53 protein-coding genes and 1 riboswitch (1 of these 54 running past the window's edge) are annotated in these 57,671 nt (G+C 52.9%); of the genes, 23 read left to right on the forward strand and 30 right to left on the reverse strand.

Annotated elements, in window-relative coordinates; genetic code table 11:
- Window positions 1-359: 359 nt before the first annotated feature.
- Together murI and btuB are read right to left on the reverse strand one after the other, a co-directional pair.
- Window positions 360-1,211 (reverse strand): glutamate racemase, encoded by an 852-nt coding sequence (gene murI / locus LBW88_RS23675; RefSeq protein WP_224934939.1) that lies wholly within the window; start codon window positions 1,209-1,211, stop codon window positions 360-362.
- A complete protein-coding gene (btuB, locus tag LBW88_RS23680) occupies window positions 1,156-3,027 on the reverse strand; it encodes a TonB-dependent vitamin B12 receptor BtuB (protein ID WP_224934941.1) in 1,872 nt (623 codons plus the stop codon). Before btuB ends, murI begins: the two co-directional genes overlap by 56 nt.
- 69 nt (window positions 3,028-3,096) lie before the next feature.
- Window positions 3,097-3,279, reverse strand: a riboswitch (cobalamin riboswitch).
- A 99-nt stretch (window positions 3,280-3,378) separates the two neighbouring features.
- Here btuB and trmA point away from each other — a divergent pair.
- Window positions 3,379-4,482, forward strand: coding sequence for a tRNA (uridine(54)-C5)-methyltransferase TrmA (gene trmA, locus LBW88_RS23685; RefSeq protein ID WP_224934943.1), 1,104 nt, complete (start codon window positions 3,379-3,381; stop codon window positions 4,480-4,482).
- Window positions 4,483-4,518: 36 nt separating this feature from the next.
- On the opposite strand, the gene LBW88_RS23690 is transcribed toward trmA, so the two are convergent.
- Both LBW88_RS23690 and fabR read right to left on the reverse strand, forming a co-directional pair.
- On the reverse strand, window positions 4,519-4,875 hold the full coding sequence (locus LBW88_RS23690; RefSeq protein WP_034823705.1) for a YijD family membrane protein: 357 nt from the start codon (window positions 4,873-4,875) through the stop codon (window positions 4,519-4,521).
- An 18-nt stretch (window positions 4,876-4,893) separates the two neighbouring features.
- Window positions 4,894-5,538 (reverse strand): HTH-type transcriptional repressor FabR, encoded by a 645-nt coding sequence (fabR, locus tag LBW88_RS23695; protein ID WP_224934945.1) that lies wholly within the window; start codon window positions 5,536-5,538, stop codon window positions 4,894-4,896.
- Window positions 5,539-5,733: 195 nt separating this feature from the next.
- On the opposite strand from fabR, the gene sthA reads away from it, so the two are divergent.
- Window positions 5,734-7,134 (forward strand): Si-specific NAD(P)(+) transhydrogenase, encoded by a 1,401-nt coding sequence (sthA, locus tag LBW88_RS23700; RefSeq protein WP_021506825.1) that lies wholly within the window; start codon window positions 5,734-5,736, stop codon window positions 7,132-7,134.
- On the opposite strand, the gene oxyR is transcribed toward sthA, so the two are convergent.
- The 5 genes from oxyR to argC form a co-directional block, all read right to left on the reverse strand.
- Entirely contained in the window at window positions 7,117-8,034 is a 918-nt protein-coding gene (gene oxyR / locus LBW88_RS23705) for a DNA-binding transcriptional regulator OxyR (RefSeq protein ID WP_224934947.1), read from the reverse strand. The two genes, sthA and oxyR, sit on opposite strands and share 18 nt — an antisense overlap.
- A 266-nt stretch (window positions 8,035-8,300) precedes the next feature.
- Window positions 8,301-9,674 carry an argininosuccinate lyase gene (argH, locus tag LBW88_RS23710; protein ID WP_224934949.1) on the reverse strand — a complete coding sequence of 458 codons (1,374 nt, stop codon included), beginning with the start codon at window positions 9,672-9,674 and terminating at the stop codon, window positions 8,301-8,303.
- Between the two features lie 76 nt (window positions 9,675-9,750).
- Complete coding sequence (locus LBW88_RS23715; RefSeq protein WP_224934951.1) at window positions 9,751-10,968, reverse strand: argininosuccinate synthase; 1,218 nt, start codon at window positions 10,966-10,968, stop codon at window positions 9,751-9,753.
- A gap of 15 nt (window positions 10,969-10,983) precedes the next feature.
- Complete coding sequence (gene argB, locus LBW88_RS23720; protein WP_224934953.1) at window positions 10,984-11,757, reverse strand: acetylglutamate kinase; 774 nt, start codon at window positions 11,755-11,757, stop codon at window positions 10,984-10,986.
- Between the two features lie 15 nt (window positions 11,758-11,772).
- Window positions 11,773-12,777: an N-acetyl-gamma-glutamyl-phosphate reductase gene (gene argC, locus LBW88_RS23725; RefSeq protein ID WP_200577840.1), complete on the reverse strand. Its 1,005-nt coding sequence runs from the start codon at window positions 12,775-12,777 to the stop codon at window positions 11,773-11,775.
- A 170-nt stretch (window positions 12,778-12,947) separates the two neighbouring features.
- On the opposite strand from argC, the gene argE reads away from it, so the two are divergent.
- Together argE and ppc are read left to right on the forward strand one after the other, a co-directional pair.
- Window positions 12,948-14,096 carry an acetylornithine deacetylase gene (gene argE, locus LBW88_RS23730; RefSeq protein ID WP_224934955.1) on the forward strand — a complete coding sequence of 383 codons (1,149 nt, stop codon included), beginning with the start codon at window positions 12,948-12,950 and terminating at the stop codon, window positions 14,094-14,096.
- 246 nt (window positions 14,097-14,342) lie between these two features.
- Entirely contained in the window at window positions 14,343-16,994 is a 2,652-nt protein-coding gene (gene ppc / locus LBW88_RS23735) for a phosphoenolpyruvate carboxylase (RefSeq protein WP_224934957.1), read from the forward strand.
- A 236-nt stretch (window positions 16,995-17,230) separates the two neighbouring features.
- Here the strand turns inward: ppc and metF are convergent, their stop codons facing one another.
- The 3 genes from metF to metB all read right to left on the reverse strand — a co-directional run bounded on the left by metF (window position 17,231) and on the right by metB (window position 21,939).
- A complete protein-coding gene (metF, locus tag LBW88_RS23740; protein ID WP_224934959.1) occupies window positions 17,231-18,127 on the reverse strand; it encodes a methylenetetrahydrofolate reductase in 897 nt (298 codons plus the stop codon).
- Window positions 18,128-18,343: 216 nt separating this feature from the next.
- Window positions 18,344-20,776: a bifunctional aspartate kinase/homoserine dehydrogenase II gene (locus LBW88_RS23745; protein ID WP_224934961.1), complete on the reverse strand. Its 2,433-nt coding sequence runs from the start codon at window positions 20,774-20,776 to the stop codon at window positions 18,344-18,346.
- A 2-nt stretch (window positions 20,777-20,778) separates the two neighbouring features.
- On the reverse strand, window positions 20,779-21,939 hold the full coding sequence (gene metB / locus LBW88_RS23750) for a cystathionine gamma-synthase (RefSeq protein ID WP_224934963.1): 1,161 nt from the start codon (window positions 21,937-21,939) through the stop codon (window positions 20,779-20,781).
- Between the two features lie 277 nt (window positions 21,940-22,216).
- Here metB and metJ point away from each other — a divergent pair, with 277 nt between their 5' ends.
- Window positions 22,217-22,534: a met regulon transcriptional regulator MetJ gene (gene metJ, locus LBW88_RS23755; protein WP_007885403.1), complete on the forward strand. Its 318-nt coding sequence runs from the start codon at window positions 22,217-22,219 to the stop codon at window positions 22,532-22,534.
- A 76-nt stretch (window positions 22,535-22,610) separates the two neighbouring features.
- Here the strand turns inward: metJ and rpmE are convergent, their stop codons facing one another.
- On the reverse strand, window positions 22,611-22,826 hold the full coding sequence (gene rpmE / locus LBW88_RS23760; protein ID WP_084935629.1) for a 50S ribosomal protein L31: 216 nt from the start codon (window positions 22,824-22,826) through the stop codon (window positions 22,611-22,613).
- Window positions 22,827-23,047: 221 nt separating this feature from the next.
- On the opposite strand from rpmE, the gene priA reads away from it, so the two are divergent.
- From priA to rraA, 6 genes are all read left to right on the forward strand, one after another.
- Window positions 23,048-25,246: a primosomal protein N' gene (gene priA, locus LBW88_RS23765; protein WP_224934965.1), complete on the forward strand. Its 2,199-nt coding sequence runs from the start codon at window positions 23,048-23,050 to the stop codon at window positions 25,244-25,246.
- 167 nt (window positions 25,247-25,413) lie between these two features.
- The gene (cytR, locus tag LBW88_RS23770; protein ID WP_224934967.1) at window positions 25,414-26,451 is read left to right on the forward strand and encodes a DNA-binding transcriptional regulator CytR; all 1,038 of its coding nucleotides are present in this window, start codon (window positions 25,414-25,416) and stop codon (window positions 26,449-26,451) included.
- A 170-nt stretch (window positions 26,452-26,621) separates the two neighbouring features.
- Window positions 26,622-27,509: a cell division protein FtsN gene (ftsN, locus tag LBW88_RS23775; protein ID WP_224934969.1), complete on the forward strand. Its 888-nt coding sequence runs from the start codon at window positions 26,622-26,624 to the stop codon at window positions 27,507-27,509.
- 205 nt (window positions 27,510-27,714) lie between these two features.
- Window positions 27,715-28,251 carry an ATP-dependent protease subunit HslV gene (hslV, locus tag LBW88_RS23780; protein ID WP_100701986.1) on the forward strand — a complete coding sequence of 179 codons (537 nt, stop codon included), beginning with the start codon at window positions 27,715-27,717 and terminating at the stop codon, window positions 28,249-28,251.
- Window positions 28,252-28,256: 5 nt separating this feature from the next.
- Window positions 28,257-29,594, forward strand: a complete 1,338-nt coding sequence (gene hslU / locus LBW88_RS23785) for an HslU--HslV peptidase ATPase subunit (RefSeq protein ID WP_224934972.1) — start codon at window positions 28,257-28,259, stop codon at window positions 29,592-29,594.
- 153 nt (window positions 29,595-29,747) lie between these two features.
- Window positions 29,748-30,233, forward strand: a complete 486-nt coding sequence (gene rraA, locus LBW88_RS23790; RefSeq protein ID WP_034823742.1) for a ribonuclease E activity regulator RraA — start codon at window positions 29,748-29,750, stop codon at window positions 30,231-30,233.
- A 53-nt stretch (window positions 30,234-30,286) separates the two neighbouring features.
- Here rraA and zapB read toward each other — a convergent pair whose 3' ends face one another.
- Window positions 30,287-30,526, reverse strand: coding sequence for a cell division protein ZapB (zapB, locus tag LBW88_RS23795; RefSeq protein WP_034823745.1), 240 nt, complete (start codon window positions 30,524-30,526; stop codon window positions 30,287-30,289).
- Window positions 30,527-30,947: 421 nt separating this feature from the next.
- On the opposite strand from zapB, the gene LBW88_RS23800 reads away from it, so the two are divergent.
- The 3 genes from LBW88_RS23800 to glpX all read left to right on the forward strand — a co-directional run bounded on the left by LBW88_RS23800 (window position 30,948) and on the right by glpX (window position 34,444).
- Complete coding sequence (locus LBW88_RS23800; RefSeq protein WP_224934974.1) at window positions 30,948-31,796, forward strand: MIP/aquaporin family protein; 849 nt, start codon at window positions 30,948-30,950, stop codon at window positions 31,794-31,796.
- 29 nt (window positions 31,797-31,825) lie between these two features.
- Window positions 31,826-33,337: a glycerol kinase GlpK gene (gene glpK / locus LBW88_RS23805; RefSeq protein ID WP_224934976.1), complete on the forward strand. Its 1,512-nt coding sequence runs from the start codon at window positions 31,826-31,828 to the stop codon at window positions 33,335-33,337.
- Between the two features lie 96 nt (window positions 33,338-33,433).
- On the forward strand, window positions 33,434-34,444 hold the full coding sequence (gene glpX, locus LBW88_RS23810) for a class II fructose-bisphosphatase (protein WP_224934978.1): 1,011 nt from the start codon (window positions 33,434-33,436) through the stop codon (window positions 34,442-34,444).
- On the opposite strand, the gene emrD is transcribed toward glpX, so the two are convergent.
- Window positions 34,434-35,630, reverse strand: coding sequence for a multidrug efflux MFS transporter EmrD (emrD, locus tag LBW88_RS23815; protein ID WP_224934980.1), 1,197 nt, complete (start codon window positions 35,628-35,630; stop codon window positions 34,434-34,436). The two genes, glpX and emrD, sit on opposite strands and share 11 nt — an antisense overlap.
- 290 nt (window positions 35,631-35,920) lie before the next feature.
- Between emrD and fpr the strand changes: the two genes are divergently transcribed.
- The 3 genes from fpr to tpiA all read left to right on the forward strand — a co-directional run bounded on the left by fpr (window position 35,921) and on the right by tpiA (window position 38,252).
- A complete protein-coding gene (fpr, locus tag LBW88_RS23820; RefSeq protein ID WP_224934982.1) occupies window positions 35,921-36,667 on the forward strand; it encodes a ferredoxin--NADP(+) reductase in 747 nt (248 codons plus the stop codon).
- A 106-nt stretch (window positions 36,668-36,773) separates the two neighbouring features.
- The gene (locus tag LBW88_RS23825; protein ID WP_224934984.1) at window positions 36,774-37,364 is read left to right on the forward strand and encodes a YiiQ family protein; all 591 of its coding nucleotides are present in this window, start codon (window positions 36,774-36,776) and stop codon (window positions 37,362-37,364) included.
- Between the two features lie 120 nt (window positions 37,365-37,484).
- Window positions 37,485-38,252, forward strand: coding sequence for a triose-phosphate isomerase (tpiA, locus tag LBW88_RS23830; RefSeq protein WP_224934986.1), 768 nt, complete (start codon window positions 37,485-37,487; stop codon window positions 38,250-38,252).
- A 163-nt stretch (window positions 38,253-38,415) separates the two neighbouring features.
- Here tpiA and LBW88_RS23835 read toward each other — a convergent pair whose 3' ends face one another.
- The 5 genes from LBW88_RS23835 to cpxP all read right to left on the reverse strand — a co-directional run bounded on the left by LBW88_RS23835 (window position 38,416) and on the right by cpxP (window position 43,226).
- Window positions 38,416-39,174, reverse strand: a complete 759-nt coding sequence (locus tag LBW88_RS23835) for a CDP-diacylglycerol diphosphatase (RefSeq protein ID WP_224934988.1) — start codon at window positions 39,172-39,174, stop codon at window positions 38,416-38,418.
- Window positions 39,175-39,304: 130 nt separating this feature from the next.
- Entirely contained in the window at window positions 39,305-40,294 is a 990-nt protein-coding gene (locus LBW88_RS23840) for a sulfate ABC transporter substrate-binding protein (RefSeq protein WP_224934990.1), read from the reverse strand.
- Window positions 40,295-40,440: 146 nt separating this feature from the next.
- Entirely contained in the window at window positions 40,441-41,403 is a 963-nt protein-coding gene (gene pfkA, locus LBW88_RS23845; RefSeq protein WP_100701998.1) for a 6-phosphofructokinase, read from the reverse strand.
- A 207-nt stretch (window positions 41,404-41,610) separates the two neighbouring features.
- On the reverse strand, window positions 41,611-42,513 hold the full coding sequence (gene fieF, locus LBW88_RS23850) for a CDF family cation-efflux transporter FieF (RefSeq protein WP_224934993.1): 903 nt from the start codon (window positions 42,511-42,513) through the stop codon (window positions 41,611-41,613).
- A 200-nt stretch (window positions 42,514-42,713) separates the two neighbouring features.
- Window positions 42,714-43,226, reverse strand: coding sequence for a cell-envelope stress modulator CpxP (gene cpxP / locus LBW88_RS23855; protein WP_224934995.1), 513 nt, complete (start codon window positions 43,224-43,226; stop codon window positions 42,714-42,716).
- Window positions 43,227-43,375: 149 nt separating this feature from the next.
- Here cpxP and cpxR point away from each other — a divergent pair, with 149 nt between their 5' ends.
- Genes cpxR through trmL form a run of 3 tightly spaced genes read left to right on the forward strand, consistent with a single transcriptional unit; the run spans window position 43,376 to window position 45,956 of the window.
- Window positions 43,376-44,074, forward strand: coding sequence for an envelope stress response regulator transcription factor CpxR (gene cpxR, locus LBW88_RS23860; RefSeq protein ID WP_007885339.1), 699 nt, complete (start codon window positions 43,376-43,378; stop codon window positions 44,072-44,074).
- Window positions 44,071-45,447: an envelope stress sensor histidine kinase CpxA gene (cpxA, locus tag LBW88_RS23865; protein ID WP_224934997.1), complete on the forward strand. Its 1,377-nt coding sequence runs from the start codon at window positions 44,071-44,073 to the stop codon at window positions 45,445-45,447. Before cpxR ends, cpxA begins: the two co-directional genes overlap by 4 nt.
- 35 nt (window positions 45,448-45,482) lie before the next feature.
- The gene (trmL, locus tag LBW88_RS23870) at window positions 45,483-45,956 is read left to right on the forward strand and encodes a tRNA (uridine(34)/cytosine(34)/5-carboxymethylaminomethyluridine(34)-2'-O)-methyltransferase TrmL (protein ID WP_224934999.1); all 474 of its coding nucleotides are present in this window, start codon (window positions 45,483-45,485) and stop codon (window positions 45,954-45,956) included.
- On the opposite strand, the gene cysE is transcribed toward trmL, so the two are convergent.
- The 5 genes from cysE to LBW88_RS23895 all read right to left on the reverse strand — a co-directional run bounded on the left by cysE (window position 45,953) and on the right by LBW88_RS23895 (window position 49,062).
- On the reverse strand, window positions 45,953-46,768 hold the full coding sequence (cysE, locus tag LBW88_RS23875) for a serine O-acetyltransferase (RefSeq protein WP_100702003.1): 816 nt from the start codon (window positions 46,766-46,768) through the stop codon (window positions 45,953-45,955). The two genes, trmL and cysE, sit on opposite strands and share 4 nt — an antisense overlap.
- Window positions 46,769-46,835: 67 nt before the next feature.
- Window positions 46,836-47,855 carry an NAD(P)H-dependent glycerol-3-phosphate dehydrogenase gene (gpsA, locus tag LBW88_RS23880; RefSeq protein WP_224935001.1) on the reverse strand — a complete coding sequence of 340 codons (1,020 nt, stop codon included), beginning with the start codon at window positions 47,853-47,855 and terminating at the stop codon, window positions 46,836-46,838.
- Window positions 47,855-48,319: a protein-export chaperone SecB gene (gene secB, locus LBW88_RS23885; protein ID WP_224935003.1), complete on the reverse strand. Its 465-nt coding sequence runs from the start codon at window positions 48,317-48,319 to the stop codon at window positions 47,855-47,857. Before secB ends, gpsA begins: the two co-directional genes overlap by 1 nt.
- A 39-nt stretch (window positions 48,320-48,358) precedes the next feature.
- Window positions 48,359-48,613, reverse strand: coding sequence for a glutaredoxin 3 (grxC, locus tag LBW88_RS23890; RefSeq protein ID WP_224935005.1), 255 nt, complete (start codon window positions 48,611-48,613; stop codon window positions 48,359-48,361).
- Window positions 48,614-48,630: 17 nt separating this feature from the next.
- The gene (locus LBW88_RS23895) at window positions 48,631-49,062 is read right to left on the reverse strand and encodes a rhodanese-like domain-containing protein (protein ID WP_034823789.1); all 432 of its coding nucleotides are present in this window, start codon (window positions 49,060-49,062) and stop codon (window positions 48,631-48,633) included.
- 249 nt (window positions 49,063-49,311) lie between these two features.
- On the opposite strand from LBW88_RS23895, the gene envC reads away from it, so the two are divergent.
- The 3 genes from envC (at window position 49,312) to LBW88_RS23910 (ending at window position 52,715) form a co-directional block, all read left to right on the forward strand.
- The gene (envC, locus tag LBW88_RS23900; RefSeq protein ID WP_224935007.1) at window positions 49,312-50,613 is read left to right on the forward strand and encodes a murein hydrolase activator EnvC; all 1,302 of its coding nucleotides are present in this window, start codon (window positions 49,312-49,314) and stop codon (window positions 50,611-50,613) included.
- 3 nt (window positions 50,614-50,616) lie between these two features.
- Window positions 50,617-51,516 carry a divergent polysaccharide deacetylase family protein gene (locus LBW88_RS23905; RefSeq protein ID WP_224935131.1) on the forward strand — a complete coding sequence of 300 codons (900 nt, stop codon included), beginning with the start codon at window positions 50,617-50,619 and terminating at the stop codon, window positions 51,514-51,516.
- Window positions 51,517-51,641: 125 nt separating this feature from the next.
- Window positions 51,642-52,715 carry a glycosyltransferase family 9 protein gene (locus LBW88_RS23910; protein ID WP_224935009.1) on the forward strand — a complete coding sequence of 358 codons (1,074 nt, stop codon included), beginning with the start codon at window positions 51,642-51,644 and terminating at the stop codon, window positions 52,713-52,715.
- A gap of 49 nt (window positions 52,716-52,764) precedes the next feature.
- Here LBW88_RS23910 and LBW88_RS23915 read toward each other — a convergent pair whose 3' ends face one another.
- The 5 genes in view from LBW88_RS23915 to rfaD are tightly spaced (at most 17 nt apart) and all read right to left on the reverse strand, a layout consistent with a single transcriptional unit that may run on beyond the window.
- Window positions 52,765-53,922, reverse strand: a complete 1,158-nt coding sequence (locus LBW88_RS23915) for an O-antigen ligase family protein (protein ID WP_224935010.1) — start codon at window positions 53,920-53,922, stop codon at window positions 52,765-52,767.
- Window positions 53,900-54,808, reverse strand: coding sequence for a sugar glycosyltransferase (locus LBW88_RS23920; RefSeq protein ID WP_224935012.1), 909 nt, complete (start codon window positions 54,806-54,808; stop codon window positions 53,900-53,902). Before LBW88_RS23920 ends, LBW88_RS23915 begins: the two co-directional genes overlap by 23 nt.
- A complete protein-coding gene (gene rfaC / locus LBW88_RS23925) occupies window positions 54,809-55,771 on the reverse strand; it encodes a lipopolysaccharide heptosyltransferase RfaC (RefSeq protein ID WP_224935014.1) in 963 nt (320 codons plus the stop codon).
- 2 nt (window positions 55,772-55,773) lie between these two features.
- Window positions 55,774-56,817 (reverse strand): ADP-heptose--LPS heptosyltransferase RfaF, encoded by a 1,044-nt coding sequence (rfaF, locus tag LBW88_RS23930; protein WP_224935016.1) that lies wholly within the window; start codon window positions 56,815-56,817, stop codon window positions 55,774-55,776.
- Window positions 56,818-56,834: 17 nt separating this feature from the next.
- Window positions 56,835-57,671, reverse strand: partial view of an ADP-glyceromanno-heptose 6-epimerase gene (gene rfaD, locus LBW88_RS23935; RefSeq protein WP_224935018.1) — the 3' portion only. Its footprint extends 96 nt past the window's final position; only the last 837 of its 933 coding nucleotides appear in the window; the start codon falls outside the window, past its right edge; it ends in the stop codon at window positions 56,835-56,837.

Below are 57,671 nucleotides of genomic sequence, written 5' to 3' on the forward strand. Positions count from 1 at the left end.
TCTGTAAAACGTCATAATGAATTTCATTATGTGTTCACTCGTGAGACTTGATATTTTTTACGTCCGGAGACGTTGATATCAATCCTGCGAGTGCCCACACAGATTGTCTGATAAATTGTTAAAGAGCAGTGCCGCGATTTCTCAAGCGGCGCGGGATGCGTATATTACGCTTTCCGCATTCTCAGTCAAGCATTTATTTTTGCTTTTCTGAAGGTTGCCTTGAAGACCACCTCCTGAACACTTCGCTTCGTAAGCCGTTGTTCCGTGTCAGTGGAGGCGCAGTATAGGGATTTCTTTTGGGCTGACAAGTGCTAATTACAAATTAAATTCTGAGTGTTGTTTTTTTCGTCGAAACCCCGCTAAATCGCCAGTTTTTCCAGCAACGGGAAGCCATAACGCTGAAGAACCGGTGATAATTGCATCACCTCATCATCCATGCGGGTGCAAAAAGCCACATTTTGATCTGAAGAAACTGCATGGGGTGCTTCATGCTCTAATAGCCATACCGTTCGGCGTGCAATGGCCGCACCTGAATCGACTAACCTTGTTCCTTCGGGCAACACCATTTGAAGCTCGTCACGCAATAGCGGGAAATGCGTGCATCCTAATACCACTGTGTCTGGTGGCTCTTTCATGCGCAGCCAGGGTTGCACAGCACGGCGCACATCAGCCAGCTCAACTTCTTCGCCATGCAGCTTCGCTTCCGCCAGCTCTACCAGTTCAGCAGAACCCAGCATTTCGATTTTGCATTCGCGCGCGAATTGCGCCACCAGCTCATGAGTATAAGGACGTTTTACCGTGCCACGTGTTGCTAACAATCCCACGACACCATTACGCGTGAGGCGCGCAGCAGGTTTGATCGCCGGCACAACACCGACAACAGGAAACTCAAAGCGCTCACGCAGTGCAGGTAAAGAAACGGTGCTGGCAGAGTTACAGGCGATAATCACTAATGCCAGTGGATAGCGTTGGGTAATTGCGTCAACGACGGCAACCACTCGCTCGACAATATAGTCTTCGGATTTTTCGCCATATGGAAAACCTTCATTATCGAAGGCGTATAGATAGTGAAGATCCGGCAGCAATTGCCGGACCTCATCATAGACGGAGAGCCCACCGACACCGGAGTCAAACACCAGCACGGTGGGACGCGGATCAGAAGCTGTAGCTGGCGCTGAGGTAATACTCCGTTCCTGGAGTTTGATAGCCATACACTGTCTCGTAATCTTTATCGAACAGGTTGGCAATTCTACCACGAACGGTGAGCTGTGATGTGACCGGATACGACACTGCAAGATCCCATAAGCTCACGCCGCCTAATTTCACGCGCTGCGGAGTATAAGAGTGGTTGTAGTCGTTATCGTAACGGTCGCCAAGATAGTGATAGGTCACAGACCAGTCAAAATCGTAGATCGTCCAGTCGAGTTGGTATTTCACCTGCTGCTTAGCACGGCGTGCCAGTTGCTGATTGGTCTCTGCATCACGCGCATCAACATAATCGTATGAGATCTGATGGCTTAGCGGGCCAGTATCGAAGGAAGCAGTAGCTTCGACACCTTTAATACGTGCTTTGTCGATGTTGTAATAAACGTAAGTGCTGGGATCGCTATCAATCAGATTGTCGATATCATTGCGATAACCCGATACACGCCAGTTTACCGGGCCAGTCAGCCCCTCAAAGCCCCCTTCCCACTGCTTGCTCTTTTCTGGCTTCAGATCCGGGTTACCATAGGTCTGGCTGTAAAGCTGTCCCAGATTCGGTGATTTGAATGCCGTACCGTAAGAGGCGAAGACACTGTAACCGTCCACAAACTCCCAGGCGGCACTGCTCTGCCAGGTGTTGTGCCAACCAAACGCATCATTGTCATCGCCACGCACCGCCCCTTCCAGCGTTACGCTGCCAAATTGCTGCTGTGCAGTGACATAAATACCGGTATTACGCTGCTCTTGCCCTTCAATCGTGGAGTTAGTACCCGGTTCCGAAGTCTGTTTCTGCCAGTCCACGCCACCACTGATGGCACCGTGCCCGACCTGCACCGTATTGCCCCACTGCAGATTGTACTGCTGCACATCATTTAATGAGGCAGTCGCATCATATTTACCGAGTTGCGGGCTGTAGTTGTAATCTTTGGTATGGCTATAGCTGGCGATTAACTGGGATGAGTAAATACCCTGATTGAAGCGCAGGCCGGTATCCCAGGTTTGGCTATAAAGCTGGCGGGTATCGACAAAGGTGTTTGGTTCTACGTAGGTAGGATAACCATCGTAAGCGGTGCGGTTATCAAAGCCATAGCCGCGTACAAAGCCGCTGAAATCATCGCTAAACTGATGCTCCAACGATCCATACAGGGTTTTACTCATAAAACCATCACGGTCTTTCTGCGCGGGATCGCCATACACGTCAGGTAAGTTCGCCACGACATCGTAGCCCTTGGTGTAAGTATAATTCCCCGCCATGGTGAGCTTGGTAGCATCACCCAGCATCTGCTGTGTAGAGCCATCATAGCTTTGGTAACCTTTGGAACCGACACCCGCCGTCAACGTTGTACCCGGTTTTCCACGGCCGGTGATGATGTTCACCACCCCACCAATCGCATCCGAGCCATACACAGCAGAACGTGCACCACGGATATATTCGATGCGCTGCACCAGTGACAACGGAATCTGGCTTAGATCAGACGAACCAGAAATACCCGCCTGATTGAGGCGAACGCCGTCAATTAATATCAGTACATGGCTGGAGTTAGTACCACGGATAAACATCGAGCTGGATTGACCAAGGCCACCGTTCTGCGCGATATCCACGCCAGGTAAACGGCGCATCACATCCGTCAGGCTTTTCGCCTGCCATCGATCTATCTCTTCACGGGTGACTACCGTCGTGGGCGCCAGCACCGATGAAACCGGCTGAGCGAAACGGTTAGCGGTAACGATTTGCGTATCATCATCCTGAGCGTAGCCATACGCAGCCCAGAGTGAAAGCGCCGTTGCACTGAAGGCACACAGCGTAGTGTTGCTTTTATTCATTGTTGTAAGCATCCAAAAGACGAAGCAGGATGCCGCAGGCCTGCGACCGATAGCACGCGATGGTCGTAGTAATTGCGACGTCACACCGGCAGGTCTTCGGGCTGAGAATCATAAATGGTGAAAAACTTCCCATCCCGCAGGACAGTGTTTGTAGATGCACTCACCACGACATTCTTTTACCGCTGCGCGTCAGCTCCAGATTCACACTGGATTCCCTTTTAACTCAAAGAGGCCGGCTGTCGCAGTCTAAGGCCAGGAAGGCTGGAAAGCCATCTTACCTTCACAGTACTGGACATCAGCAGGTGAATGCCTACAATCGCCCGGCAAGCTAGCTTATTACCAGGATTAAAGATGACACCCGAACAGCTCCCGATTGAACAATACGACGCGCAACTGGCGGAAAAAGTCAGCCGCTTACAGGCGATGATGGTGCCCTTTGCCGCGCCTGACGTGGAGGTGTTCCGCTCACCGGTCAGCCACTACCGTATGCGCGCAGAATTCCGCATCTGGCATGATGGCGACGATCTGTACCACATCATCTTTGATCAAGAGACAAAACAGCGCATCCGTGTAGATCAATTCCCCGCCGCCAGTGAATTGATCAACCAGCTGATGCCAAAATTGATCGATGCGATCCGTGATAACAAAGCGCTGCGTTTCAAACTGTTCCAGATCGACTACCTGTCGACGATGAGCAATCAGATTGTGATTTCGCTGTTGTATCACCGCAAGCTGGAAGCCGATTGGACCGAAGCGGCCACTGCATTGCGCGACACACTGCGCGCTGAAGGCATCGATGTGCAGTTGATTGGCCGTGCGACCAAAACCAAAATCTGCCTCGATCGCGATTACGTCGATGAGCGCCTGCCGGTCGCGGGCAAAGAGATGATTTATCGTCAGGTTGAAAACAGTTTCACCCAGCCGAACGCCGCGATGAATATTCAGATGCTGGAATGGGCGCTGGATGTCACTCAGGGCTCACGTGGTGATTTGCTGGAACTCTATTGCGGTAACGGCAATTTCTCGCTGGCGCTGGCACGTAACTTCCATCGCGTACTGGCGACGGAAATTGCGAAACCTTCAGTAGCATCAGCGCAGTACAACATTGCAGCCAACCAAATTGATAACGTGCAGATTATACGCATGGCGGCGGAAGAGTTTACGCAAGCGATGAATGGTGTACGCAGCTTTAATCGTTTGGAAGGCATCGACCTGAAGAGCTATCAATGCGAAACCATCTTTGTCGATCCACCACGTAGCGGGTTGGATGAGGAAACCGTGAAGATGGTGCAGGCGTATCCGCGTATCCTTTATATCTCCTGCAACCCGCAAACCCTGTGCGATAACCTTGCCACGCTAGGTGAAACCCATGAGGTGTCACGGCTGGCACTGTTCGACCAGTTCCCGTATACCCATCACATGGAATGCGGCGTCTGGCTGACACGCAAAGCGTAAAACAAAACGGGAACCCTGCGGTTCCCGTTATTGTATTTAGCTCTTGTTCCTGGCGCGGCGGAAGCGGGTAGCAATCCAGAACACCAGCGCCACCATCAAAATGGTGGGGATGAAGTTGGAACCGATATCCGGATATTCAGCACGTACCAGCGCGCTATACACCAGAATACCCAAAAGGAAAAACGCCGCGGCCAGTGAAGGCATGCCATCGGGCATATTGCGGTTGAGATAACGCTGATGAAGACACCAGGCCGCGAGGCCAAGGGCGATCAGCGGGAATATCGAAAATGGCACAAACGTACTGAACAGCACCGAAAAGGAGCCGTTGATCGCTAAACCGGTGATAAAAGCCAGTAACAGGGTTCCTTTATCGCGAGGGTTTTGCTCAATCATTTCATTATCCTTATCACATTACTCTTCGGGTTTTTCCAGGGTAACCGCCAGACGTTCCTGCTCCCGGCGATACCAGTAATAAGCGCCTTTGGCGATCATGCGCAATTGCAGCACCAGGCGATCTTCCAGCTTGCGGCGCTGTTCGTTATCCACATCCAGTGCTTCCGCACCGGCGCTGAACACGATGGTCACCATGGCTTCGGCCTGCGCTTCGGTAAAGCTGCGCGGCATACGATTTTCCAGCTCAAGGTAATCCGCAAGCTCAGCGATAAAGTGCTGAATTTCACGCGCGACTGCGGCACGGAACGCGGCCGATGTTCCGGAGCGCTCGCGTAGTAAGAGGCGAAAAGCGTTGGGATTGTTCCCGATAAATTCCATAAATGTCGAAACGGAGGTCTTGATGATGCTGCCGCCCTTGGCAATGCGCTGGCGTGCCTGACGCATCAGCTGGCGTAACATCAGTCCACTTTCGTCAACCATGGTCAGACCCAGTTCATCCACATCTTTAAAGTGACGATAAAACGAGGTAGGTGCAATCCCGGCTTCACGCGCAACTTCACGCAAACTCAGGCTGGCAAAACTCCTTTCTGCACTTAACTGACTGAAGGCTGCTTCAATCAGCGTACGCCTTGTACGTTCTTTCTGTTGCGCCCTGACGCCCATTTTCCCGGCCTTTTGAGTGATCTGGAAGGCACTATAACAAACTTTTCAGCGTACAGTGGCGCAAAGTTTGTGACCGCCTGTGTACCTCACGCTTTGTCAAAACTGGGGATTTTTCGCTGTTAGAATTCAGAAGTGCGCGGTGAGATGTTAGAATCTCGTTGTAAAAATGTGATAGAAAAAATAGGACGTACTGGTATGCAAAAGTCTTACGATTACGATGCCATTGTGATTGGCTCCGGTCCAGGCGGCGAAGGTGCGGCAATGGGCCTGGTGAAGCAGGGAGCGCGCATTGCAGTGATCGAACGCTACCATAATATCGGCGGCGGTTGTACTCACTGGGGGACCATCCCCTCCAAAGCTTTACGTCACGCTGTCAGCCGTATTATCGAGTTCAATCAAAACCCCCTTTATAGCGATCACACCCGACTCCTGCGCTCCTCATTTGCTGACATTCTGAATCACACCGAAAACGTTATCAGTCAGCAAACGGCAATGCGTCAGGGATTTTACGAGCGCAACCGTTGTGAGCTTTATCAGGGCGATGCCCATTTTGTTGATGCCAACACCATCGAAGTTGAACAACCCGATGGCACCCGCGAACGCTTAACCGCAGAAAAATTCGTGATTGCGTGCGGTTCACGTCCTTACCATCCTGCAGACGTCGACTTTACGCACCCACGCATTTACGACTCCGACTCTATCCTCAATCTGCATCATGAACCTGGCCATGTGATCATCTACGGCGCCGGTGTGATTGGTTGCGAATACGCGTCGATTTTCCGTGGCCTGAACGTCAAGGTGGATTTAATTAACACCCGCGATCGTTTGCTGGCCTTCCTCGATCAGGAAATGTCAGATTCGCTCTCTTATCACTTCTGGAACAGCGGCGTGGTGATTCGTCACAACGAAGAGTTTGAGAAGATTGAAGGTGTGAGTGATGGTGTGATTATGCACCTGAAGTCGGGCAAAAAAGTGAAAGCGGATTGCCTGCTGTACGCTAACGGCCGTACCGGTAACACCGATTCACTGGCGCTGGAAAATGTCGGGCTGGAAGCCGATGGTCGTGGCCTGTTGAAAGTGAACAGCATGTACCAGACTGCGCAGCCGCACATCTATGCGGTCGGCGACGTAATTGGTTATCCGAGTCTGGCTTCAGCGGCCTACGATCAGGGCCGTATTGCCGCACAGGCGATCATTAAAGGTGAAGCCACTGCCCATCTGATCGAGGATATTCCAACTGGGATTTACACTATTCCGGAGATCAGCTCAGTGGGTAAAACCGAGCAGCAGCTGACCGCGATGAAAGTGCCTTACGAAGTGGGTCGTGCGCAGTTCAAACATCTGGCGCGTGCGCAGATTGTGGGGATGCACGTGGGCAGTCTGAAAATCCTGTTCCATCGCGAAACCAAAGAGATTTTGGGGATTCACTGCTTTGGCGAACGTGCGGCGGAGATTATTCACATTGGCCAGGCCATCATGGAGCAGAAGAACGGCGGCAACACGATTGAGTACTTCGTGAATACCACCTTCAACTATCCGACCATGGCCGAGGCTTATCGTGTGGCCGCACTAAACGGTTTAAACCGCCTGTTTTAACGACGTGTCCAGATAACCCTGCATATGGGTTTTGATTGCTTCTGCCAGCTGCTCATAGCGGCTGCGCAGAGGTGATCCTGGGCGATACACCAGAGCAATCGTGCGCTGTGGAACTGGCTTATAACATGGCAGATAACACACGCCATCACGCACGCGTTCCTTCGGTACCGCCAGCGATGGCAGCAAGGTAATACCGCTTCCTGCCGCGACCATGTTGCGCAGCGTTTCGAGGCTGGTTGCACGGAAATGCGTGTCTTCATCTGCACCCGCTTCGAAGCAGAAGCCCATGGCCTGATCGCGCAAGCAGTGGCCATCTTCCAGCATCAACAGCTTTTCACCGGCCAGATCCGACATTGGCACACGATCACGATCGTGCCATGGGTGATCCTTGTAGATCGCCAGTTTCATCGGTTCATCAAACAGCGGCACTTCAATAAAGGCCTCGCTCTCTTTGACCAGCGCCAGAATGGCACAATCCAGTTTACCGCTGTCGAGCTGGGCCAGCAGTTGCTGCGTTTGCGCTTCGTGCAGGTACATTTCGAGTTTAGGGAAAGTTTGATGCAGCATAGGAATGATCTGCGGCAGCAAATATGGGCCAGTGGTTGGAATCAGACCAATATGCAGCGGTCCGGACATCGCTTCGCCCTGTTGGCTCGCCATCTCCTTCAGCACTTTGACTTCACGCAGCACAGTTCGCGCCTGATCCACCAGCAACAGTCCAGCCTGGGTAAATAACACTTTACGGCTGGTACGCTCCAGCAGCATCACACCGAGCTCATCTTCCAGCTTACGAATCTGCCCGCTTAAGGTAGGTTGGCTGACATGACACGCATCAGCTGCACGCCGGAAATGGCGATGCTCCGCAAGCGAAACCAGATACTCCAGATCACGAATGTTCATTGATTTCCTCCAAACCACGATAGCCCGTGGCGATAGATAGAATAGCAATGAACGATTAGCCCTATCAAGCGATGAACAGGAATAATACCGGCCATAGCAAGCAATGTTGAAAACGAAGTAGAGATGACATCGAGCATCACCTGCAATGAGCTCGAAAAATCATAGTGTTGGCCGGGAGTGCCAGCCCTTGATGATGTGCCTATAACAATATGTATTTCTGAAGCTAGAGGTTGGCGGGCTACCGAAAAGGAGCCCGCTCTTTTTTTTTACGCCAGACGCTTTTTCGCTTCAGCGATGGCAAACGCCACCTGCTGTGGTGACACGCCACCTTGCGCATTACGCTTGTCGAGGCAGGATTGCAGCGACAGAATCGGATAAACGTCATCCTCAATCACCGCACTGAACTGCTTCAACTGCGCCAGGCTTAACGCTTCCAGCGCCACGCCCTGCTTGATCGCTTCAACTACGGTTTCACCGACAATGTGGTGCGCTTCACGGAACGGTACACCTTTGGCCACCAGATAATCCGCCAGTTCGGTGGAGTTGGCGTAACCCTGCTCGGCCGCTTCCTGACAGCGTGGGCGTTTTACCTGAATGCCGTCCAGTACCAGTACCGACATGTGCAGACAATCCACCCAGGTATCGAGCGCATCGAACAGGCCTTCTTTGTCTTCCTGCATGTCTTTGTTGTAGGCCAGCGGCAAACCTTTCAGCGTCATCATCATGCCGGTCAGCGCGCCCTGTACACGGCCACATTTGCCGCGAATCAGTTCTAACGCATCCGGATTTTTCTTCTGTGGCATTAATGAAGAACCTGACGTCACTTTGTCAGACAGCTCAAGGAAGCCTGCTTCGCCGGTGTTGAAGAAGATCAGATCTTCGGCGAAGCGTGAGAGATGAATCATGCCGATAGAGGCATCGGACAGCAGCTCCAGCACGTGGTCACGATCAGACACGGTATCGAGGCTGTTGCGCGTGGCGGATGCGAAGCCTAACCAGCCCGCCAGCTGCTGACGATCGATTTCATACGCGGTGCCAGCCAGTGCGCCACAGCCCAGCGGACTGACATCCAGACGCTTCAGCGTATCCTGCAGACGGCTTTCATCACGCGCCAGCATTTCTACGTACGCCAGACACCAGTGCGCGAAGGTCACCGGCTGCGCGCGTTGCAGGTGCGTGTAACCCGGCATCACTGCATCCTGATTAGCTTCTGCAGTAGCAACGAGGGCTGATTGCAGTTCGCGCGTGGCGTCCAGCAGCACCGCGACCTGCTCTTTGCACCACAGTTTTAGATCGGTAGCGACCTGGTCGTTACGGCTACGGCCAGTGTGCAGTTTTTTGCCCAGGGCACCCACTTTGTCGATCAGCTTGCCCTCGACCCAGCTATGGATATCTTCGGCATCGCTTTGCAGAATCTGCTCGGGATTGGCGCGCACTTCTGCCAGCAGTTCATTCAATGCGGCTTCCAGTTGCTGCTGCTCATCGCTGCTCAGCACGTTCACGGTAACCAGCGCTTTAGACCAGGCTATCGAACCGGTGATGTCCTGCTCTGCCAGACGATAGTCAAAACGCAGTGAGTCGTTGAACTGTTTGAACCGTTGGTCTGCTGCCTGCGAAAAACGTCCGCCCCAAAGTGCCATCTGCTTTACTCCTGAATGCTGTTATAGAAAGGGCGGCCCGAAGCCGCCCTTGCAAAATGTGTTATCTGCTGCGGTGTTACTTCTTCTGCTCGTTCAGTGCACGAATGCGTGAAGAGAGAGAGAACAGACGGATAAAGCCGCCCGCGTGGCTGTGGTCGTAAACTTCGTCTTCGCCGAAGGTCGCGAACTCTTCAGAGTACAGGCTGTTGGCCGAGGTTTTCTGCGTTGTAGTGGCGTGGCCTTTGTACAGCTGCAGTACCACTTCGCCGTTTACCTCTTCTGCCAGTGATTCGGCAGCGGCCTGGATGGATTTACGCAGCGGCGCGAACCAGCGACCGTCATAAACCACGTAAGACATTTCATGGCCCAGCTGCTCACGCCATTTGAAGCTATCACGATCCAGTACTAACTGCTCAACCGCACGCAGCGCGTTGACCATGATGGTGCCGCCGGGGGTTTCATAGCAGCCGCGAGATTTGATACCGACCAGACGGTTTTCCACGATGTCGATACGACCCACACCGTGTTTTGCGCCCAGCACGTTCAGCTTTTCCAGACACTTGAACGGGCTCAGCTTCTCGCCATTGACCGCCACCACGCGACCTTTCTCAACGGTCACGGTGACGTTTTCAGGCTGATCTGGCGCTTCCAGTGGATCAACGGTCCACACCCAGCAATCTTTGTTCGGTGCGTTCGCTGGGCTTTCCAGTACGCCACCTTCAGTCGAGATGTGCCATGCGTTCTCATCACGGCTGTAGATTTTTTCCAGCGATGCGGTGGTCGGAATGTTGCGCTCTTTCAGGTAATCCAGCAGTGCTTCACGTGAACGCAGATCCCACTCACGCCATGGCGCAACGACTTTCAGCTGTGGAGCCAGTGCGGTATAGGTGGTTTCGAAACGCACCTGATCGTTACCCTTACCGGTCGCACCGTGGCACAGTGCATCCGCACCCACTTTCAGCGCCAGCTCAACCTGCGCTTTCGCGATGATTGGACGTGCCATTGAGGTACCCAGCAGGTAGGTGCCTTCGTACAGCGCACCGGTTTGCAGCACCGGATAAACGTATTCGCTGATGAACTCTTCACGCAGATCCGCAACGTGGCACTCAGAAGCACCAGACTGCAGTGCCTTCTTCTCAACGCCTTCCAGATCGGCTGGGTCCTGACCAATGTTGGCCACGAATGCCACTACTTCACAGCCACCGTAGTTCTCTTTCAACCATGGAATGATGGCTGAAGTATCAAGACCGCCGGAGTAGGCCAGAACGATTTTTTTGATGTTTTGCGTGCTCATATCTTAAATCCTTGATTATGCGAGAATCCGGGTGCCAATCGACACGCCGTTGAAAAGGGTTGGCAGCTGTTCAGCATGGCGCCAGCTGGCGATATCGACCGGGCGACCTAACGTGCGCGCAGCATCGAGTGCCGCGTTAACTTTAACGATCATGCCATCAGTGATAATGCCCTGGTCAATCAGCTGCTGGGCTTTCTCGGCCGTCATCTCTTCGATGCGCTGACCTTTGCCATCGAGAATACCGCTGACATCTGACAGCAGCACTAAATCTGCACCGATGGTCGCCGCCAGCGCGGTCGCCGCCTGGTCAGCGTTGACGTTCATCAGGTCGCCGCCATCGGTAATACCGATTGAGCTGATCACCGGCATATAGCCCGCACTCAGCAAGGTGTTGACCAGCGCCGGATTACCCGGCGTGGCGTTGCCTACATGGCCGAGTTCTTCATCGAACTGCGCCACGTTTACCAGGCCCGCATCGCCGAGGCACAAGCCCACAGCACCAATGCCGTACTTCTTCGCCCAGGCCAGCAAGGTCTTATTCGCTGTACCCGCTAAAGCACCGGTAATAATGTCAATCTGATCGGCTGGCGTCACGCGCAAACCGTTCTTCTTTTTCACCGGCAGCGCGAGCTTCTTCATTAGCTCGTCAACCAGGCAGCCGCCGCCGTGCACAATGATCAGCGGGCGCTGATGTTCATTGCGGTAGGCCAGCAGCGCATCAAACAAGCGGGCCAGCGCTTCTTCGTTATCCAGCAGCACGCCACCCAGTTTAATGATTAATGGATTCATGGCAGTTTCCGTCCGTTAAATCAGTGACAGCGTTTCGGGGAAGCCGAAACGAATGTTTAAGCATTGAACCGCCTGCGAAGAGGCACCTTTCAACAGGTTATCTTCGGCAGCGACCACGATCAGGTGTTCACCCTGCATGGCAAAACCGATATCGCAGAACGGCAAACCGACGACCGCTTTCAGCGCCGGCACACCTTTGTCATACACACGCACCAGCGGTTTGTCGTGGTAAGCCTTGTGGAAGGCATCCGCCACGTCTTGCTGCGTCACGCCCGCTTTCAGGCGGCAGGTGGTAGTAGAAAGAATTCCGCGCGGGAAGCTGCCCAGATGCGGGGTGAAAATCACAGGCGTACCGAGATGCGCCACGATTTCAGGATGATGACGATGATTGAACAGGCCATATGGCTGCAGGCTGACTTCACAGAAGCTGGTGCCGACGTTGGCTTTACGCCCTGCTCCGCTCACACCACTGGTGGCATTGATCACCGGCCATTGTGCATCGTTAAGCAATCCCGCTTCGACCAGCGGTTTCAATGACAGCTGCGCCGCCGTGGGATAGCAACCGGGTACTGCCACCAGCTGCGCATCTTTAATTTTATCATGCTGCCATTCGGCCAGGCCGTAGACAGCTTTATCCAGCCAATCCTGATGCTGATGGCTGAAACCATAATATTGGGTATAGAAAGCATCGTCGTTGACACGGAATGCACCGGAAAGGTCGAACACCACGCAGCCTGCTTTGAGGAATTCGGGCGCCAGATCGTGGCTGACTTCGTGCGCAGTCGCGAGGAACACCACATCGACTTTATCGGCCCATTCTGCGGCATCACTCAGCGGCTGCAGTGGCAAATCGACAATGCCTTTCAGCTGCGGATGCAGATCAGACAGTAATTTTCCGGCATCCGGGCTTTGCGCTGAAACCGCCAAAGCGGTTATGTTCATATGCGGATGGCGATTCAGGTAAGTGGCAAGCTCTACGCCAGCATAACCACTGGCACCAACGATCAGCGTATTCAACATCAGGCTGTAACCCTTATTTACAGTCACTCATTCCGGGTCGCGGCTTTGCCCCGTTGCCCACGATGCCGTTTGCAGATGATTTTACCCTTCACATGCAAGCGACGTTATTGTATTTTTATTCACTATTAATGCATGAATATTGATACATCCTAACCCAAGGACCGTCAACAGTGAAGACAAAATTACCACCTTTTATCGAACTCTACCGCCAGTTGATTGCCACACCATCAATCAGCGCCACCGACAGCGCGCTGGATCAGAGCAATGAAACTTTAATCAATTTGCTGGCGGGCTGGTTCCGCGATTTAGGCTTCAGTGTTGAAGTCCAGCCGGTGCCGGGCACTCGCCATAAATTCAATATGCTGGCACGTAGCGGATTGGGTGCTGGCGGCCTGCTGCTGGCGGGCCATACTGACACCGTTCCCTATGATGATGGCCGCTGGACACGCGATCCCTTCACGCTGACCGAGCACGACAACAAGCTGTACGGTTTGGGTACGGCAGATATGAAAGGCTTCTTTGCCTTTATTCTGGATGCGCTGCGTGACGTTGACGTGACCAAACTGAGTAAGCCGCTGTACATCCTTGCAACCGCCGATGAAGAAACCACCATGGCCGGGGCGAAGTATTTCTCTGAAACCACTCAGCTGCGTCCAGATTGCGCCATCATCGGTGAGCCGACCTCGCTGAAGCCGGTGCGTGCGCACAAAGGTCATCTGTCGAACGTGATTCGTATTCAGGGCCAGTCAGGTCACTCCAGCGATCCCTCACGCGGCGTGAATGCCATTGAGCTGATGCATGAGTCCATCACCCAACTGATGCAACTGCGCAATACCCTGAAAAATCGTTATAACCACGACGGTTTCGCTATCCCTTACCCAACCATGAACCTGGGTCACATTAACGGTGGTGATGCCGCAAACCGTATCTGCGCTTGCTGTGAATTACACATGGATATTCGTCCACTGCCGGGCTTAACCCTGAGCGATCTGGATGGTTTGCTGAATGAAGCACTGGCGCCGGTAAGCGAACGTTGGCCAGGCCGTTTAACCGTGGGCGAACTGCATCCGCCGATTCCTGGCTACGAATGTCCAGCCGATCATGAGCTGGTGAAAGTGGTAGAGAAATTGCTGGGCGTGCCGACCGAAGTGGTGAACTATTGCACCGAAGCGCCTTTTATCCAGCAATTGTGTCCAACGCTGGTTTTAGGCCCAGGATCGATCAATCAGGCGCATCAACCTGATGAGTTTATCGATACCGCATTTATTAAGCCAACTCATGCGCTTATCACGCAGGTTGTGCAGCATTTTTGTCACTGATTAACAATAGATGGGGCAATTCACTGTTAAAACAGTAAATTGCCCGGTCATTGTTCGGGATTTAATAATAAGAATAACTTATCTCGCTTCCCCTCACTTTAATTCTATGAATTTCCGGTAGTTAGCAGCGAATTATCGTCAATTTAAGTCAATTGACGAATAGGAAGAACCGTGGCTAGATAAAAGACGATGTTATGCCCGTTGGGTGTAAGGGTACTTTCAAGACGATAAGGGTGTCAGGGTCAAATGAACGAACAATATTCCGCAATGCGAAGTAATGTCAGTATGCTCGGCAAACTGCTCGGGGATACGATAAAGGATGCACTGGGAGAGAACATCCTCGATCGGGTGGAAACCATCCGCAAACTCTCTAAGTCCTCCCGCGCAGGCAATGACACCGATCGTAAGGAACTGCTGAACACGCTGCAAAATCTCTCTAATGACGAGCTGCTGCCCGTCGCGCGTGCGTTTAGTCAGTTCCTCAACCTGACCAACGTGGCAGAGCAGTATCAGACCATTTCCCGCAGCGGCGATGGCGCGAACAATCCTGAAATCCTGAAGAAGACCTTTGAACGTCTGAAGCAGCAGAACGACATCAGCGAAAGTTCGATTCGCCAGGCGATCGAAGAACTGTCGCTGGAGCTGGTGCTGACCGCTCACCCAACCGAAATCACCCGTCGCACGCTGATCCACATGCTGGGCGAAGTGAACAGCTGCCTGCAGCAGCTCGATCACAGCGACATCTCTGATTACGAACGCACGCAAGTGATGCGTCGTTTGCGCCAATTAGTCGCGCAAGCCTGGCATACCGATGAAATCCGCAAGTATCGCCCAACGCCGATTGATGAAGCCAAATGGGGCTTTGCGGTCGTCGAAAACAGCCTGTGGCAAGGCGTGCCGGCTTTCCTGCGCGAGCTGAATGAGCAGGTTGAAGAGACCTTCGGCATTAAACTGCCGGTGGATTTCGTGCCGATTAAATTCACCTCGTGGATGGGTGGCGATCGCGACGGCAACCCGAACGTCACTGCGCCTATCACGCGCCATGCGATGCAGCTGAGCCGCTGGAAAGCCGCCGACCTGTTCCTGCGCGACGTGGGCGTGCTGATCTCAGAGCTATCGATGTCAGAATGCAGCGATGAAGTGCGCGAACTGTGCGGCGATCCAGAAGCGCTGGAACCGTACCGCATGATCCTGAAGCGTATTCGTGGCCAGCTGATGACCACACAAGCGTATTTAGGCCGTCGCTTGAAAGGCGAACGCCTGCCGCGCCCTGCCGACCTGCTGGTGTCCAACGATCAGCTGTGGCAACCGCTGTACGCGATTTATCAATCACTGCAGCAATGTGGCATGGGCATCATCGCCAACGGGCAGCTGCTGGATACGCTGCGTCGCGTGAAGTGCTTTGGCGTGCCGCTGGTGCGCATCGATATCCGCCAGGAGAGCACCCGTCATACCGAAGCCATTGCCGAAGTCACCCGCTATCTGGGTCTGGGCGATTATGAAAGCTGGTCAGAAGCCGACAAACAGGCGTTCCTGATCCGCGAACTGAATTCCAAACGTCCGCTGCTGCCGCATCAATGGGAGCCAGGTGACAACACCCGCGAAGTGCTGGATACCTGTAAAGTGGTGGCCGAAGCACCGCAAGGCTCCATCGCCTCTTACGTGATTTCCATGGCGAAAACGCCGTCGGACGTGCTGGCGGTGCATTTGCTGCTGAAGGAAGCCGGCATTCCTTACGCGATGCCGGTGGCGCCACTGTTCGAAACCCTCGACGATTTGAACAACGCCAATGACGTGATGACGCAATTGCTGAGCATCGATTGGTATCGCGGCTTCATCAACGGCAAACAGATGGTGATGATTGGTTATTCCGACTCGGCAAAAGATGCCGGCGTGATGGCCGCCAGCTGGGCGCAATACGAAGCACAGGATGCGTTGATTAAAACCTGTGAGAAAGCCGGCATCACGCTGACGCTGTTCCACGGACGCGGCGGTTCCATCGGCCGTGGCGGCGCACCTGCGCACGCAGCACTGCTGTCGCAACCGCCGGGCAGCCTGAAAGGCGGCTTGCGCGTGACCGAACAGGGCGAGATGATTCGCTTCAAATACGGTTTGCCAGAAGTCACCATCGCCAGCCTGTCGCTGTATACCGGTGCGATTCTCGAAGCCAACCTGATGCCACCGCCAGAGCCTAAGCGCGAGTGGAAAGAGATCATGAACGGTTTGTCAGCCCACTCCTGCGCCATGTACCGCGGTTATGTGCGTGAAAATCCGGACTTCGTGCCGTACTTCCGCTCGGCCACGCCAGAGCAAGAGTTGGGTAAATTGCCGCTCGGTTCACGTCCGGCTAAGCGTCGTCCTACCGGCGGCGTGGAATCGCTGCGTGCCATCCCATGGATCTTCGCCTGGACGCAGAACCGCTTGATGCTGCCCGCCTGGCTGGGTGCTGGCGCGGCGTTGCAGAAAGCAATGGATGAAGGTCATCAGGATCAGCTGGAAGCGATGTGCAGCGAGTGGCCGTTCTTCGCCACCCGTCTGGGCATGCTGGAGATGGTGTTCTCGAAAGCCGACCTGTGGCTGGCGGAATACTACGATCAGCGTCTGGTGGATAAATCACTGTGGCCACTGGGCCAGCAGCTGCGCGATCAGCTGGCTGCGGACATCAAAGCCGTGTTGACCATCGCCAACGATGCGCATTTGATGGCCGACCAGCCGTGGATTGCCGAGTCTATTGCGCTGCGTAATGTCTACACCGATCCCCTCAACGTGCTGCAGGCTGAACTGCTGCATCGTGCACGTGCGCAGGAAGAGCGTGGTGATGAGCCGGATGCGCGTGTTGAACAAGCGCTGATGGTGACGATTGCGGGTGTGGCAGCGGGTATGCGTAATACCGGCTAGTTGCGGTATGCGCTAATCATGAAGGGGCCAATCTGGCCCTTTTTTTATGGGCACAATATTGCAAAGCGGGAAGAAGCGGCAAATGGAGTAAAGCGTTGGGCGCCATGGATGGCGCACGCCGAGCGATCAGGGACGAGACAGCGACTTTACGTAATTGCCGCTTCTTTCCGCGACACGCACTGCCCAACATAAAAGAGGGCGCATGGCCCTCTTCATCGTGATTCCATCTTAGATAATCAGGCCGAGGCAGCCGGACGCACACCCAGAGTGTGACAGATGGCGTAGCTTAGCTCTGCTCGGTTCAGCGTATAGAAATGGAAATCTTTCACCCCTTCACGCGACAGGATTTTCACCATGTCCATGGCGATGTTAGCGCCGACCATTTTGCGGGTTTCTGGATCGTCATCCAGTCCGGCAAACATCGCATTCATCCAACCCGGCACACGCACATTGGTCATGGTGGCAAAGCGCTGTAACTGTTTGAAGTTTGATACCGGCAAAATGCCCGGCACAATTTCCACGTCGATGCCGGTCGAGACGCAGCGATCGCGGAATCGCAGATAACTTTCGACATCAAAGAAGAACTGCGTGATAGCGCGGTTAGCACCGGCATCAACCTTACGCTTCAGGTTGATCAAATCCGCCTGGGCGCTTTTCGCTTCAGGATGCACTTCCGGATAAGCGGCTACCGAGATATCAAAATCGCCTACCTCTTTCAGCAATTCGACCAAATCAGCGCCGTACATCTCAGGCTTGCCGCTGCCTGGTGGCAAATCACCGCGCAGCGCCACAATGTGGCGAATGCCGTTTTCCCAGTAGTCACGGGCAATGCCGCGCAGTTCATCGCGCGTGGCATCGATGCAGGTCAGATGCGGAGCCGCTTCCAGACCGGTGCGCTCTTTGATGCCTTTGATGATGCTGTGCGTACGGTCGCGTTCGCCGGAGTTAGCACCGTATGTCACGGAGAGGAATTTCGGTTTCAGGATGCTTAGTCGGTCGATTGAGCTCCACAGGGTTTCTTCCATTTCACTGGTGCGAGGCGGGAAAAATTCAAAAGAGACATTAATTTGCCCGTTCAGCTCAGCCAGGCTTTGGTTCAACGCTTCGCGCTGATTGGCGTGAAAGAAACTCATCCAGATTACCTCGTCGTCACATATTGATTAACTTGCGGCCTGCGAACATCCATACGTTTAGACGTCCAGATGCTCAAAATGAACTATTCGCGCGTATGCGTCAACTTAAAATTAATGTACAGGCGTGACAAATATTCAACCAGGTTGAGAGTGTTTCATGTTAATCGAAGGGATAAAAAGCGCAGACGGCGGCCACCGTCTGCGTTACAAGGCAGGTTACAGCAGTTGTGCGAGGCGATTAATATCCGATTGCAGTGCGCCGGCCGTGACATCACGACCGGCACCCGGCCCGCGGATCACCAGCGGGTTGTCGCGATACCAGCGGCTCTCAATGGCAAACACGTTATCGCACGGCAGCAGTGCGGCCAGCGGATGTTCCGGACGGACTGCTTCCACACCGACGCGGGCTTTACCGTTGGCATCAAAACGCGCCACATAGCGCAGCACCAGACCCATCTCCTGTGCCGCTTCGAAACGTTGCAGCATTTGGTCGTTCAGCTCATCGGCATTCTCGAAGAAATGGTCGATGGATTCGTCTTCGCAATCCGCTGGCACCAGCGATTCAACACGCACCTGATCAGGTTCGATGTCATAACCGGCTTCACGCGCCAGAATCACCAGCTTGCGCATCACATCCTGGCCCGACAAATCCACACGTGGATCGGGCTCAGTGAGGCCTTGCTGCCACGCCTGATCCACCAGCTCACTGAACGGCACCGTGCCATCAAACTGCAGGAACAGCCAGGACAACGTGCCGGAGAAGATACCGCTGATAGACAGAATGCTGTCACCGCTTTCACGCAGATCGCGCACTGTGTGGTTCACCGGTAAACCAGCGCCGACGGTGGCGTTATACAACCAGTGACGACCGGTTTTGGCGAACGCATCCCGAATCTGCCGCCAGGTTTGGCTGCTGGATGCGCCCGCGACTTTATTCGCGCTGATGACGTGGAAACCGTGGCTGGCGAAATCGAGATACTGCTGTGCCAGTGGCGCGCTGGCGGTGACATCCAGTACCACCAAATCATCGAACGGATGGGCACGCATCCACAGGAACAGCGACTCTTCATCACGCTCTTCCGCTTCGTCATCAAAAAAGGCGAGCGCACGGCTGGCTTCCAAACCTTCGTAGCTCAACAGACTGCGGCTGCTATCTGCCACACCCGCCAGCACATATTCAAAGCCGGTGCGCGCCGATAAGCCTTCCTGCTCACGCGCAAACAGTTCCAGCCATCGTGAGCCAATGTTGCCTTTGCCAAACAGCATCAGACCGATGCGTTTTTCCGCACGGAACAGTGACTGATGCAGACCCTGGATTAAGTGCTGCGTCGGCCCCACACGCAATACGGCGACAATACTGATGTGATCTTCCGACTGCCAGACGAATTCGACCGGCTGGTCTTTGATTTGCTGCCAGAAGCGATGGCTGTGCAGCGGGTTACGCGTCACGCCTGCACCCACTAATGCCACCAGCGCTAATCCATCACGCAACTGCAGATGGCCCGGCAGCGCAGCATCCTGCAGCAGATTAAAGGCGCTATTGACCACTTCCGAGGTATAGCAGAGTTGCAGCAGACGGCGATCGGGATGGACTCCCATCGCCAGCGGACGCAGTTGCGCGCGCTTAAGCAGCAGATCGATCTCTTTCTGCTGCGTTTTAAAATCATGGTTTTCGGGAATGTGAATCTCCACCAGGCACACATCGTCGTGGCTGGTGACGATACGTGCGCCGGTGCCGGAAGCCAGTACGCGCTCAATACGCGTTGAGCCCTGCTCCGGTTGATAGCTGCAGCGCAGTTGCAAATCGATATCGCTGTTAGAAACCGGCTGCAAGGTACGCGTATGCAGCACCGGTGCCGCCAGACGCGCCAGTTCGCTGGCTTCGTCTAAGCGCAGCAGTGGCAGTAAACAGGCGTCCGAGACTTTGCGCGGATCCGCGCTGTAAACCCCCGCCACATCACTCCAGATGGTCACGCGACTGGCACCCGCCAGCGCTCCAATCTGCGTCGCCGAGTAATCCGAACCATTACGCCCCAGCAGTACCGTTTCACCCGCATCACTGCGGCTGATAAAGCCGGTCACCACCAGGCGTTTGTGCGGATGTTGAGCCAGCAACGCCTGCAGCAATGGCCAGGATTTGCCTTCATCGACCTGCGGCTGCGCCGCACGCTCCGCACGAAGGAAGTCACGCGCATCTAACCACGCAGCTTCAATATCGCGCTGGCTCAGCACGGCGGCCATCAGCCGCGCCGACCAGATTTCACCGTGCCCCACCACTTCGGCATACACCGCATCGGTGATAGAGCCGTCAAGCAGTGCCGCCAGACGTTCCAAATCGCGAATAAACGCAGCGGTCAGGGTTTCAGCATATTCAGCAGGCAACAGCGCAGCAATCAGCTCACTGTGATAACGCCGTAATGCCTGTTGCACCTGGTGGGCGGATAAGCGATCGCTTTGGCTCAATTTAAGCCAGCTAATCAGCTGATTGGTGGTACTGCCCGCGGCAGAGACCACCATTAAGTCGCCTGGTTGACTGTAATCCGCCATGATACTGGCGACACGCTGATAACAACGCGCGTCGGCCAGGCTACTGCCACCAAATTTGTGCAACTGCCTGGTCGGCGTTCCCGCGCCTGCTGAACTCGTCATGCTTACCCCTCGGCTGCGATCCTGAATGCATTATCCAGATCGGCGATTAAATCTTCGTGATCTTCAATTCCGACAGAAATACGTAACAGCGTTTCCGAAATACCCGCTGCCGCGCGCGCTTCCGCAGACATCCCTGCATGCGTCATGGTGGCGGTGTGCGAAATCAAACTCTCTACACCACCGAGCGACTCCGCCAGCGTGAACAGTTCCAACGCCTTGAGGAAACGGCGCAGACGCGTTTCGTCGGCGTCAATTTCAAAACTTAACATCGCGCCAAAGCCACGCTGTTGACGTACCGCATACTCATGGCCGGCATTTTCCGGCAGAGACGGATGATACAATTTTTTCACCAGCGGTTGTTGCTTCAGGTAATCAACAATCGCCAGTGCATTACGTTGTGCTGCGGCCATACGCGGCGCCAGCGTGCGCAGTCCGCGCAGCAACAGGTAGCTATCAAACGCTGCGCCGGTTACACCAATATTATTTGCCCACCAGGCAAGGTCAGTGGCCATGGCTGAATCTTTGGAAATCACCGCACCGGCGACCACATCGGAGTGACCATTCAAATACTTGGTACAGGAGTGGATCACCAGATCAGCGCCCAGCGCCAGCGGGTTCTGCAATGCCGGGCTAAGGAAGGTGTTATCCACCACGCTGATTGCACCCGCTTCACGCGCCGCCTGGCAAATGCCGGCGATATCCACCACGCGCAGCAGCGGATTGCTTGGGCTCTCCACCAGCACCAGTTTTGGTTTCTCGGCCAGCGCGGCGGCCAAAGCAGCCTTGTCACCCTGATCAACAAACTTCACGCGATAGGCACCGCGTTTGCTCAGGCTATCGAACAGGCGATAGCTGCCGCCATAGCAGTCATGTGGGGCAACCAGCAGATCGCCCGGCTTCAGGAACACGGTTGTCACCAGATGAATCGCTGACATCCCGGTATTGGTTAATACCGCGCCCGCACCGCCTTCCAGTTCTGCCAGCGCGCGTTGTACTACATCACGCGTAGGGTTACCACGACGTGAGTAGTCATGCGCACGCGGCTCATTGAAGTCGAGGAAGTTGTAGGTGCTGGAGAGATGAATCGGTGGGACAACGCAGCCATATTGCTCGTCATCATTCAAACCGCTGCGTACTGCGATGGTTGCCTGTTTACGCGTCATGGTGCTTACTGTTCCTGAAGAGTAATAAGAAGTGGCAACAGGATAACATTCAGCGCATAGACGTCAATACATCTGGACATCTAAATGTCTTTGCGTATAGATTGAGCAAATCACCAATACCCGCTAAAATTACGCGTCATCGCCTGGTGTTCAGCGCGCTTTCCTGTGAAAAGCGATGCGTAAGCATAAAACCGGCAGTTTAAGCGGTCAGGCACAGAAAAATCGGGCATAATCAACGGATTTCCCCATATTCAACTTTTATTGATTAAGGTAACCCATGGCTGAGTGGAACGGCGAATATATCAGCCCTTACGCTGAACACGGTAAGAAGAGCGAGCAGGTTAAGAAGATTACAGTTTCTATCCCGCTGAAAGTGCTGAAAATTTTAACGGATGAACGCACGCGCCGTCAGGTGAACAACCTGCGTCATGCCACGAATAGCGAATTGCTGTGCGAAGCCTTTTTGCATGCTTTCACCGGGCAGCCTCTGCCGAATGATGTCGATTTGCGCAAAGAACGCAGCGATGAGATTCCAGAAGAAGCCAAACAGATTATGCGTGAGATGGGCATTGATCCCGATAGCTGGGAATATTGAGTCCAGAAATAAAAAAACCCAGCCAAGGCTGGGTTTTTTCTTGCTTCCGAATCCGGAGATTCGACGGCAAATAATCTTATTTCTTGCTGGTTGGAACGCTGAAACGCTTGTTGAAGCGATCTACACGGCCACCAGAATCAACAACACGCTGCTTGCCAGTGTAGAACGGGTGGCATTTGCCGCACACGTCCAGGTTCAGGCTGCCGGTCATGGTTGAACGGGTGTTGATCACGTTACCGCAAGAGCAGTTGATGGTCACTGCTTCGTATTTCGGGTGAATACCTTGTTTCATGGGAGAACCTCATAAAAGGCCGTGTCGCTCTCTATGCCAGGCGAACCTGCACAGCACCACACGCGGTTAATAATTAAGTGTATCTTTGACGAGCGATCTCATCAAAGGCGGCATAGTATACAGAAAATAACCGAATCAGGCAAATCGTCACGATAGATACCCGCTGGTTGTATCAGCGTGTACACTACTTCTCCTTATTACAGAACCGGATAGAGATCGACATGCCCGTTGTTCAGGTTGCCCTGCCCGTTCCGCTGCCTCGCCTGTTTGACTACCTGCTGCCCGCCGATGCGCCGCAGCCGGTGATGGGCGTGCGTGTCAGCGTGCCGTTTGGCAATCGCAAAATGATCGGCATTGTGGTGGCAATAAAAGAGAGCAGCGATCTGCCTCTGACTCAGCTCAAACCGCTGGAAAGCGTGCTGGACGATCAGAGCCTGTTCTCTCCGGCGCTGTGGCGCATCCTCCATTGGGCGGCAAGCTACTACCACTCTCCACTGGGCGAAGTGCTCAGCCATGCGTTACCCGTACTGCTGCGCCAGGGCAAACCCGCTCAGGAAGCACCGCTTTGGCAATGGGTGGTCAACGACGCTGGCCGTGAAGTGGCGATGGAGAGCCTGAAACGTGCACCGAAACAGCAGCAGGCGCTGGCGGCACTGCGCCAGCAGCCTCTGTATCGCCATCAGGTCAGCGAACAGGATCTCACTGACGCAGCGCTGCAATCACTGCGCGCCAAAGGGCTGTGCGATCTGCGCGAAAACGCGCCGCAGATGCACGACTGGCGCACCACCTTTGCCGTCAAAGGCGATCGTCTGCGTCTTAATACCGATCAGGCGATGGCGGTAGGCGCGATGCGCAGCGAAGACGATCATTATGCAGCCTGGTTGCTGGCGGGCATTACCGGTTCGGGCAAAACCGAAGTCTATCTCAGCGTGTTAGAGAATGTACTGGCACGCGGCAAACAGGCGCTGGTGCTGGTGCCGGAAATCGGTCTGACACCGCAAACCATTGCTCGCTTCCGTGAACGCTTCGATGCGCCGATCGATGTGCTGCACTCGGCACTCAACGACAGCGAACGTCTTGCGGTGTGGCTGCGGGCGCGCAGTGGCGAAACCGCGATTATCATCGGTACACGTTCAGCGCTGTTCACACCGCTGGCTCGCCCAGGCGTGATCATTATTGATGAAGAACACGACAGCTCCTACAAACAGCAGGAAGGCTGGCGCTATCAGGCGCGCGATCTGGCGGTGTTCCGCGCCCACGAAGAAGATATTCCGATTGTGATGGGTTCAGCGACACCGGCGCTGGAAACCCTGCACAACGTACGCGTCGGCAAGTATAGACAGCTCAATCTCACTAAACGCGCTGGCAATGCTAAACCGGCTTTACAGCAGCTGATCGACCTTAAAGGCCAGCAGCTTAAAGGCGGACTTGCGCCCGCATTGCTGGGCAAAATGCGCCAGCACCTGCAGGCCGATAATCAGGTATTGCTATTCCTCAACCGCCGCGGATTCTCGCCTGCATTGATGTGCCATGACTGCGGCTGGCTAGCGGAGTGTCAACGCTGCGACAGCTATTACACGTTGCATCAACATCATCGCCAGCTGCGCTGTCACCACTGTGATAGCCAGCGCCCGCTGCCTAACCAGTGCCCGGGTTGTGGTTCCACGCACCTGATGCCGGTCGGTGTCGGCACAGAACAGCTGGAGCAGCAGCTCAGCACGCTCTTTCCCGGCGTGCCGGTGTCGCGCATTGACCGCGATACCACCAGCCGCAAAGGCGCACTGGAACAGCATCTGGCGGATGTACATCGCGGCGGTGCACGCATTCTGGTAGGTACACAGATGCTGGCCAAAGGGCACCATTTCCCCGACGTGACGCTGGTTTCTCTACTGGATGTCGATGGTGCCTTATTCTCTGCCGATTTCCGCGCCGCCGAACGCTTTGCTCAACTCTATACCCAGGTAGCGGGCCGCGCCGGGCGAGCCGGCAAACAGGGTGAAGTGCTATTGCAGACGCACCATCCCGAGCATCCGCTATTGCAGACGCTGCTGCATCGCGGCTATTTCGCCTTTGCTGAAGAAACCTTGCTGGAACGCCAATCGGTGCAGCTGCCGCCGTGGACCAGCCATGCGCTGTTCCGTGCGGAGGATATGGATAATACGCAGGCAGCCGAATTTCTCACGCAGCTGCGCAATTTACTGGAAGCCAGCCCGCTCAAAGATGAGGCTATGTGGCTGATGGGGCCGGTTCCGGCGCTGGCACCGAAACGCAGTGGACGCTGGCGCTGGCAACTGCTGCTTCAGCATCCCTCGCGTAAACGCCTGCAGCAGCTGCTGAGCAGTTCGCTCCCGCTGATCTCTACCCTGCCCGCCGCGCGCAAAATCAAATGGACGCTGGATATCGATCCCACCGAGAGTTAGGCCGCATGACATCTGCGAGCCAGATCGAAAAAAGTCGCACAAGTCACAATTTTTATGCAAATTAAGTAACAACCTCACCCGACGTTGGGTTATCAATAGTGCCCATCCCGGCTGAAGCCCGGCAATGTCTGAAAATCAATGCGCTGTACCGCGTCAGGAGTTATACGTTGGACCAGAAGCAACCTTCATCCGCTGCCACTATGAAAGATGTGGCCGAGAAAGCTGGCGTGTCTACCGCCACGGTTTCTCGCGCGCTGATGAACCCGGAAAAAGTCTCGGCTGCCACCCGGCAGAAAGTAGAACAAGCGGTTATTGATGTCGGCTATGCGCCACACGGGCTGGCGCGCAATGCCAAGCGCGGCGAAACGCAAACCATATTGGTGATAGTGCCGGACATCTGCGATCCCTTCTTTAGCGAAATCATTCGTGGCGTCGAAGTCACAGCGGCGCAGGAGGGCTATCTGGTGCTGATTGGCGACTGCGCACATCAGGATCAGCAGGAAAAAACCTTCCTCAACCTGATGCTGACGCGCCAAATCGATGGCATGGTGCTTCTGGGTTCACAACTGCCTTTCGATGCGGGAATTGAAGATCAGCGTAACCTGCCGCCAATGGTGATGGGCAACGAATTCGCCCCGGAAATGGCCCTGCCTACCGTTCACATTGATAACCTGACAGCGGCATTTGAAGCGGTCAATCATCTGCTGCAACTCGGTCATCGCCAGATTGCCTGCATTACCGGGCCAGAACATATCCCGCTCAGCCAGTATCGTTTACAAGGCTACATTCAGGCTCTGCGTCGCAGCAGTATCGCTATTGATCCCACGATGATTGTGCACGGTGATTTCACCTTTGAAGCTGGTGCCAATGCGCTAAAACAGCTGATGAGCTTACCGCAGCCACCGAAAGCCATTTTCTGTCACAGTGATTTGATGGCATTGGGTGCGATGAATCAGGCACGAAAACTGGGCATGCGCATTCCACAGGATCTTTCCGTGGTGGGGTTCGACGATATCGAACTGGCGCAGTATTACGATCCTCCACTCACCACCGTGGCACAGCCGCGATTTGCCATTGGTCGCGAGGCGATGTTGCTGTTGCTGGATGAACTGCAGGGCAAACGTGTCAACAACGGCTCACGTTTACTCGACGCGGAATTACGCGTGCGTGGAAGCACCGCTCCCGCCACAAAACGGGAAAAATAGTCTAGGCTTCAGTGCATTTTCAGCGGATTCTGAAGGCAGACTGTGCTGGTCAAAGTTCCAGCCCTTGAGTAACATGACGCATTCATTGCCGGGCAATTAACAGAACATTTACACCCGTCTCAATTAGGGTTTCGCCCATTGGCATTTTTTTGAAGGGTATCAGAACGAAAGTGGCACAGAGAGATTATGTAGGCCGCGGGCGTTCAACAGGGACGCGTCGCAAAAAACCCGCAGCGGGCCGCAGCAAGAAAAGCAAAGGCGGCTCCGGCACTTCAAAGTTGATGATAGTACTGGCCGTGGCCGTGCTGGTCACCTTTGCCGGTGGTTTATGGTTCATCTCTCATCATAAAAAAGAAGAGACTGAGGTCATTCCGAATCATAAAGCCAACGGCAACGGCCTTCCGCCTAAGCCGGAAGAGCGCTGGAAGTACATCAAAGAGCTGGAAAATCGCCAGATAACCGTGCCGACGCCGACGGAGCCTTCTGCAGGTGGTGGCGTGCAATCACAAGCACAGCTGACGGATGAGCAGCGCCAACTGCTTGAGCAGATGCAGGCGGATATGCGCCAGCAACCGACGCAGCTGAATGAAGTGCCGTGGAACGAACAAACTCCGGCGCAGCGCCAGCAAACCCTGCAACGTCAGCAGCAGGTGCAGGTACAGCAACAACAGCAACAGCGCCAGCAACAACAGTTACAACAGCAGCAGCGCCAACAGCAGTTGCAGCAACAGCAGGCAACGCGTCAGCAGCAGCCTGCACCAATAACGCGTGAACCGGTGCAACAGCCGAAACCACAGGAAACGGCAAAAGCGAAACCGGAAGAGAAAGCCGCTTCGCAGCGCTGGATGGTGCAGTGCGGATCGTTCAAAGGAACCGATCAGGCAGAGTCTGTGCGTGCTGGCCTGGCCTTTGAAGGTTTTGAGAGTCGCATTACCACCGGCGGTGGCTGGAATCGCGTAGTTATCGGGCCGTTCAAAGACCGCAGCAGCGCTGACAGCACTGTCAAACGCTTACACAGCTCCGGACACGGAAGCTGCATTCCTCTCGCTTTACCTTAAGTCATTCGCCTCGCGGCAAGTGCGTGAATCCCCTGAGCTTACATCAGTAAGTGACAGGGGTGAGCGCACCTCGCTAACGCATCTGCAATATCAAGTAAGACAAATCTCGGGGTTGAAACCCTCCAAACCTACCCCATATCTGGTTGCATGATACTTCGTGCTCTGTGCGCGAAGTTCCTTTTCCACTGCAACAAGGGGTCTGCCCGTGACAACAATAGTAAGTGTACGACGCAACGGCCGTGTCGTGATTGGCGGTGATGGCCAGGCTACGCTCGGCAACACCGTGATGAAAGGCAACGTGAAGAAAGTGCGTCGTCTCTACAACGATAAAGTGATCGCTGGTTTTGCCGGCGGCACCGCAGATGCCTTCACCCTGTTTGAATTGTTCGAGCGCAAGTTAGAGATGCACCAGGGTCACCTGGTGAAAGCAGCGGTCGAGCTGGCTAAAGACTGGCGCACCGATCGCATGCTGCGTCGTCTTGAGGCGTTGCTGGCCGTTGCTGATGAAAACTCTTCGCTGATCATCAGCGGTAATGGTGACGTTATCCAGCCTGAAAATGACCTGATTGCTATTGGTTCTGGCGGTCCTTACGCCCAGGCAGCGGCGCGCGCCCTGCTCGAGAACACCGACATTGGTGCCCGCGATATCGTTGAGAAGGCGCTGAACATCGCCGGCGATATCTGCATCTACACCAACCACAACATCAACTTCGAAGAATTACCGTCTAAGGCTAAGGACTAAACATCATGTCTGAGATGACTCCCCGCGAGATTGTCAGCGAGCTTAACCGCTTTATCATTGGCCAGGACGGCGCTAAGAAGGCCGTGGCGATTGCCCTACGTAACCGCTGGCGTCGCATGCAGCTCGATGAAGAGCTGCGCCATGAAGTCACGCCAAAAAACATTCTGATGATTGGCCCGACCGGTGTCGGTAAAACCGAAATCGCGCGTCGTCTGGCAAAGCTCGCCAACGCACCATTCATTAAAGTTGAAGCCACGAAATTCACCGAAGTGGGTTACGTCGGTAAGGAAGTCGACTCGATTATTCGTGACCTGACCGACTCCGCCATCAAGATGGTACGCAGCCAGGCTATCGAGAAGAACAAATACCGCGCCGAAGAGATGGCGGAAGAGCGCATTCTTGATGTGCTGATCCCACCGGCGAAAAACAACTGGGGTCAGGCTGAACAGAACGCAGAACCCTCTGCTGCCCGTCAGTCATTCCGCAAGAAACTGCGTGAAGGCCAGCTGGACGATAAAGAGATTGAGATCGATCTGGCGGCATCATCGGCCGGTGTTGAAATCATGGCCCCTCCAGGCATGGAAGAAATGACCAGCCAGCTGCAGTCGATGTTCCAGAACCTCGGCGGTCAGAAGCAGAAAGCGCGCAAACTGAAGATCAAAGAAGCCATGAAGCTGCTGATCGAAGAGGAAGCGGCAAAACTGGTGAATCCGGAAGAACTGAAGCAAGACGCCATCGAAGCCGTTGAGCAGCACGGTATCGTGTTTATCGATGAAATCGACAAAATCTGTAAGCGCGGCGGCCAGAATGCCGGCGGCCCGGATGTGTCACGCGAAGGTGTACAGCGTGACCTGCTGCCTCTGGTGGAAGGCTGCACCGTGTCCACCAAGCACGGCATGGTGAAAACCGACCACATTCTGTTTATCGCTTCTGGCGCGTTCCAGGTGGCGAGCCCGTCAGATCTGATTCCAGAACTGCAGGGCCGTTTGCCGATTCGTGTCGAGCTGCAGGCACTGACCGTGAATGACTTTGAACGTATCCTGACTGAGCCAAACGCGTCTGTGACCGTACAGTACAAAGCGCTGATGGGCACCGAAGGAGTGAATATTGATTTCACTGAAGACGCTATCCGTCGCATTGCTGAAGCCGCATGGCAGGTGAACGAAACCACCGAGAACATCGGCGCACGTCGTCTGCACACCGTGCTTGAGCGTCTGATGGAAGATATCTCTTATGACGCCAGCGATCGCAACGGCGATTCCGTCACCATTGATGCTGAATACGTTGGCAAGCATCTGGATGAATTGGTGGCCGACGAAGATCTCAGCCGCTTTATTCTGTAAAGGTTCCATCGTTATCCGCTGCCCGGCCACTGTGCCGGGCATTTTTTTACGCAGGATATTGATGCAGCGCTTTTTTTAGCGGGTGATGATTTTGCCAACAATCGTCAGATAGCGATATACTTACCGCTCCTGTGGCAAACAGACGATACCCTCATGAAATACGATACTTCCGAACTCTGTGACATCTACCATGAAGAAGTGAACGTGGTTGAACCGCTTTTTTCCAATTTTGGCGGACGCACCTCATTCGGTGGGCAAATCACCACAGTGAAATGTTTCGAAGACAACGGCCTGCTTTACGATCTGCTGGAAGAGAATGGCCGGGGTCGCGTGTTAGTGATTGATGGCGGCGGCTCAGTACGTCGTGCACTGGTCGATGCGCAACTGGCGCGGCTGGCGGCGCAAAACGAGTGGGAAGGACTGGTGATTTACGGCTCCGTTCGTCAGGTTGACGATCTGGAAGAGCTGGAAATTGGTATTCAGGCGATTGCGGCAATTCCGGTAGGTGCTGCGGGTGAAGGTATTGGCGAAAGTGACGTGCGCGTAAACTTTGGCGGTGTGACCTTCTTCTCGGGAGACCACCTTTATGCGGATAACACCGGCATCATTCTGTCGGAAGACGCCCTCGATATCGAGTAAACCATAACAAAAACGGGTGCCGCAGCACCCGTCATGGGTTTAAGCAAAGACGCTTAAACCTCTTCCATTTTTCCCAACAGTGCACGCAGACGCTCCTGCCACACGTGCTGTTCTTCTTTCAGATGCTGGTTTTCACGCACCAGTGCATCCTGGTTGCCGGAAGCCTGGCTGGCTTCATTGCGCAGCGTATTATTCTGATCTTTCAGCTCTTCGATTTCCATCTGCAGCAGGGTGATGGTATCAATCGCCTGCTGTACTTTCGCTTCCAGTTTCTCGAACACTTCAAATGACATCTTTATGACCTCTCCTAAATCTCTTGCAAGGCGTTGATGGTGCTGGGACTGCCTTGTTATGGTGCGTCCAGCCACGATGTCCCGATTGTATGTAGCCACACCCCGCAAGTCCAGCGGCACAAGGCCTGCAAGGGCAGTCTGTAACACTTTTCAGTTAATGCTTAAAAAAACGCTCACGATCGCGCATTTTTGCGCGCGGTCACGGTATTGGACTTAGGTAAAGCAGGGTTAATGGGCCTTAAAGAAAGGTAAAAGACGCGAAAACGCGCATTTTTATGACGGAGTACACATATTTCGATTTCGCTATTTCTCGTTTATGCTCGTTAACGATAAATTCACATCAGCCCTACATAAGAGCTGGGTGACTCATGGATTGAGAACAAAAACTGATAAAATTTAACCTCGCTTCAGGAATACCATTATGAGTCAGACAACGAACACACTAAAAGGTCAGTGCATCGCCGAGTTTCTCGGCACCGGTTTGATCATCTTTTTTGGTGCAGGCTGTGTGGCTGCGCTTAAACTGGCCGGTGCTGCATTCGGACAGTGGGAAATCTGTATTATCTGGGGTCTCGCCGTCTCCATGGCGGTGTATCTCAGTGCTGGCGTATCCGGCGCGCATTTGAATCCAGCGGTAACAGTCGCGCTGTGCCTGTTTGCTAACTTTGAAGGTCGCAAAGTTCTGCCGTACATCCTGGCGCAGGTTGCCGGTGCCTTCTGTGCGGCGGCGCTGGTTTATGGTCTCTACTACAATTTGTTCTTTGATTTCGAAGCAAGCCATCAGATGGTGCGTGGCAGCGTTCAGAGCCTCGATTTGGCCGGCATCTTCTCTACCTATCCAAACCCACACATCAGTGTCGGTCAGGCATTCCTGGTTGAGATGGTGATTACGGCGGTATTGATGGCGGTGATCATGGCGCTGACCGATGACGGCAACGGTGTACCACGTGGTCCACTGGCTCCGCTGTTGATTGGTCTGCTGGTTGCCGTGATCGGTGGTTCGATGGGCCCGCTCACCGGCTTCGCACTCAACCCGGCGCGTGACTTTGGTCCTAAACTGTTTGCCTTCATCGCAGGTTGGGGTGAGGTGGCGTTTACCGGTGGCAAAGATATTCCTTATTTCCTGGTTCCGATTTTTGGCCCACTGGTGGGTGCTTGCCTCGGAGCCTTTGGTTACCGTTCATTGATTGGCCGTAATCTGCCGGCCAACGTGGCGGAAGCCAGCAAAACAGAAAAACCGGTCGCACGCGCTGAGCAGCGTAAAGCGTAAGTTTCATCGTTAATCATCAGGAAAATAAAATGACTACGACTGATAAAAAATACATTCTCGCGCTCGATCAGGGCACGACCAGCTCACGTGCTGTGGTACTCGATCATGACGCGAACATCGTCGCCGTCTCGCAGCGCGAATTCACCCAGATCTACCCGAAAGCGGGCTGGGTAGAACATGACCCAATGGATATCTGGGCGTCACAAAGCTCAACGCTGGTCGAAGTACTGGCCCATGCTGACATCCGTTCTGATGAGATTGCCGCGATTGGTATCACCAACCAGCGTGAAACCGCCATCGTATGGGATAAAGAGACCGGTAAGCCGATCTACAACGCCATCGTCTGGCAGGATCCACGTACGGCGGACTACTGTAACAAGTTGAAGAAAGAGGGTCTGGAAGAGTACATCCAGCACACCACCGGTCTGGTGATTAACCCGTACTTCTCAGGTACCAAAGTGAAGTGGATCCTCGACAACGTTGAGGGTGCGCGCGAGCGTGCAAAACGTGGCGAGCTGCTGTTCGGTACCGTTGATACCTGGCTGGTGTGGAAAATGACGCAAGGGCGTGTGCACATCACCGACCACACCAACGCCTCTCGCACCATGATGTATAACATCCACAAACTGGAGTGGGATCAGCGCATGCTGGAGATCCTTGATATTCCGCGCGAAATGCTGCCGGAAGTGAAAGGCTCTTCTGAAATTTACGGCCAGACCAACATTGGTGGTAAAGGCGGTACGCGTATTCCGATCGCCGGTATTGCGGGTGATCAGCAGGCGGCGCTGTATGGCCAGCTGTGCGTACAACCGGGTATGGCGAAAAACACTTACGGCACCGGCTGCTTCATGTTGATGAACACCGGCACCGAAGCTGTGACCTCTACGCACGGCCTGCTGACCACCATCGCCTGCGGCCCGCGTGGCGAAGTGAACTACGCACTGGAAGGCGCGGTGTTTATCGGCGGTGCATCCATTCAGTGGCTGCGTGACGAGATGAAGTTGATCAATGATTCAACCGACTCTGAATACTTCGCGCTGAAAGTGAAAGACTCCAATGGCGTCTACATGGTGCCTGCGTTTACCGGTCTGGGTGCGCCTTACTGGGATCCGTATGCGCGTGGTGCTATTTTCGGCCTGACCCGTGGTGCTAACGCTAACCACATCATCCGCGCCACCCTGGAGTCGATTGCTTACCAGACGCGTGACGTACTGGAAGCGATGCAGAACGATGCGGGCACCCGTCTGCAATCCCTGCGCGTGGATGGCGGTGCAGTCGCCAACAACTTCCTGATGCAGTTCCAGTCAGACATTCTCGGTACGCGCGTTGAGCGTCCGGAAGTGCGTGAAGTCACGGCGCTGGGCGCAGCTTACCTTGCTGGTTTAGCCGTGGGCTTCTGGAGCGATCTGGAAGAGGTGCGTGCTAAAGCCGTGATTGAGCGTGAGTTCCGTCCAAGCATTGAAACCACCGAGCGTAACGTGCGTTACGCAGGCTGGAAAAAAGCGGTGGCGCGTGCTCAGGCATGGGAAGACGCAGAGTAATACTTCAGACCCGCGGCTCCCTGCCGCGGGTTTTCTCCCCGCCCTACTTTCCCCCTCCGTGCTACACTGCCTGCCTGTTTTTTATCAGGTGCAACCATGAAACGAGAACTCGCGATTGAATTTTCCCGTGTGACCGAAGCCGCTGCGTTAGCGGGCTATCACTGGTTAGGACGCGGCGATAAAAATGCCGCCGACGGCGCAGCCGTCCACGCTATGCGCATTATGCTCAATACCATCGATATCGACGGTCAGATTGTGATTGGCGAAGGTGAGATCGACGAAGCGCCGATGCTCTATATCGGTGAAAAAGTCGGTACCGGCCGTGGTGATGCGGTGGATATTGCCGTGGATCCTATTGAAGGCACGCGCATGACGGCGATGGGCCAGGCCAACGCACTGGCAGTATTAGCCGTGGGCGATAAAGGCAGCTTCCTGCACGCACCTGATATGTACATGGAAAAACTGATTGTCGGGCCGGGCGCACGCGGTGCCATCGATCTCAACATACCGCTTGAAGCCAACCTGAAAAACATCGCCATCGCCCTGGATAAACCGCTCAGCCAGTTGACCGTGTCGATTCTGGCTAAACCGCGTCACGATGCGGTAATTGCTCAGCTTCAGCAGCTCGGCGTGCGCGTATTTTCCTTCCCGGATGGTGACGTGGCCGCCTCGATTTTGACCTGCATGCCTGACAGCGAAGTGGATGTGCTTTACGGCATCGGCGGTGCGCCAGAAGGCGTGGTGTCAGCAGCAGTGATCCGCGCGATGGATGGCGACATGCAGGCGCGCCTATTGGCACGTCACCACGTCAAAGGTGACAGCGAAGAGAACCGTCGCCTGGGCGAGCAGGAGCTGCAACGCTGCGCTGAGATGGGCATTAAGGCCGGGGAAATCCTGAAGCTGGAAGAGATGGCGCGTAACGACAACGTGATCTTCGCCGCCACCGGCATCACTACCGGTGACCTGCTGAAAGGCATTACGCGCAAAGGCAACATCGCCACCAGCGAAACCCTGCTGGTACGCGGTAAATCACGCACCATTCGCCGCATCCAGTCGATCCACTATCTGGATCGTAAAGACGCGGCGCTGCATCAGTTTATCCTGTAATCGCCTGCTTGCCGCTCTCGGGATGACGTGAGAGCGGCCACCAGCACAGCAGCATCACCAGTGACGTGACAAACATCAGCATGCCAAGGCTCGACTGATCGTGCTGCGGCATCAGCGCCGACAGCCAGGCAATTACGCCAGAACCCAAATTCTGTATGCCACCAATCAGTGCACCCGCACTTCCCGCTAACCATGCATACGGCTCCATCGCGCCGGACGTCGCCAGTGGGAACAGCATGCCAGCACCAAAGAAGAATAGCGCGGCAGGCACCAGCAACGTCCAGATATTCATCACGCTGAACCATGCCGGAATCCACATCAGCAGACCCGCCAGCAAGCAGCTGTTCACGCCGTACCACATCAGCGTATGCCAGGATTTCTGCTCACGCCCGGCAAACCACGCACCAAAGAACGCTGCAGGAATCGGCAAGATAAACAGGATGCTGACGGTCAAACCATCCAGACCAAGCACGCCGCCCATCAGCACGCCACAGCTGGCTTCAAATACCGCAATACCCGCCAGTGCGCCTATCAGCAGGAAGAGATAACGCACAAAATTGCCGTCGCTCAGCAAGGTGGCATAACGACGCAGGAACGGCGTAACGGGCGTATCCACCGGGCGCGTTTCCGGCAGCCAGCGTGCCATCGAAGCGGTCACGCCCACACACAGCAGTAGCAGAAAAGCAAAACAGGCGTGCCAGCCAAACAGATGGGTCAGCAGTGCACCTATTACCGGTGCCAGCAGCGGGCTCACCAGAATCCCCATATTCAGCAGGCTATTGGCCTGACGCAAGGCGATACCGGAATAGAGATCGCGCGGCATAGTGCGAGCCATAACACCCGCGACACCAGTACCCAAACCCTGTACCGCAGTGCCCAGTACCAAAATATGCAGTGATGGCGCGAACATAGCGATCACTGCCCCCACGGCAAAGATCGACATACCGATAAGGATCACCGGACGGCGACCAAAACTGTCCGACAGCGGACCGTAGATCAGCTGCGATCCGCCATAGGTCATCAGATAAGCGGCCATCACCTGCTGCATGGAGCCACTGCGCACATTGAGTGCTTCCGCCATGTCTGTCATCGCCGGCACATAAATGGTTTGCGCCATCTGCCCGACCGCCACCAGCACGATCAGCATGAATAACAGGAAGCGGTTTTGCGTTTTATTCGTCAACATGGAACAAAATGTCTGCCTGAGAAACAAAATAAAAGCAGCACTAAAAAAGGCTGCCGGGGATTTATGGCGGCAAAAATATCAGGATTCAGTGACAAATCGAGAGGCGAGCGCAAAGCGAGTGCGTCGGGGGTGTCAAGATTACGTACCGGGTCGTAACCCGACCGCTACAGTTGATAGGGAGTGCGCACCATTTGTCGCTGAGAGCCCTTTACCCATCGCAGGACTGGAAATCTGTTGGATGGCTGGCGATGATAATCACATGCCTGAATAATCAACAAAAAGGAGCGACCATGGCAGAGTGGATCAATGCGGAAGTGAAAGAAGTGAAAAACTGGACCGATGCACTGTTCAGCCTGCGCGTTACCGCGCCGATTGATACCTTTACCGCCGGGCAGTTTGCCAAACTGGCGCTGGAAATTGATGGTGAGCGCGTGCAACGCGCCTATTCGTATGTGAATGCACCGCACGATCCCTTACTGGAGTTCTATCTGGTCACGGTGCCTGAGGGTAAACTCAGCCCACGTTTGCAGGCATTGCAGCCCGGCGATCAGGTGATGGTAACCAAAGAAGCCGCCGGTTTCTTTGTACTTGATGAAATTCCCGACTGCAGCACGCTGTGGATGCTGGCTACCGGCACGGCGATCGGTCCTTATTTATCGATTCTGCAACAGGGCGAAGATTTAGATAGGTTCGATAACATTGTGCTGGTGCATGCGGCACGTTTCGCCGATGACCTGAGCTTCCTGCCGTTAATGCAGCAGCTGCAACAGCGTTATCAGGGCAAATTACATATCCAGACGGTGGTGAGTCGCGAACAGATCGCCGGTTCACTACACGGTCGTGTTCCGCAGCTGATAGAGAGCGGTGAGCTTGAACGTGCAGTGGGTTTGCCGATGACCGCTGACACCAGCCACGTGATGCTGTGTGGCAACCCGCAAATGGTGCGTGATACCCAGCAATTGCTGAAAGATACGCGTGAGATGCGTAAACATTTCAAACGCAAACCCGGGCACATGACAAGCGAGCATTACTGGTAATACGTATGCTGTGAAGAATGTCAGACTTTTCCCAGTGCGGGTTTTGACATTGATCGGTAAAAACCGTTCTAATCGTGGGCTAAGTGAATGATTTAGGGCCGAAGCAATGAAGAACCTGCCAGTCGCGCTGCTGTTTAGCCTCGCACTGACATTTCCCGCCTGGGCGGAGGATGCACCTTCGCAGGATCGCAGCGATCATCTGCCTGCTGCACCCTATTTGCTGGCGGGTGCGCCCACCTTTGATATGACCATCGCGCAATTCCGCGAGAAGTACAACGCGACGAATCCAGACCTGCCGTTGCTGGAGTATCGCGCGATAGATAATCGAGACGATAAAAGCAACCTGACGCGCGCTGCCAGCAAGATCAACGAAACGCTTTATGCTTCTACTGCGCTGGAACAGGGCACCGGGAAAATCAAGACGCTGCAAATTACCTGGCTGCCGGTTCCCGGCCCGGATATGAAAACTGCACAAGCACGCGCGATGGATTATATGACAGCATTACTGCGATTTTTCGTCCCGGGCTTGTCGCCTGCAGATGGGCGGAAAAAGCTGGATGCGCTGCTCAGCGCGGGCAAAGGCGCACGCTATTTTGCCAGTACGGAAGGCGCTTTGCGTTTCGTGGTCGCGGACAACGGTGACAAGGGATTAACCTTCGCGGTCGAGCCAATAAAACTGGCGCTTGCGACCCCTTGATCACAGCGGCAAAAATGACGAAAAGCAAAGCCAGCGACTCGTTTGATCTCTATACTGTTTGGCAGACATCGCTGCCCGATGGCAGCGCTATTTCATGAATCGCGTTATGCGGAGGAAAGAATGCGACATCCACTGGTTATGGGTAACTGGAAACTGAATGGCAGCAAGCACATGGCAGGCGAGCTGATTGAAGGTCTGCGCAAAGAGCTGTCTGGTGTTGAAGGTTGTGGCGTAGCAATCGCTCCACCAACTATCTATCTTGACCTGGCAAAACACGCCGTCTCCGGCAGCCACATTGCCCTGGGCGCGCAGAACGTAGACGTTAACCTGTCTGGTGCGTTCACCGGTGAAACCTCCGCAGAAATGCTGAAAGACGTTGGCGCGAAATACATCATCATCGGCCATTCTGAGCGTCGTACCTACCACAACGAAAGCGACGAGTTCATCGCTAAGAAATTTGCTGTGCTGAAAGCCGCTGGCCTGGTGCCAGTGCTGTGCATCGGTGAAACCGATGCAGAGAACGAAGCGGGCAAAACTGAAGAAGTGTGCGCACGCCAGATCGACGCCGTGCTGGAAACTCAGGGTGCTGCCGCGTTCGAAGGCGTGGTTATTGCTTATGAGCCAGTCTGGGCAATCGGTACCGGCAAATCAGCGACACCTGCGCAGGCACAGGCCGTGCATAAATTCATTCGTGATCATATCGCGAAGAAAGATGCGGCGATTGCTCAGCAAGTCATCATTCAGTACGGCGGTTCTGTTAACGACAAAAATGCCGCAGAGCTGTTCACTCAGCCTGACATCGATGGCGCGCTGGTTGGCGGTGCTTCACTGAAAGCCGATGCGTTCGCGGTGATCGTGAAAGCAGCTGCAGCAGCGAAAAACGCCTAAGTTTTTCGGCGTGGGATAAGGCGGCTGATAAGCCGCCTTTTTTATTGTCAGAGATCCGTACTGAGACATGTAACTCATACTGAGTAAGATGTGATGAAACAGTTCTGGAAACACACCCAGCGTGCTTATACGTTTCATTGAAGCTTTATATTGGAAGCCATGATTAATGGTTCAAAATCTGGCATTGATGATCCTGCAACTCCTCAGCAGAACCACTGTTTAGCATCAACCAATTACGCTCCAGCGCCAGCAGTGCTAAACGCCCATCCGGCAATGCCGTCAGCGCCATCCCATATTTCCCCATCTCGCTGCGCGCATCAGGCACTTCAGTCGCCAGACGGATAAAGGCACTTTGCTGCGCCAGTTCAGCCGTCGACAGTGTACGAATCAAATAGCGATGTTTGCGCAGCGTGGCTGGCTGCCACTGTTCATTTAGCCCAGGGCTCAACGCATCAAGCCGCTGGCGCACATCGGGTCGAAGACAAGATATGTGGATATGGAGCTGATTCTGCGTGCGACCATATTGCGCATTAATCGCCAGCGACAAAGCGCTGTCAGCAATCGGTGTACCACGTTTTTTCTCTAACAGACTACGTTGCTGCCAGGCATCGGCAAACAGATTGGGCGTGGTAGGTTCAAGGATTATCGGGCTTTCCATGCCGGTGATTTTCTCAATTGGCATCAGCAAATACTGCAAAGGCCCGTTAAGATCTTTCAACGTGACATAGCCCTGTGACGTATTCACCTGCTGGCAAGGGGCGGGATTGCCGCTCTTCGCAAGATTGGGCACGCACTTTTCACTGATGATCTGCCACAGCGCATTGGAGTTTTTCTGGAAGTGGAAGGCGCTGATAATCAGTCCGACAATCAGCACCAGCAGTAAAACGGTTAGCAACTTCAGGGTGCGACGACTTCCCTGCATGGCCGAATTCCTCTGTTCATCACCTGCCAGCATCCTCGCCTGCCGCCTGGGCAAAGTCACGGACTTTTACTGCTCTACAATGCAAAACGGCCAGCACAAGGCTGACCGTTTCATTTTAATGACGGTGAGATTAAGGCTTCATCACCTGGTCGTAGCTACCACCATCGGCGAAGTGCGCTTTTTGCGCTTGTGTCCAGCCACCGAACTTGCTGTCGATAGTGAACAGTTTCACCGCCGCAAAGGTGCTGGCGAACTTCTTCGCCACTTCAGGATCGCGCGGACGATAGAAGTTTTCCGCTGCAATCGTCTGGCCTTCTGGCGAGTAGAGATACTTCAGATAATCTTCGGCGACTTTACGTGTGCCCTGCTCATCTACGACTTTATCGACCACGGATACGGTAGGTTCCGCCAGAATCGATTCGCTTGGCGTGACGATTTCAAACTTGTCTTTACCCAGCTTGTTCACCGCCAGATACGCTTCGTTTTCCCAGGCAATCAGCACATCACCAATACCACGCTCTACGAAGGTGTTGGTGGCGCCACGTGCACCCGAATCCTGCACTTCTACGTTCTTGAACAGCGCCTTCACATACGCAAGCGCTTTGGCCTGGTCGCCGTTGTTCTGATCCAGTGCCCAGCCCCATGCGGCCAGATAGTTCCAGCGTGCGCCACCTGAGGTTTTCGGATTCGGCGTGATCACCGATACGCCAGGTTTAATCAAATCATTCCAATCATGGATACCCTTCGGGTTGCCCTTACGAACCAGGAACACGATGGTGGAAGTGTAAGGTGCAGAGTTATCTGGCAGACGTTTAATCCAGTTTTTATCAATACGACCACGGTCAGCAATTGCATCCACGTCAGACTGCAGCGCCAGGGTCACAACATCAGCACGAATGCCGTTGATCACAGAGGTCGCCTGCTTACCTGAACCGCCATGGGACTGGCGAATGACTACGTTATCGCCCGTTTCCTGCTTGTAGTGTGCGCTGAACGCTTTGTTGTATTGCTCATACAGCTCACGCGTTGGATCGTAAGAAACGTTTAACAGCTGGATATCCTTTGCCAAAACACTGGTGGAAGCCAGTAACAGGGTGACACCAATACTCCACTTGTTCATTGCTTGCTCTCCCGAGGTCGTTATAGAACAAGACTGACATAAACCAATCCATAGATTAAAGAATTAAAAATCAGTGTTTATAACTGGAGAGAATATAGGCAGGAATAAAAAAGGCGCGGATGATCTCGCGCCTTGATGCAGATTGATTAGTAAAGTTTTTTCGCGGTATCCAGCCAGTCGCGTTTAAACGGACGCTTCATGTTCTCAATGGCGTCGACGATGTCGTGATGCACCATCTTCTCATTCTGAATCCCGACACAACGACCGCCGTAGCCCTGCAACAGCAGTTCGATGGAGTAGGCACCCATGCGCGAAGCCAGAATACGGTCGTAAGCACATGGCGCACCGCCACGCTGAATATGACCGAGGACAGTGGCACGCGTTTCGCGTTTGGTTTCTGCTTCGATGTAATGCGCCAAATCGTCGATATCACAGATGTGTTCTGTGATGGCCACAATGGCGTGTTTTTTACCTTTCGCGATACCGGCTTTGATCTCTTCGACCAGTTCTTCACGGGTATAAGGAATTTCCGGCAGCACGATGAATTCACAACCACCGGCGATAGAAGCAGCAAGAGTCAAATCACCGCAGTAACGCCCCATCACTTCCACGATGGAGATGCGCTGATGCGAAGAAGAGGTATCGCGCAGACGGTCAATCGCTTCAACCACGGTTTCCAGTGCAGTGAAGTAACCGATGGTGTAATCGGTACCGGCAACGTCGTTATCGATGGTGCCTGGCAGACCGATGCACGGGAAGCCCATTTCGGTCAGGCGCTTAGCACCCATATAAGAACCATCACCGCCAATAACCACTAGCGCATCAATACCGCGCTTCTTCATGTTTTCGATGGCAATCTGGCGAACTTCTTCGTTACGGAAATCCGGGAAGCGCGCAGAACCAAGGAAAGTGCCGCCGCGGTTGATCATGTCAGACACGCTGTAACGGTCGAGGTTGATCATACGGTCTTCATACAATCCCAGATAGCCGTCGTAGATACCAAAAACTTCAAGGCCTTCACTCAGCGCGGAACGGACAACTCCGCGGATGGCTGCGTTCATGCCTGGGGCGTCACCGCCGCTGGTCAGTACTCCGATTTTTTTGATCATGACAACCTCTGGATTGTTCAAAACTAAGGATTATTCCTGCCTGCCGACCGGTGTAAACCCGCTCACGATCGTGCGGCTTAATAGTTGCAGATAGTATATCAAAGGCTTGATGCTGAATTGATTCAGGTCAGACAAGTTTTCGCTATTTTTTTACAGAGTTGTTAGCGTTACGTCATTTTTACAACGCAACACCATGATATTTAAACGCTAAAACTGAAAAAAACCTTGCTGATTTTCCGGCACCACCGAACAGGGATCCTGATGGATGATAACGTCCGAACCGGGAAACTTAAGCCGAAGCGCTTGCTCAATCTGATCCGCTACCTGATGCGCCTGCACCAGCGGCAAATGGTCATCCATTTCCAGATGAAGCTGAATAAAACGGGTTGGCCCGGACTGACGCGTACGCAGTGCATGGGCTCCGCGCACGCCTGGCCAATCGCTGACCAAATCGATAATCGCCTGCTTCTCTTCTTCCGGTAATGCACGGTCCAGCAAGGATTGCACCGCTTCGTAACCCATGCGCAAGGCGTTATAAAGGATGTACACCCCAATCCCCAGCGCAAAGAGTGCATCTGCCCGGACAAAACCATAGCTGCTTAATACCAATGCCACCAGGATCGCGCAGTTCATCACCACGTCAGATTGATAGTGCAGCATATCTGCGCGGATTGCCTGGCTGCGTGTCCTGCGAACCACCCAGCGCTGAAATGACACCAGCAGCAGGGTGGAAAAAAGCGCGACCACGGTAACGACAATACCTACCAGCGGCGCACGCAATATATTGGGTGAGGCCAGATGCTGGATACCGGTGAGGAATAAAAACAGTGCTGAGCCGGAAATAAACATACTTTGCGCCAGTGCGGCGAGCGACTCCGCTTTACCGTGGCCGAAGGTGTGATCAGCATCCGCAGGCTGGAGTGAATAGCGCACCACCAGTAAGTTGGTGAGCGATGCGGCGATATCCACCAGCGAATCGACCAGGGCGGCCAACATACTGACTGAGCCGGTCAGCCACCAGGCAAAAATCTTCACGATCAACAGTAATGTCGCCAGCGTCGTTGCCGCCAGTGCCGCACGGTTGACGAGTTTCGCGTAGGAGGGATCCATGCCATGCCTCATAGAAGCGTCCGCTTAGCGCAACGCCGTTAGTCACAGAATGGCTAAAGTTTATCATCGGCAGGCGTAAGCTGCGTGAATTGAATATTAAGGTGATGATGCAGCACAGGATTGGCAGATAAAAAAAACCCCCGCATCATGCGGGGGAAGACAGGGATGGTGTCTATGGCAAGGAAAACAGGGATACTATGTTACTGGTTACTGCTGGTACTACTCACTGCATGCAGCGGTGATGATGGCTGCAATCCGGAGAGCTGACGCATATCGTTAAGTCGCCGCTCATAATTCTTCTGCAATGTCGCTTGCTGTGCAGGCGTTAGCAGGTGATACATCTGGTTGCGAACCCGAGCCATCTCAACTTGCAGTTCTATCTGCGTACGGGCTTGTTTCTCTGCCTGCTGTCGGATAGCCGATTCGTTAAATTTGTCTGCAATGACAAGGTCATGCATAGTTTCAATATCCTGAACGCTCATAACCGGGCGCTCATGTCGTGCTTGCTGCATCAGGTCTCGCATCTGTTGCCGCTGTTGTTCAGTCAGCTCAATGCCATCGAACATGTGGCTTTGCGGATTTTGCGTCATACTGCCTGTCGTCAATCCGCCGTTATGATGCATCTCGTCAATCGTCGTCGTGTCTGCTGCTTCTGCGCTGGCGTGACTGAGAACCATCGCTGAGGCAATGACGACGGCGGTTAAGTAGCGCATCGTTTACTCCCAGTTCGTTCCGTTTTCGATTCAACGAGGACTAGTGTACGGCGATAGCTGCAAACATCCGTCAGGGGGTGTAAAACTACGTAAAGCGTTGGATTGCAAGTCAAGGAACACGGTATTTTGCCTGCGGAGGGCAACAAAAAATGAATAAAATCCTGTTGGTTGATGACGACCGCGAATTAACTTCGCTGCTAAAAGAACTGCTTGAGATGGAAGGTTTTGAAGTGATTGTCGCCAGCGATGGCGAGCAGGCGCTTAACCTGTTGGATAACACCGTTGACTTGTTATTACTCGACGTCATGATGCCGAAGAAGAACGGTATTGATACGTTGAAAGAACTACGACAGCAGCATCAAACGCCGGTCATTATGCTGACCGCTCGTGGTAGTGAGTTAGATCGTGTTCTCGGCCTGGAGCTGGGCGCGGATGACTATCTGCCAAAACCTTTTAATGATCGTGAACTGGTCGCGCGTATTCGGGCAATTTTGCGCCGTTCAAACTGGAGCGAACAGCAACAGCAGCATGACAACAGTTCACCAACGCTGGAAGTGGATTGTCTGCGCCTTAACCCAGGCCGTCAGGAAGCCAGCTTCGATAGCGAAACGTTGGATCTGACGGGCACCGAATTCACTCTGCTCTATTTGCTGGCACAGCATCTGGGTCAGGTGGTTTCGCGTGAACACTTGAGCCAGGAAGTGCTCGGCAAACGCCTGACACCGTTTGACCGCGCGATTGATATGCACATTTCAAACCTGCGCCGTAAATTGCCGGAACGTCGCGATGGCCACCCGTGGTTTAAAACTCTGCGCGGACGCGGCTATCTGATGGTTTCGGCATCATGATTGGAAGTTTGACCACCCGCATCTTCGCCATTTTCTGGCTCACCCTGGCACTGGTGTTGATGCTGGTTTTGATGGTGCCCAAACTCGACTCACGCCAGATGACAGCATTACTGGAAAGTGAGCAGCGGCAGGGCACCATGATTGAACAGCACGTTGAAGCTGAATTATCGCAAGATCCCCCCAACGACCTGATGTGGTGGCGCCGGCTGTTTCGCGCCATCGACAAATGGGCCCCACCCGGCCAACGCTTGTTATTAGTGACCAGCGAAGGCCGGGTGATCGGTGCACAGCATAATGAAATGCAGGTGATTCGTAACTTTATCGGTCAGTCTGATAACGCCGATCATCCGCAGAAGAAAAAGTATGGTCGTGTGGAGATGGTGGGCCCCTTTGCCGTGCAGGACGGTGAAGATAACTACCAGCTCTACTTGATCCGCCCCGCCACCAGTTCACAACTTGATTTTGTTAATCTGCTATTTGACCGTCCGTTGTTGCTGTTGATTGTCACCATGTTGATTAGCTCGCCGCTGCTGTTATGGCTGGCGTGGAGTCTGGCTCGTCCAGCTCGCAAGCTTAAACATGCTGCTGATGAAGTGGCGAGCGGTAACTTGCGCCAGCATCCTGAACTGGAATCTGGCCCACAGGAATTCCTTGCAGCAGGTTCAAGTTTCAACCAGATGGTGAGCGCGCTTGAACGCATGATGACCGCACAGCAGCGTCTTTTGTCGGACATTAGTCATGAATTACGCACACCACTGACGCGTCTGCAATTGGCCACCGCCTTGCTGCGTCGACGCAATGGCGAAGGCAAAGAGCTGCAGCGTATTGAAATGGAAGCTCAGCGGCTTGATGGCATGATTAACGACTTGCTGGTGCTTTCACGTACTCAGCATAAAAATGCATTAGTCAGTGAAGCCATGAAAGCCAACCAGCTTTGGAATGGTGTACTGGAAGATGCCAAATTCGAGGCCGAGCAGATGGGTAAAACCATGGACGTGCCTTATCCTCCTGGCCCATGGCCTCTGTACGGTAACCCGCATGCCCTGGAGAGCGCGCTGGAAAACATCGTGCGAAATGCGCTGCGTTATTCTCACACGCATATCAGCGTGAGCTTCTCGGTGGATATTCAGGGCATTACTGTTCACGTTGATGATGATGGTCCAGGCGTCAGCGCTGAAGATCGCGAGCAGATTTTCCGTCCCTTTTATCGCACTGATGAAGCACGCGACCGCGAGTCTGGTGGCACAGGTCTTGGATTGGCGATTGTGGAAACGGCCGTACAGCAGCATCGCGGTTGGGTGAAAGCCGATGACAGCCCATTAGGCGGTCTGCGGCTCACGCTATGGTTGCCGCTGTACTCCGCTCGTCAATAATTTGCTATGCTTCGGCCCTCGTTTCCGGGGGCCTTATGCTGAACATCGTTTTATTTGAACCTGAAATCCCGCCAAATACTGGCAATATCATCCGCTTGTGTGCGAATACTGGCTTCCAGTTGCATCTGATTGAGCCGCTGGGCTTTGCCTGGGATGACAAGCGTCTGCGCCGCGCCGGGCTCGATTACCACGAATACACCTCGCTAAAAAAACACGCCAGTTACGCCGCGTTTATCGAGTCTGAAGCGCCACAGCGTCTGTTTGCACTCACCACCAAAGGCACGCCTGCCCATAGTGCTGTGAGCTATCTGAAAGGGGATTATTTGATATTTGGCCCCGAGAGTCGTGGCCTGCCGGCAGAGATACTCAATGCATTACCTGCGGAGCAGAAGATCCGCATCCCGATGATGGCAGAAAGTCGCAGTATGAATCTCTCGAATGCGGTATCAGTTGTGGTGTACGAAGCGTGGCGCCAGCTTGATTATGCTGGCGCGCTGATTAAAAGCTAGATTCCGTCGCCGTATTCGAAGCCGGCGCCGGTGAAATGCTGATCCATATCCATCGACGGTTTGTCGCTGGTTGGCTTACCGACGATACGAGCTGGAACGCCTGCGGCCGTGGTATGCGGTGGCACAGGCTGTAATACCACTGAACCGGCGCCAATTTTCGCGCCGCGTCCCACTTCGATATTGCCCAGAATTTTAGCACCCGCGCCAATCATCACCCCTTCGCGGATTTTCGGATGGCGATCGCCGCTGGTTTTACCGGTCCCGCCCAGCGTGACCGATTGCAGAATCGATACGTCGTTTTCAATCACTGCCGTTTCACCGATCACGATGCCTGTGGCATGGTCAAGCATGATGCCGCGACCAATACGTGCAGCGGGGTGGATATCCACGGCGAAGGAGACGGAGACTTCATTCTGCAGGTAGACAGCCAGCGCACGGCGGCCCTCTTTCCACAACCAGTGGCCGATGCGATAAGCCTGCAGCGCGTGGAAGCCTTTCAGGTACAGCAATGGGGTTGAGTATTTATCGACAGCCGGATCGCGCAGGCGCACCGCCTGAATATCGTAGGCCGCAGAGACAATCATCTCTGGATCTTCGCGATAGGCTTCCTCAACGATTTCACGTACCGCAATGGCCGGCATAATCGGATTGGCGAGTTTGTTCGCCAGCATATAGCTCAGTGCGCTGCCAAGATTTTCGTGCTTGAGCAAAGTCGCGTGATAAAAACTGGCCAGCATGGGTTCACAATCAGCCAGCGCTCTGGCTTCAGCTTTGATGTTGTTCCAGACCAGTTCTAACTCTTCTGACGACATTGCTCTGTGCTCCCGATAAAAAAAGCGCCTGAGAGGCGCTGCAGGTGATTTAGCTGAGCATCCTGCTTCAGCTTTGGCTGTTTTCGTCCTTCCTTGAACGACCAAGTAAACTCAATGCTGCCTCTCGCGCCGATTTTTCGCAATACAGTACCTGATAAATCTGCTCGGTTATCGGCATTTCAACACCCACTCGTGCAGCCAATGCTTTGACTTCTTTGGTGTTTCGGTAACCTTCTACAACTTGTCCGATAATGCGTTGCGCCTCATCAACGCTCTCGCCTTGTCCCAGCATCATGCCAAAACGACGATTGCGGGATTGATTATCGGTACAGGTCAGCACTAAATCGCCTAGCCCCGCCATGCCCATAAAGGTGGTCGGGTCGGCGCCCAGTGCAGCACCCAGGCGACTCATCTCTGTTAATCCACGGGTGATTAAGGCAGTGCGTGCGTTGGCACCAAAACCAATACCATCGGAAATGCCGGCACCAATCGCAATCACGTTTTTCACCGCACCACCCAGTTGCACACCGATGAAGTCCGGATTGTTATAAACGCGGAAGCTTTTACCACAGTGCAGTTTTTGCTGCAGATCTTCAGCGAACTGTGCATCAGTGGCAGCCAGCGCTATCGCTGTGGGCATGCCCGCTGCAAGCTCTTTCGCGAAGGTTGGGCCGGAAACCACGGCTAATGGGATTTGATCGCCGAGGATTTCACGCGCAACATCCTGTAAAAGACGACCAGTCTCTTTTTCCAGACCTTTGGTTGCCCAGACAATACGTGAGTCTGCACGCAGATGCGGCTTCAGTTGGGTGAGAACATCACCAAACACGTGGCTTGGCACCACCACCAACAGATCGCGGCTGGCACTCACCACTGTTGCCAAATCGGCTTCAGGAACAAGATTGTCAGGGAAAGGTACATCAGGTAGGAAAGCGGCATTACATCGGTCAGCCTGGAGCTGCGCCACGCTTTGCGGATTGTGGCCCCAGAGCAGAACTGGATGGCCGTTACGGGCCAGCGTAATGGCCAATGCGGTGCCGTACGAGCCGGCACCGATGACGCTAATCGAAGCGTTAAGTGTAGTCATCAGGCATCCTGACGTGGCGCTTCGCCTTCACCTTGCTGCTGCAGATAGTTCATGAACAGGGCATCAAAGTTAACTGGCGCCAGATTGAGCTGCGGGAAAGTACCACGAGACACGAGGCTGGTGATGCATTCACGTGCATACGGGAACAGAATGTTCGGGCAGTATGCACCGAGGCAATGCGCCATCTGCGTGCCTTCGATACCACCGATAGTGAAGATACCCGCCTGCTGAACTTCGCATAGGAATGCAGTGTCTTCGCCAACGGTTGCTGTCACGGTAACGCGCAGAACAACTTCATAAACTTCATCAGCCAGCTGAGATGAAGCGGTGTCCAGATCCAGTTTGACTTCCGGTTCCCACTCTTTCTGGAAAACCTGAGGTGCGTTTGGCGCTTCATAGGAAACGTCTTTGGTGTACACACGTTGAATCTGGAACTGCATTTCGTTAGTGGTATGTTCTGACATGTTACTAAATCCTGTGAGTTAAATTGTCTGACCGAAAAATTATGCCTGGAGTAAGGGATCCAGTCCCTGACGCCCATCCAGCGCGTAAAGATCGTCACAGCCGCCAATGTGCTGTGCATCAATAAAAATCTGTGGAACTGTCGTACGGCCGCTACGCTGAATCATCTCTTCCCGTTTCGCCGTGTTCCCATCAATGGGAATCTCCTGGAACGATACGCCTTTCTGATCCAATAACGCTTTTGCCCGGTGGCAATAAGGGCATGTAACTTTGGTGTAAATCTCAACATTAGCCATGCAGTTACCTCTGAGAATTATTTACCGCGTACCAGTGGCAGATTCTCACCACTCCAGCCACTCACGCCATCTTTCAGCACGGAGACTTTTTCAAAACCTTCAGCGCTCAATTTAGCGGCTGATTCACCCGCACTCTGGCCGGTGGCGCATACCACAATTATGGGCTGCGACTTATGCTTTTCCAGTTCGGCAAAGCTACCTTTTTTAATATCAGCCGCTGCAATGTTCACCGCACCTGAAATGTGTCCTTTGCGATAATCATCGCGCGAACGCACGTCTACAACCACCGCATCCTCTTTGTTAATCAGGTGGGTTGCTTCGCCACGGCTGATCGTTTTTACCTTAGAGAACATTCCTTTAACGGTGGTCACAATCACCAGAACGAGTAAAACAACCCATGCCAGACTAAGGATGGTGTGATTGCTTGCAAACTGCATAATTTCTTGCATGAGGGGTAACGACTCCAGACCGGGCTAATAAGCTAAAACAAGGGTTCTGAGTATACCTGCGCCACTTAGCATGTACAGTCGCGAAGCGGGCAGAGTTACGATTTGTGCGTCATTTTCCAAAAAAAGTGTTCTAATCGCAAAATTGAGTCAAGGTTTACGCCGGTAAGCTCGGCACCGACATCTTTCGTAAAGCAAAACCCGCCCGGGATAACTGGTAAGCGGCTGTTCATCGTGGAATAATTATCGACTATGAAGGGAAAAGCGACCGTTACACACACAAGGACCCGTTACAACGGCCCAGCGCATCCGTTGTCATTTCGCTGGTCCGAAATCTCCCTGAGCTTGCTCTGCGCGGGCGTGCTGCTATTGCCCGTTTATGCACACAGCGCGGATGACAGCAAAACCCAGCTCAAGTCCATCCAGCAGGATATTGCTGATAAAGAGAAAAGCGTTAAAGCGCAGAAATTACAGCGCAGCAAGCTTCTCGATCAACTGCAAAGCCAGGAAAAAGTGATTGCGCAAGCCAGCCGACAATTACGGGAAACGCGCAACAGCTTGACCGCACTCAACGGCGAAATCACGCAAATTACCACCTCGATCTCTCGTCTGGAAAAACAGCAGGCGCAGCAGGAAAAACTGCTGGCTCAGCAATTGGATGCGGCCTTCCGACAAGGTCAGCATAATGGATTGCAGCTACTGCTGGGCGGGGAAGAAGCCCAGCGCAGTGAGCGCATTCTTGCCTATTTCGGCTATCTTAATGCTGCACGTCAGAAAAACATCGATGATCTCAAACAAACTCAGCAGCAGCTGGCTGAGCAGCGTCAGGCGTTGCAAGGTAAACAGGAACAACAAAAATCCCTGTTAGCCCAGCAGCAGTCGCAGCAGGCCAAACTGGAAACCGCCAGTGCGGCACGTAAGAAAACCCTGACGGTACTGGAAAGCTCACTGGAGAAAGATCAGGCCGATTTGGTTGAGATGCGGGAAAACGAAAGCCGCCTGCAGGATAAAATTGCTAAAGCCGAGCGTGAGGCGCGTGAGCGTGCTGAGCGCGAAGCACGTGAGGCGGAAAAAGTTCGCCAGCGTCAGGCACAGGCGAAAGCCAAAGGATCAAGTTATCAACCCACACAAAGCGAACGTGAGTTGATGGCACGTACCGGTGGCCTCGGCAAGCCGGGTGGGCAAGCTGTATGGCCGGTGAACGGACGTATTGAACACCGCTTCGGTGAATCCATGCAAGGTGAACTGCGCTGGAAAGGTCTGGTGATTGATGCACCAGAAGGCACCGAAGTGAAAGCCATCGCCGATGGACGCGTACTAATGGCCGACTGGCTGCAAGGCTACGGTCTGGTTGTGGTATTGGAACATGGTAAAGGCGACATGAGTCTTTATGGCTACAACCAAAGTGCGCTGGTGAGCGTCGGTACTCAGGTGAAGGCAGGACAGCCTATCGCCCTTGTAGGTACCAGTGGCGGCCGCGGCACGCCTTCGCTCTACTTTGAAATCCGACGTCAGGGACAGGCCGTCAATCCACTACCGTGGTTAGGAAGATAAGTGTTGTTTCAGCCTCAAAAGCTCTCAATCGCGCTCTGCGCACTGTTTTTCACACTTTCGGCTCAGGCAGGCAAACTCTCAATTGTGATCGATGACTTCGGTTATCGTCCGGTTGAAGAGAATAAAGTGCTGCAAATGCCCGCCGCGATTTCGGTCGCTGTGCTGCCAAATGCGCCTCATGCTCGCGAGATGGCAACCAAAGCGCATCAGGGCGGCCATGAGGTGTTAATTCACTTGCCAATGGCACCGCTCAGTAAGCAACCGCTGGAAAAAGATACCTTAACCCCAGAGATGAGCAGCGAAGAGATCGCACGCATCGTTCGGGATGCCTCCGGTAAAGTGCCCTTCGCTGTGGGGTTGAACAACCATATGGGCAGCAAAATGACGTCCAGCCTGCCCGGCATGCAGAAAGTGATGCAGGTGCTGAATCAGTATAATTACTACTTTCTCGATAGCATGACGATCGGCAATAGCCAGTCCATTCCGGCGGCACAGGGTACGCATGTTAAAGTGCTGAAACGTCGCGTATTTCTTGATGACAGCCAGAATGAATCTGCCATCCGTGAACAGTTTACGCGAGCGGTGAAACTGGCCCAGCGCGACGGTTATGCCATTGCGATTGGCCATCCGCACCCCACCACCGTTCGTGTGCTGCAACAGATGCTGCCATCACTGCCGGGCGATATTACGCTCGTCCGTCCGAGTCAGTTGCTGAATGAGCCTGTGCATCAGGGTAAAACTCCGCCGACATCCGATAAATCTCCGGCGCCGAAGTTCCGTGCTCCGGGAGTGTGTAAGGCCGGTAAAGCATTGCCGCCTGTGCCGCAGAGCAGAGCCGTTAATGTATTCATTGATAGCATTCAAGAAAGTTCTACGATCAAGGGTTTGAGAAGGCTTTTCTAAGCATTGAAGATAATTGCATGATAAAAAATACGGACCTTAAAAGGTCCGCATTTTTTCGATATCATAACGAAATTATTCTAAACGCATGGTGTCAAACCGTCAGTTTCTAAAGGTAACCCATTGCAATGAAAAAGATCTGGAAAATAAAAGCCATCAACAAAGTGCTCAGCATCCACGCCAGATTGAGCCAAATTGATAAAGATAAAACTCCACTGAATTCAAACCTGGAGTTCTCACGCATTGTAATTTTTTCAACCACCGCTCTCGGTGATTTGTTATTCAATACGCCAGCCATTAACTCAATAAAACGACGTTTCCCTGATGCAAAAATCATGTTGGTATCAAGTGATAAAAACCGTGAATTGGTACAAAAAAGTGAATGGTTTGATGAAGTAGTCATATGGGATAATAAAATAGTACATTCCCATCGCGTGATTAGGAGAATGAGAAAATTTAAACCTGATATGACGGTATTACTACACTCTACTTTGGGTTATGACATCCTGTGCGCGCGTCTATCTGGATCAAAATATATAATCAGAGATAACTTCAGAAGTGACAAAACTGTTTTTAATCACTGGTTAGATCATTACTCATCGGCGACGGATGTTCACATCATTCAACGTAAACTTGATCTGATTAGTATTCTCGGATGTGATGCCTCAGATATCAAGATGCAATTCCCCATTCCAGTTAACTCTATAGCGCGCGAAAACTATCGACCTGTAATCGGCTTTCAAATGGGGGCATCTGGAAAAAACCGTTGCTGGCCAGTTAAACACTTTACGCAATTAGCAGAGCGTATTTTAGATAATCACAAAGATGCAAAGATAATATTAACTGGCGCCCCCCAGGATGGGGCTATTGAAAAATCGTTCTACGAGTTACTGAAAAAAGAATACCACTCAAGAGTTGAGTCTTACATTGGTAAAACTCGTTTACCTGAACTCTTACAGATAATTAAAAATCTTGATGTATTGATTACGGGTGACACCGGGCCACTGCATATTGCTATCACTGCAGAAACTCCGACAGTAAGTCTTTATGTTAGTGCTAATCCAAGACATACAGGACCTTATCAAGATTTGCACATTCATCAGACTATCAGAATTGAACCCGAACCTAACGATGATCCACATTATCCATTAAGAAAAATAAGCGTTGAGCAGGTTTATGACGCGATAATCAAAATTATTTGAATCTAAAATCATACTACCAGACAGCAAATTGTCTGGTAGTGATTTTTATCTAAGCCTTACGGGATGAAAAGACTATTGCTAATGGCAACCAGAACAATACCCACGTTTCTCCAGGCCCGCCAATTACAAACATCCCCTGAGTAACAAAAAACATAAGGGAGAATAGATAAATCGAAGCTTCAAGCCCCATGCCTTGATGATATTTTTTATAGGCTTGATATAAGCCTGCCATGATGAGTGAAAACATAAATAATACACCCACCACACCACCTTTTAAGAAAGCTGATATATAAATACTGTGGGTAGTGATGACATGTTGACCGATACTATTTACAAATGTCAGTTGCTTATCAAACCCCCAACCGAAATAGGGATGAACAAGTGCATCTGAAATCGCATGATGCCAAATTCCAAATCTGATAAAGCTCTGCGCATAAGAAGAGACAATCCGTTCGTAAAACTCACTGCCATAATCGGTAAAGTAGAAAAACAGAGAAATTGTAGCAATTGAAATTAAAATATAAATAACATGTCGAAGATGAACATGTTTATATTTAGCAAGCAAAACAACAAGAGACACCAGTAAAGCTAATAACGGGCCTCGACTTTGCGTCAAAACCAAGCCAATAAATAACAATGATGCAGGCAGATAAATCCAATGCCTGCCCGACTCACGGGCAATAATCAATGCACTTAAAATCCCAAGAGCAAAGTACCCACCAAGATCGATGACATTCTTAGGTGCGCCAAAAAAACCGTTTTCTAGTCTATTAGTCATTATAGTGTTCTTGTCTACTAACATGAATGTCAAAATAAGAACAATAAAACACCCTGAAAAAATAAAACTATAGACCTTTAATGATCCATAACGCTTTATACAGAAATCAAACATGTACACAAAAAACAGAAGGTAAACAGTATGTTTTAAGGTTGATACAATATTTATCGGAACATTTGTCCATAAGTTTGTAACACTGTAATAAATGAGGAATAGTGCAACAACTCCCATCGACTTCCAGGGATACGACTCGGGAAAACTAAATTTTTTTCGCTGGATAAACCAAAACATCATCATCGTTGCAATTGACAGATGAAATAAATTGCTTACTTTTCCAACACCTGTAAATATGGTCATAAGAAGTAAAAATGCCATAAAAGAAACAGATGAAATAACTTCTAAACTTTCACTTTTTTTTAAAAATGACATCTGGCGTCGCCTTCTCGAAAACTTCCTCAGTCAGTCCACTATCCATGGACAAATTGTAAACTTTTATTCCTGCATGGTTAAGTTCGCTGCTAGCATTCAAGAACGCGGGTCTTATCACATGAGTAAAATTTTCCTCTAAAAAGCTTTTCTGCTTATTATTTTCATTTTCATAAAAACGCGGGGATGAAAAATTATTCATATCAACCCCTGCTAACAGTATCCGATTTGAACTGAGCCATACAGCTATTTGCAAAGCCCAATAGGCCACTGTTCCTGCGTCAAAAATTCCCTTCCGGATATCCCATGAGAAGCCTGATAATGGATTAGTTGGATATATTGACAGCCCTTGGTTATCATTGAAATTTAGAGCATATTCAGCCGGTGCTACATATTTTCTATATACTTTATAACTAAGATCTTCAATAATAGCCAATCGACATTTTATCTTATGAACGTCTACGTAATTCAACATATCATTGAGGCAATGAACTGTTGTAAAAAGAGTCAATTCAGGGTCGTTCAGTACCTTTCCGACTATATCAAAACGTTTTTCAACAAAACCGCGGTCTACAATAACATAATATGAAAATGCTACTTTATCTCGTAGGTGATAAGCCCCATTAACACCAATAAATGTAGTTTTTGAAAGTAATTCAAAATCCAGATAATTGACTGATGGACCGGTAGCTAATATTGTAATATCATTGACAACGGCTTTATGTAATGAATTTAATTTTTCAATTTTTATTTCATTTTTTCGCCAGACCAGCCGTTCAATATGGTCTTCTTGCCCACGTTGAATCGTAATATGAGGCCAAAAATTTTCATTGTGCCGATAAGCTCGTTCATGGGTATAACGATAGATTTGTTTATGTATTGATCCCATTCAGAGCAATTCCCGTAATTTTTCCATTACGCACACGGCGGATATAGTCTGCATCGAGCCACCCGCACCGCGCAACTCATGCTGATTCTTACCATAACCCCCAATCAAACCCGGATCGGTCGGGCCAAACAGCGTTATATTCGGGCGATCCAGCGCGGCGGTCAGATGACTCAAACCGGTATCGACTGAAACAACAGCGCGCGCGCCCGCCAATTGCTGTGCCACCTGCTCCAGGGTTAATTTTGGCAGGACCTCTACGTGGTCAAAACCTTCAGCCATTCTTAATGCACGCTGATGCTCATGCTCGGCGCCCCACGGCAGTTTCACCCGCAGGCCGGTAGGCTGCACCAGTTCAATCAGTTCGCGCCAGTGTGACTCAGGCCAATGCTTGTTATCGCGCGTGGTGGCATGCAGAAATACCAAATACTCATTTGCATCGCTGGGCAGCGCGGAGAGGAAATGGCCGGCAATCGCATAATCACCCTGGGTCTCCGGTTTCGCGTAACCCAGGCTTTTAGCAAATAACTCACGTGTACGTTCTACCGCATGTTGCTGTTTGTTGATTTCATGGCGTTTGTCATACCACCAGCTGGCGAAGGGTTCCCGCGCGCTGCGACTGTCTTGTCCATGCTTTACGCCTTTAGCCAGGCGCGTCACCAGCGCGGCGCTTTTGATTAACCCTTGCGCATCGATCACCACATCATACTGGCGCGATTGCAGGTCGCGTTTAAATAGAACGCGCTCTTCACGCTGCTGGCTACCAAACCAATGTTTACGCCAGCGACGAATCGCTACCGGCAAAACTTTATCCACAGCCGGATGCCAACTGGGGATCTGAGCAAAATTCTCTTCGACGGCCCAATCAAAACGGATGCCGGGAATAGCCTGCATCGCATCTGTGAGCGCCGGTAACGTGTGCAGCACGTCCCCCATGGAGGAGGTTTTTACAATCAAAACGTGCATGGCTACTCCTGCACCGGATGCAGCAGCGCACTCAGTTCCTGATGAACTCGAGCAGGCTGAATATCTATGAGACTCTGGTGATAACCCTCTTCGGCATCACCTTTACGTATTTTGTGATAGCCGGAGATCAAACGAATAACACGTGCCTGATGAGACAGCGGCGGCGTGAAATCCGGGCTGCTCGGGCCATACAAGGCGACTAACGGACGGTTCAGTGCGGCGGCAATGTGCATCAACCCGGAGTCATTACTGACAACGGCCGCGCAATGTGCGATCAAAATAACCGCCTGCTCTAATTGCGTATCGCCCGCCAGATTCTTGCAATGCACTCGTGCTGATTCCGATAACGTTTGGACAATAGTGTCACCGGTTTCGCGATCTTTAGCCGAACCGAACAGCACTACCTGGTAGCCTTCACCAATCAGTTGCTCGGCAAGCGCCGCGTAATGGTAGTGCGGCCAGCGCTTGGCTGGGCCAAATTCAGCGCCAGGGCAGAACCCAATCACCGGGCGATCGGCGGACAGGGCAAACTGCGCTGCCGTCATGCGCTTCTCGTCTTCATCGACACGCAACTGCGGCCACAGTAATGGCTGCGGCAACTGTTGAGCAGAAGCGATGGGTTTGTCATAGCCCAGAGCAACATAGCGCTCCACCATCAGTGGAAAGGCAGCTTTATCCAGCACACGCACATCGTTCAGCACGCCATAGCGCATCTCGCCACGCCAGCCGACGCGGCGCTGGATACCTGCAAAGAAAGGCACCAGAGCCGACTTGAAGGAGTTCGGCAGCACATAAGCACGATCATAGCCGCTGGCCTGAAGGGATTTACCCAAGCGACGCCTTTCGCCTAACGCTAAAGCGCCATGGCCCAGCGGCATCGCTAGCGCCTGATTGACTTCCGGCATGCGTGACAGCAAAGGCCGGCACCAGGCCGGCGCCATCACATCAATGACCGCATCCGGGTGCTCAGCCTTGAGCGTGCGATAGAGACTTTGCGACATCATCATATCGCCGACCCAGGAAGGGCCAATGACCAGAATTTTCATCGCTGGTGCCGGTTTCCTTATGCGTTACGGTTGAGCCAGGTCATGTATTCACCCACGCCCTGAGCAACGGTTTTAAACGGCTTGTCATAACCGGCTGCGCGCAGATTGGTCAGATCCGCCTGAGTGAATGCCTGATAGCGGCCTTTCAGTTTCTCAGGGAATGGGATGTATTCGATCTGACCTTGCTGATGGAACTTCAGTACCGCATCGGCCACTTCCTGGAAGGATTCTGCACGGCCAGTACCACAGTTGTAGATGCCTGAGACACCGTTTTCCCAGCACCACAGGTTTACCGCAACCACATCGTCAACATGAATGAAATCGCGGCGGAAGTCGTCGCTGCCTTCAAACAGTTTTGGATTTTCACCGTTGCTAATCTGCGTGTTGAGGTGGAATGCTACGCTCGCCATACCGCCTTTGTGACCCTCACGCGGGCCGTAAACGTTGAAGTAGCGGAAGCCACACACTGGGGATTCTGCTTCTGGCAGAATCTGACGCACATAATGGTCGAACAGCATTTTTGAGTAGCCGTAAACGTTCAGCGGCTGCTCGTACTGGCGCTCTTCAATGAAGTTTTCATTACGGCCACCGTAAGTGGCAGCTGATGAGGCGTAAAGGAAAGGAATTTCGCGTTCCAGGCAGAAATGCAGCAAGTCTTTGGAGTACTGATAGTTGTTATCCATCATGTACTTGCCGTCCCACTCTGTGGTCGCTGAGCAGGCACCCTCATGGAACACTGCTTCGATTGGACCCAGATCTTCGCCGGACATGATGTAAGAGAGGAACTCTTCTTTATCCATGTAATCCGCGATATCCAGATCCGCAAGGTTCACGAATTTGGTGCCATCTTTCAG

The sequence above is a fragment of the Pantoea sp. alder81 genome (assembly GCF_020179835.1).
Classification (GTDB): Bacteria; Pseudomonadota; Gammaproteobacteria; order Enterobacterales; family Enterobacteriaceae; genus Pantoea.

What these genes read in the sequence shown, in the direction of transcription:
- murI (WP_224934939.1), bottom strand. Translation starts at nt 1,211, where the DNA reads ATGGCTATCAAACTCCAGGAACGGAGTATTACCTCAGCGCCAGCTACA.
- btuB (WP_224934941.1), bottom strand. Translation starts at nt 3,027, where the DNA reads ATGAATAAAAGCAACACTACGCTGTGTGCCTTCAGTGCAACGGCGCTT.
- trmA (WP_224934943.1), top strand. Translation starts at nt 3,379, where the DNA reads ATGACACCCGAACAGCTCCCGATTGAACAATACGACGCGCAACTGGCG.
- LBW88_RS23690 (WP_034823705.1), bottom strand. Translation starts at nt 4,875, where the DNA reads ATGATTGAGCAAAACCCTCGCGATAAAGGAACCCTGTTACTGGCTTTT.
- fabR (WP_224934945.1), bottom strand. Translation starts at nt 5,538, where the DNA reads ATGGGCGTCAGGGCGCAACAGAAAGAACGTACAAGGCGTACGCTGATT.
- sthA (WP_021506825.1), top strand. Translation starts at nt 5,734, where the DNA reads ATGCAAAAGTCTTACGATTACGATGCCATTGTGATTGGCTCCGGTCCA.
- oxyR (WP_224934947.1), bottom strand. Translation starts at nt 8,034, where the DNA reads ATGAACATTCGTGATCTGGAGTATCTGGTTTCGCTTGCGGAGCATCGC.
- argH (WP_224934949.1), bottom strand. Translation starts at nt 9,674, where the DNA reads ATGGCACTTTGGGGCGGACGTTTTTCGCAGGCAGCAGACCAACGGTTC.
- LBW88_RS23715 (WP_224934951.1), bottom strand. Translation starts at nt 10,968, where the DNA reads ATGAGCACGCAAAACATCAAAAAAATCGTTCTGGCCTACTCCGGCGGT.
- argB (WP_224934953.1), bottom strand. Translation starts at nt 11,757, where the DNA reads ATGAATCCATTAATCATTAAACTGGGTGGCGTGCTGCTGGATAACGAA.
- argC (WP_200577840.1), bottom strand. Translation starts at nt 12,777, where the DNA reads ATGTTGAATACGCTGATCGTTGGTGCCAGTGGTTATGCTGGCGTAGAG.
- ppc (WP_224934957.1), top strand. Translation starts at nt 14,343, where the DNA reads ATGAACGAACAATATTCCGCAATGCGAAGTAATGTCAGTATGCTCGGC.
- metF (WP_224934959.1), bottom strand. Translation starts at nt 18,127, where the DNA reads ATGAGTTTCTTTCACGCCAATCAGCGCGAAGCGTTGAACCAAAGCCTG.
- LBW88_RS23745 (WP_224934961.1), bottom strand. Translation starts at nt 20,776, where the DNA reads ATGACGAGTTCAGCAGGCGCGGGAACGCCGACCAGGCAGTTGCACAAA.
- metB (WP_224934963.1), bottom strand. Translation starts at nt 21,939, where the DNA reads ATGACGCGTAAACAGGCAACCATCGCAGTACGCAGCGGTTTGAATGAT.
- metJ (WP_007885403.1), top strand. Translation starts at nt 22,217, where the DNA reads ATGGCTGAGTGGAACGGCGAATATATCAGCCCTTACGCTGAACACGGT.
- rpmE (WP_084935629.1), bottom strand. Translation starts at nt 22,826, where the DNA reads ATGAAACAAGGTATTCACCCGAAATACGAAGCAGTGACCATCAACTGC.
- priA (WP_224934965.1), top strand. Translation starts at nt 23,048, where the DNA reads ATGCCCGTTGTTCAGGTTGCCCTGCCCGTTCCGCTGCCTCGCCTGTTT.
- hslU (WP_224934972.1), top strand. Translation starts at nt 28,257, where the DNA reads ATGTCTGAGATGACTCCCCGCGAGATTGTCAGCGAGCTTAACCGCTTT.
- rraA (WP_034823742.1), top strand. Translation starts at nt 29,748, where the DNA reads ATGAAATACGATACTTCCGAACTCTGTGACATCTACCATGAAGAAGTG.
- zapB (WP_034823745.1), bottom strand. Translation starts at nt 30,526, where the DNA reads ATGTCATTTGAAGTGTTCGAGAAACTGGAAGCGAAAGTACAGCAGGCG.
- LBW88_RS23800 (WP_224934974.1), top strand. Translation starts at nt 30,948, where the DNA reads ATGAGTCAGACAACGAACACACTAAAAGGTCAGTGCATCGCCGAGTTT.
- glpK (WP_224934976.1), top strand. Translation starts at nt 31,826, where the DNA reads ATGACTACGACTGATAAAAAATACATTCTCGCGCTCGATCAGGGCACG.
- glpX (WP_224934978.1), top strand. Translation starts at nt 33,434, where the DNA reads ATGAAACGAGAACTCGCGATTGAATTTTCCCGTGTGACCGAAGCCGCT.
- emrD (WP_224934980.1), bottom strand. Translation starts at nt 35,630, where the DNA reads ATGTTGACGAATAAAACGCAAAACCGCTTCCTGTTATTCATGCTGATC.
- fpr (WP_224934982.1), top strand. Translation starts at nt 35,921, where the DNA reads ATGGCAGAGTGGATCAATGCGGAAGTGAAAGAAGTGAAAAACTGGACC.
- LBW88_RS23825 (WP_224934984.1), top strand. Translation starts at nt 36,774, where the DNA reads ATGAAGAACCTGCCAGTCGCGCTGCTGTTTAGCCTCGCACTGACATTT.
- tpiA (WP_224934986.1), top strand. Translation starts at nt 37,485, where the DNA reads ATGCGACATCCACTGGTTATGGGTAACTGGAAACTGAATGGCAGCAAG.
- LBW88_RS23835 (WP_224934988.1), bottom strand. Translation starts at nt 39,174, where the DNA reads ATGCAGGGAAGTCGTCGCACCCTGAAGTTGCTAACCGTTTTACTGCTG.
- LBW88_RS23840 (WP_224934990.1), bottom strand. Translation starts at nt 40,294, where the DNA reads ATGAACAAGTGGAGTATTGGTGTCACCCTGTTACTGGCTTCCACCAGT.
- pfkA (WP_100701998.1), bottom strand. Translation starts at nt 41,403, where the DNA reads ATGATCAAAAAAATCGGAGTACTGACCAGCGGCGGTGACGCCCCAGGC.
- fieF (WP_224934993.1), bottom strand. Translation starts at nt 42,513, where the DNA reads ATGGATCCCTCCTACGCGAAACTCGTCAACCGTGCGGCACTGGCGGCA.
- cpxP (WP_224934995.1), bottom strand. Translation starts at nt 43,226, where the DNA reads ATGCGCTACTTAACCGCCGTCGTCATTGCCTCAGCGATGGTTCTCAGT.
- cpxR (WP_007885339.1), top strand. Translation starts at nt 43,376, where the DNA reads ATGAATAAAATCCTGTTGGTTGATGACGACCGCGAATTAACTTCGCTG.
- cpxA (WP_224934997.1), top strand. Translation starts at nt 44,071, where the DNA reads ATGATTGGAAGTTTGACCACCCGCATCTTCGCCATTTTCTGGCTCACC.
- trmL (WP_224934999.1), top strand. Translation starts at nt 45,483, where the DNA reads ATGCTGAACATCGTTTTATTTGAACCTGAAATCCCGCCAAATACTGGC.
- cysE (WP_100702003.1), bottom strand. Translation starts at nt 46,768, where the DNA reads ATGTCGTCAGAAGAGTTAGAACTGGTCTGGAACAACATCAAAGCTGAA.
- gpsA (WP_224935001.1), bottom strand. Translation starts at nt 47,855, where the DNA reads ATGACTACACTTAACGCTTCGATTAGCGTCATCGGTGCCGGCTCGTAC.
- secB (WP_224935003.1), bottom strand. Translation starts at nt 48,319, where the DNA reads ATGTCAGAACATACCACTAACGAAATGCAGTTCCAGATTCAACGTGTG.
- grxC (WP_224935005.1), bottom strand. Translation starts at nt 48,613, where the DNA reads ATGGCTAATGTTGAGATTTACACCAAAGTTACATGCCCTTATTGCCAC.
- LBW88_RS23895 (WP_034823789.1), bottom strand. Translation starts at nt 49,062, where the DNA reads ATGCAAGAAATTATGCAGTTTGCAAGCAATCACACCATCCTTAGTCTG.
- envC (WP_224935007.1), top strand. Translation starts at nt 49,312, where the DNA reads ATGAAGGGAAAAGCGACCGTTACACACACAAGGACCCGTTACAACGGC.
- LBW88_RS23910 (WP_224935009.1), top strand. Translation starts at nt 51,642, where the DNA reads ATGAAAAAGATCTGGAAAATAAAAGCCATCAACAAAGTGCTCAGCATC.
- LBW88_RS23915 (WP_224935010.1), bottom strand. Translation starts at nt 53,922, where the DNA reads ATGTCATTTTTAAAAAAAAGTGAAAGTTTAGAAGTTATTTCATCTGTT.
- LBW88_RS23920 (WP_224935012.1), bottom strand. Translation starts at nt 54,808, where the DNA reads ATGGGATCAATACATAAACAAATCTATCGTTATACCCATGAACGAGCT.
- rfaC (WP_224935014.1), bottom strand. Translation starts at nt 55,771, where the DNA reads ATGCACGTTTTGATTGTAAAAACCTCCTCCATGGGGGACGTGCTGCAC.
- rfaF (WP_224935016.1), bottom strand. Translation starts at nt 56,817, where the DNA reads ATGAAAATTCTGGTCATTGGCCCTTCCTGGGTCGGCGATATGATGATG.